We start from the raw sequence: 57,671 nt of genomic DNA on the forward strand, positions 1-57,671 counted from the left end.
CGCTCCGGTCATCCGCATCGATCCCATCGATCCGGAAGCCGTTGGTGCCGTCCAGAGCCGATAACGACAAGCTGGAGCCAAAGCCCCCCGAGCTACCGAACACAACATAGCTTTCGCCCGCAGCGGAAGTGCCGTTCGGATCGGCGTAGAGCGCCCCGATGCTCAGGTCATCGATCCCGTCGCCGTTCACATCACCAGCAGCGGCGACCGGGCGCCCGCTGAAGTCACTCGTATCGATCCCATCAATCCGGAAGCCGTTTGTGCCATCCAGCGCTGACAGTGACAGGCTGGAGGTAAAGCCCCCCGTGCTACCGAACACAACATAGCTTTCGCCCGCGTTGGGGGTGCCGATCGGATCAGCAAGTCGCGCGCTAATGATCAGGTCATCGATCCCGTCGCCATTCACATCTCCGGCAGAGGAAACCGAACTCGCGCTTAGGTCATTCGCATCGATGCCGTCGATCCGGAAGCCGTTTGTGCCGTCCAGCGCTGACAACGACAGGCTCGACGTGAAGCCGCCCGTGTCGCCGAACACAACATAGCTTTCGCCCGCGCTGAAACTGCCGTTCGGATCAGCAAGATATGCCCCGATGATCAGGTCATCGATCCCGTCGCCGTTCACATCCCCGGCAGAGGAAACCGAGAACCCGCTCCGGTCATCCGCATCGATCCCATCAACCCGGAACCCGTTTGTGCCATCCAACGCAGACAGCGACAGGCTGGAGCTAAAGCCCCCGGTGCCGCCGAACACAACATAGCTTTCGCCTGCATCGGATGTACCGTTCGGATCGGCACGATATGCCCCGATGATCAGGTCATCGATGCCGTCGCCGTTCACATCCCCGGCAGAGGAGACCGATCGCCCGCTAAAGTCATCCGCATCGATCCCGTCGATCCGGAAGCCGTTTGTGCCATCCAGCGCGGACAGCGACAGGCTGGAGCTAAAGCCCCCCGAGCTGCCGAACACAACATAGCTTTCGCCTGCATTGGAGGTGCCGTTCGGATCGCCACCAGTTGCCCCGATGATCAGGTCATCGATCCCGTCGCCATTCACATCACCGGCAGAGGAAACCGAGAAACCACTGCGGTCATCCGCATCGATCCCGTCGATCCGGAACCCGTTGGTGCCATCCAGCCCAGACAGCGACAAGCTGGCGGTGAAGCCTCCCGTGTCGCCGAACACAACATAGCTTTCGCCGGAGGAGCTGCCGTTGGGATCGGCGGTAGGGGCTCCGATGATCAGGTCATCAACTCCGTCGCCGTTCACATCCCCGGCAGAGGAAACCGACACACCGCTGTTGTCAACCACATCTATCCCGTCGATCCGGAACCCGTTGGTGCCGTCGAGTGCAGACAGCGATAGGCTGGAGGCGAAGGGGTTTGTGAGCGCGAAACTGCCGTCCGTCACTGCATAGGTAAAGCTGTCGGTGCCATCGACACCAGCGGCCAGCGCCTCGAACGCGCCGTTAGGATCATAGTCAAAGGTTCCGTCAGCGTTCACCGTCACCAGCGCGCCCGAGGCCAGCGTGATCTGGCTGCCCACATTCGCCGCCACGCCGTTCACCGCAGCGATCGACATCAGGTTGTTGGGTGAATCGTCCCGATCGAAGCCGTTGCCATTGTCGGCCAACACATCGCCAGACAGCGGCGTATCCTCATTCGTGGCCACGTCGTCATCGGCGGCATCCACGACAGCATTCTCGCCAAAGATCACATAGCTTTCGCCTGCAAGGGATGCACCGTTCGGATCGGCACGATCCGCCCCGATGATCAGGTCATCGATCCCGTCGCCGTTCACATCACCGGCAGCAGAGACCGAGCGCCCGCTTAGGTCACCCGCGTCAATCCCGTCGATCCGGAACCCGTTTGTGCCATCCAGCGCAGACAGCGACAGGCTAGACGTGAAGCCGTCCGTGCTGCCGAACACCACAAAGCTTTCGCCGGAGGATGTGCCGTTCGGATCGCCACCGAACGCCCCGATGATCAGATCATCTATCCCGTCGCCATTCACATCTCCAGCAGAAGAAACCGAGTACCCGCTGAAGTCATTCGCATCGATCCCGTCGATCCGGAAGCCGTTTGAGCCGTCCAGCGCAGACAGCGACAGGCTGGAGGTAAAGCCCCCCGTGTCGCCGAACACAACATAGCTTTCGCCCGCGCTGAAGGTGCCGTTCGGATCGGCTCGATTCGCCCCGATGATCAGGTCATCAATCCCGTCGCCGTTCACATCCCCAGCAGAGGAAACCGACCATCCGCTGTAGTCACTCGCATCGATCCCGTCGATCCGGAAGCCGTTTGTGCCATCCAGTGCCGACAACGACAGGCTGGAGGTAAAGCCGCCGGCGTCGCCGAACACAACATAGCTTTCGCCCGCGACGGAGGCGCCGTTCGGATCGGCGAAGGCTGCTCCGATGATCAGGTCATCGATCCCGTCGCCGTTCACATCTCCAGCAGAGGAAACCGAGAACCCGCTATTGTCAGTCGTATCTATCCCGTCGATGCGGAACCCGTTGGTGCCATCCAGCGCCGATAGCGACAAGCTGGAGCTAAAGCCCCCCGTGTCGCCGAACACAACATAGCTTTCGCCCGCCTCGGCGTAGGTAGCTCCGATGATCAGGTCATCGATGCCGTCGCCATTCACATCTCCGGCAGAGGAGACCGAGCGCCCGCTATAGTCACCGGAATCGATCCCGTCGATCCGGAACCCGTTAGATCCATCCAACGCAGACAGCGACAGGCTGGAGGTGAAGCCCCCCGTGCTGCCGAACACCACATAGCTTTCGCCCGTATAGGAGCCGCCGTTCGGATCACCACCAGACGCCCCGATGATCAGGTCATCCACGCCGTCGCCGTTCACATCCCCCGCAGACGAGACAGACCGTCCGTTTTGATCATACGCATCGATCCCGTCGATCCGGAAGCCGTTTGTGCCGTCCAGCGCAGACAATGACAGGCTGGACGTGAAGCCCCCCGTGCTGCCGAACACAACATAGCTTTCGCCCGCACTGTAGCCGCCGTTCGGATCGGCACCGAACGCCCCGATGATCAGGTCATCGATCCCGTCGCCATTTACATCGCCCGCAGACGCGACCGATCGCCCGCTGTAGTCACCCGCATCGATTCCGTCGATCCGGAAGCCGTTAGTGCCGTCCAGCGACGAGAGAGAGAAAACAGTTTTGATCATGGAAAGGCATCCTTTACCCGCGGGCTTTGTTTGCGCCAGGGGTCAGGCTGGCAATTGGTCCGGGGCGCAAAGGCCCTACAGTGCTGTCGCTTTGGAGAGGAACGTCAGGCCCGTGGGCCAGCGGGTCAGAACCGCAAAAAATAACAAGCCGCTCAGTCGTGCTGCACAAATAGCAGGACGCGTCGCGCGAGTAGGCTTGCCTTCATCGTCATAAGAAACGGGCTGCGCAGAAATAAAAAACCAACGAGTCAAAAGAAGCCAGAAATCGAATTATATTAGTTAACAATGACATAATTCGCTCTCAAACGATAGTTTAAAAGGATGGAAGATCCGATACACGCATGACGTGTATCGGTCCTCGTTTCACCGCCGCGGCTCTAGCCACATCAACCGATGATCTTGGTGTCGTCTATCGACACAACCCTGCGGATCTCGTCCGAGCGGAACCCGATCAGGCTTGGCTTGTGGGCGTCAGCGATCACCGCGATGTCGAACAGTTCTGTCACCACGCCAGTGATCCGCAACCAATGCACCACATCACCCGTGACCGTATCGATCACAAACACGCCACAGCGCGGTGAGACGTTCTCGCGGTCCAGCCGCTCTTGCAGCTCCAGCCCGCCGAATGTGTTATTCTCGCGCGGCTCGGACGCACCGACGATGGCGTAACGGCCCAGAAACGTCAAACCCCGCAGATAGCCCGGACAAAAGGCCACAGCAGTAAAAGTGCCACTTGCAGGATCAATGGTGCCGATCTCGCCCGTTCCGGCGTTCAACAGCCACAACTTGCCGTCATGCCAACGCGGTGAATGCGGCATCGACAGGCCAGTCGCCGCGATCTCGCCGCTGTCCACATCGACCACAACACCACCGTCGCGGCGGTGCTCACGCCACCCGTCCGCAATATCCGAGGTTGAGACCGCCGTGACAAAAGCTGGCCTGCCATCACGCATCGCCATGCCGTTCAAATGGCAACGATCCTCAGCAGCAAGCCGACTGATAAAGCCGGGTTTCCACAAGGCCTGAAAGCTATGGGTCGGGCTGACAGTCGCAAGGCAAGAAAACAGTGTATTCACAAACACAACCGACCCATCGGCGTCAAAGGCAATGTCGTGGACATCCAGATCACCAGTGTAATGCGCCAGCTGCGGCACATAGACTGGGTCCTGACCCGCGGTCGGCGTGCCATGATGGCCATCAACAAAGGTGATGATCTGCGTCAGCGCTGCAACCGCCAGCCTGCTGTCGTCACATGCGATGCCCATGGGGCGTTCGACGTGGCGGTTGAAGACCCAGAGCTTTCCCGTCTCGGGATCGGTGCCGATCATCAAGACCATTCCTGCCTGATAGGTGGAAATGGCGAGCGCCGCGTTTGCCTCTGAAAGAAAAGACGTGAACTGCCGGGATGTGGTGATATCCATCAACGGTTCAGCGGCCCCGGACGTATCAACACCTGAAGGCGCAGCTTTGGTCTTGGTCATCTCAGATTCCTTAAACAGGCGCGGGTTTTGCGCATTTGGTGCAACAGGTTGTTCTTGCGGGGCAATGATCAACGGATCCACATCTACGAAAGACGCTGCAGAATGAACAGCAGGCATCGACATAGGGTCAACGCCAGCGATCTGGTGCAAGAGCATCGCAACATCCGCCGTATACTGCGCGATATCACACAGCGGGGTTTGGTTTATGTGCTCAGCGAGGGCACGGCGCGTCGCGCGCAAGGCGACCGGATCAGCGGCCAGTTGCACGGCAATCTCGACATAGGCATCCTTGTCCTGCGCGATCCACTCAGGATGATTGGCCGCCGTCAAAACGCTCGCCCCCATACGCGCAGAAAACCGATCCCCTGCCAAAGTGACAACAGGTGTGCCCATATAGAGCGCCTGACACGTGGTTGTGCCGCCCGCATAGGGAAAGGGATCAAGTGCAATATCAATGCGATGATAGGTGCGCATCGCCGGGGCGAAATCCTCCGGCCCTTCCAGAATGAGCCGTGCGGGGTCAATGCCCTTTGCCTTGAATTTGCCTGCAACCTCAGTCTGGATTTCGGTTTCAGAAAATGCGCCGCATTTGAGGATCAGATCGGTGTCGGGTGCCGCTGCCAAGATACGGGCCCACACATCAATGACTTGCCCATTTAGCTTTGGCAGATGGTTTAACGATCCAAATCGCACACGTTCGCCCGGTGCCGGAAAAGCGGGCTGCGGCATTTCGGTGGGCGGATCATAGCACAGAAAGCTATGGGGAAGCCGCGCTATTGTCTCAGAGTATACGTCGTTGTGTACGGGCGGGATTAGCACCTCGTCGGCGATCAGAACGTCGATGCAGGGATGCCCCGTGGTTGATGGATAACCAATGAAACAGGCCTGCACAGGTGCTGGTCGCAAGGCCATGATGCCAGGCCTGTTGTTTGCGGTGTGCCCGGACAGATCAACAAGCACATCCAGCGCGTCACCAGCAATCAGCTGCGCCGCTGCAGCATCGTCAAGCATCTTGACCGAACGCGTCTCACTGGTACGCAGCAGCCGCTTTGCCGTCGCATCGCTGCCTTCTTGCGAGAGATAAACCGTTGTTACGACCCCGTGATCCGCAAGGCGCTCAAGCAGTGGTTGCACAAAAAGTGCAACGGGATGACGGGATTGAAAATCCGCGCTGAGGAACCCAACCCTGAGCGGTCCGGGTGGCCGCTGACCCGTCGGTCGCACCCAATCTGGCTGCATATGATGGGCCATTGCCGCTGCATGGATTTGGGCAATATCGTCAGCCTGTGCATCCGGATCGTACAAGCTGCCCATGAGAGAGGCTGAGAGCGCTTCCTTCGGCCCCCCGTCGGCCAGCACGTCGCGAAAGACAACAAGCGCCTCTTCAATGCGACCGAGGTTGAGCAAGCAATTGGCCCGATCTGGCGCGATAAGCGTCTCTGAGGGGTCCAATTCATCTGCACGGTCAAAGCAGGCCACGGCCTTCAAGTAGTGGTGGGTCTTGCGATACGCGACACCCAAATTGTGGTGCGCCGTCGCGGAATTCGGAGAGCGTCCGGTGATCGCCTTGAGCAAACCCACAGCACCTTCACCGTCTTTCAAATCCATCAGTGCCGAAGCCAGCCGTGTCTCTGCCTCATTGCGCAGCGCGGGATCACGCGCCGCGCGTTTGAGCAGAGGTACGGCTAAATCCGGGAGGCCCTTGTCCCAGGCTGCCTTTCCGGCCTCCAACGCCAGTGCTGCGTCCTCTGGCAGGGCGTCAGCTGCGGCACGCCACGCGGCAAAACTTGCCTGAAGGTCACCCCCTTCGGCGACTGCCTGCGCACGTTTGACCCATGCTTCGCGAAAGTCTGGTCGCTGCATGATCGCTTGGTCAAAAGACTCCACGGCGCGGTCGATGCGATCCGACTGGTCCGCATTGTCCCAAAGCGCACAGCCCAAATTGAAATGCGTCTCCGCCGGCGCATCGCCAAACTCCGTCGCAGCCTCGTACAACGAAATCGCTTCAGCAAGATTTCCACGCCCGCGTGCCAAACGCCCAAGGTTCGTCAGCGCACCCGCATGTCTGGGATCGCCCGCCAAAACATCACGGTAGCTGCGTTCAGCTTGATCCAGAGCGCCCGCGCCATGCGCAGCCACCCCTCGCGCAAAAGCCACCTCGGTCATCGTGACATTCCTTTCGGCGTTCGCAATACAGACACTCCCGAAAGCCCGATGCCCATCTCGGTACACGGGCGTTTTCAACTTAGATATAAATCTCTAAGTTGCTATATATGCGTCGTGTCTAACACCTTCCCGTGATCCCTTGAAACAACGCTTTTGCTTCTTTGGCGGAAATTTCGGCTACGGGTAGCCACACATCGTGGGGACCAGACATGATAATGATCAAGCGAAATAATGTTCAAGCGAGCGAAAAAGCCTAAACCGATGGCTTCTTTCGACGGCGGTGCGCGCAAATACGCATGCGCCACGAACATCCGCTTTCCACCCAGAGTATCGGAATGCACCATACTTCATATATCGCAGTTTCCAGCAAAAACCTATCTTACCAATGGGACAGATGTGATCATTCGTAAGGCACAATAAGCTGGTTAAGAAGCGGCACAGGAGCAATCTGACTGAGCCTTCTCGGCACAAAAAGCGGGTCTCTCGATACGGTAGAAGCCTCATTGGTCAAATCAGAAAATTGAATTTCCTCAACAAACCCACCCTTCGTGACGGCGGCAGTTTTCGACATGCTGCCATACTGCCCACTTGGCAGAATATTAAAAAAGAGGGCCTCCTGAGCCTTCATAGCAATAGTGAGTGAGACGACGCGATTTCTGTGCATTCAATCATCCGCTTGATTGCCCTCAGGCTCGGCCCACCCATGAAAGACAAGACTGAACGCGGTAGTAGCGGACAGCCTGTCATCCCTTCGAGCAAGGCAAGGCCCATCAGTCAGACTGAACCCAGCCCTTTCTCAGAACTAACTTTCTCCGCTATTGCCACCTCGACGACGAAGATGATCGAGTTGGCGCATTTCTCTCTTAGGGTGGTGTCCATAACTTTTCCAGGTGCAGCGCCTCCTAAGCCGCGCTGTGAACTGATGAAAGCAAAGGTTTCAGGTTCGCTGGCAGCCTCTACGACAGTTGTTGCCACTTCGAATTATTGTTCCAGCCGCCTAGCCCAGTAAGACTTACCGACACCCGGTGGGCGGAGTAGCAGCATAGGCGCAAACTGTGAGTCCCGAAGGTCTCCGCGTACGGCTCTAATTTTCTTGGTCGTGTCAGCATCCCAAAACTGGACTCTACCCTGTCAGCCCGAAGGTATTTCCTGATGGTATTGCGAGACGGCCCAGCCCGCCGTGAAATCTTGCGAACGAGCATCTTGTCCATCAGCGTCCATCGTCGAATACCGCTCGAGAACCCGATGCCTATTAATCTAATGACCCCAAACGGGAATTTGTCGTTTTAAGGTCGCAGCAACTTCTGAATGTATATTCCCGCGACGAATGGCACGACTTATGATTTGATCTGTGAGCGAAAGCGATACTTTCATTGACGTTTGAGCGCATTCTGTCCGTCAAAAAGGCAGACCACGCTATGGATGATCACTCACTCGTATTAGTGAACGATACCATCGTTTGATGAACCTCAATATCATCTGATAGTCGTTTCTTTGCTGATCGCCAAAAAAAGTGTCAAGCCATCGCATTTTCCTACTTGAAACGAATCCAAAGTGAGCGCAAATGACGCCTATAGACGCCAACGCACGCGCCTCTGGCCGGTGAAAGTCAACGCACACGTGTTTACGTAGCGACGGTAACGTCTCCCTTGGAACTGAGCGGTCTCGCGTGGGGAAACCCATTATGGCCGAGTCTACTGGAGATGACCAATGACTGTACACTTCACGCCGCTTACGGCGGCTACTCCCGTTTCGAATGCGGCTAAATTGGACGAGTATGTCGCGGCCCGCGACTTTGACAAGCCAACGCTTGTGATCGACCTTGATCGCGTTTCCACACAATTTCAGGCGTTGAAGGCCGGGCTCGGTCGGGCAGACATCCATTATGCCGTGAAGGCTAACCCCGCCAGTGCAATCATTGCACGTCTGGTCGATCTGGGGTCTCATTTTGATGCCGCATCAAAGGCTGAAATCGCTCTGTGCTTGGCAAAAGGTGCGCGCCCAGAGAACATCTCTTTTGGGAACACAATTAAGCGATCTTCTGACATTGCTTGGGCTTGGGGCGAAGGCATAAAAGTTTTCGCAGCGGACGCCGCGGAAGAGCTTGAGAAGATCGCAATCAATGCACCGGGTGCATCGGTTTATATCCGTTTGATTGTTGAGGTATCTGAGGCTGACTGGCCACTGTCACGCAAGTTTGGTTGCGATCGCGACACAGCCTTGCGCCTGCTCGATATGGCAGTTTCTTTGGGTTTGAAACCTGTCGGGTTTTCATTTCATGTCGGATCTCAGACACGGCGCGCGGACATGTGGACGCCAACGTTGGATGCCGTGTCCCAGATTTGGCAAACAGCAATTGACGCAGGCCATGACCTGTCAATGCTGAACATCGGAGGTGGTTTTCCGGCATTTTACGGCGAAGAAATCCAGGCACCAACAGATTACGCCGCCGAGGTCATCGCAATGGTCGAGGCGCGGTTCCCGAACGTTGAGACACTGATGGCTGAGCCGGGACGTGGCATGGTCGCTGAAGCTGGCGTTATCGTGGCAGAGGTCATGCTGGTAAGCCGTAAATCTGAACGTGACCTGCATCGGTGGGTCTATTTGGATATTGGCCGTTTTTCTGGCCTTGCCGAGACGGAAGGCGAAGCCATTCGCTACCCATTCCAGACTGCGCGCGATTCCGAACCGATGGGCCCTTGCATTCTGGCTGGCCCAACGTGTGACAGCGCAGATATTTTGTATGAAAAGCGCCCCGTCTCCTTCCCGCTCTCGCTCAAGTCGGGTGATCGGGTGTTGATCCGCAATACGGGCGCATACACGTCTACTTATTCATCCGTCTGCTTTAACGGTTTTCCGCCACTAGATGTTGTCGTCATTTGAGTGCCCAAAACGTCCCGGAATGATGCTAATGTTGTCTCTCGACATTGGCCCTAAAGAAAGCTCACGCCTTGCAAACGCCATTCTACCTCATCGATAAGTCCCGCTTGCTTCCCAATCTCGAGAAAATAGCATGGCTGCGTGACGCATCAGGGGTTAAATGCTTGCTGGCGCTCAAGTGCTTTGCCACGTGGTCGGTCTTTGATTTCATGGCTGAATACATGGACGGGTCAACATCATCATCCTTGTTCGAGGTCCGCTTGGGTCACGAGAAATTCTCGGGTGAAACCCATGCGTATTCTGTGGCTTATGCAGATCATGAAATTGATCAGGTTTTGGCGTGTTCCGACAAGATAATTTTTAACTCTATTGGCCAGTTGACCAAGTTTACGGAAAAATCTGAAGGTCAAATTCGCGGCTTGCGGGTCAATCCGGGTGTTTCGACCTCGGATTTCGATCTTGCCGATCCGGCGCGCCCATTTAGTCGGCTTGGCGAACATGACCCCGCTGCGATTGATGCTGTCGCGCATCAAATCAGCGGCTTGATGTTCCACAACAACTGCGAAAATGACAGCTTTGAACGTTTCGATGAGATGTTGACCTTAATCGAAGATCGTTTTGGCACGGTGATCCACAAAATGGATTGGATCAGTTTGGGCGGTGGGATTTATTTTACAGGCGAGGATTATCCGCTCGAACGTTTCGCCGCGCGCCTCAAGGCATTTGCTGCGCGTTTTGGCGTTCAGGTCTACCTTGAACCCGGAGAGGCGGCGATTACTGGCGCCGCGACGCTTGAGGTCACTGTGCTCGACACGATGCACAACGGCAAGAACCTCGCGATTGTTGATAGCTCTATCGAGGCGCATATGCTCGACTTGCTGATCTACCGCGAGCCTGCAAAAATTTTGCCGAATACGGGCGCTGAGGAATGGATGATCTGCGGAAAGTCTTGCCTTGCTGGCGATATCTTTGGCGAGTTCCGATTTGACGCTCCGCTCAGGGCAGGTGACCGGCTTTCGTTTCAGGATGCCGCAGGTTACACAATGGTCAAGAAGAACTGGTTCAACGGGGTGAAGATGCCAAGCATCGCTATCCGTGAACTGGATGGAAGCACTCGCATGGTGCGTGATTTCGACTACAACGACTTTGCTGCGGCATTGTCATAACTCACAAATATTAGAGGTCTCTTGGATACATGAAACGTAATGTTCTTATCATTGGCGCCGGTGGTGTCGCACAAGTCGTCGCGCATAAATGCGCTCAAAATAACGATGTTCTGGGCGACCTGCATATCGCAAGTCGTACCATAGCAAAGTGCGACGCGATTATCGCCAGCGTGCATGAGAAGAACGCGATGAAACAAGACGGGGTTTTCCAATCCCATGCGGTTGACGGGATGGACACAGGCGCCGTCGCTTCATTGATCAAATCAACAGCCACGCAGATCGTTATCAACGTCGGCTCCCCTTTTGTGAACATGACCGTGCTTGAAGCCTGCATCCAGACTGGTACCGCCTATATCGACACAGCGATCCACGAAGACCCAACCAAAATCTGCGAAACCCCGCCATGGTATGGCAACTACGAATGGACGCGCCGCGACGATTGCGCCGCCGCGGGCGTGACGGCGATCTTGGGTGCCGGTTTTGATCCCGGCATGGTGAACGCTTTCGCCAGGTTTGCAGTGGATGAATTCATGGACGAGGTCACATCGATCGATATCGTCGACATCAACGCAGGCAGCCACGGCAAGTATTTCTCGACCAATTTCGATCCTGAAATCAACTTCCGCGAGTTTACCGGCACAGTCTACAGCTGGCAGCAAGGCGTATGGCAAAAAAACAAGATGTTCGAGGTTGGTCGGGAATGGGACTTGCCCGTCGTCGGCAAGCAAAAGGCCTATATGTCGGGCCACGACGAAGTGCATTCGCTTGCTGCCAACTATCCTGAGGCCGACATTCGGTTCTGGATGGGTTTTGGCGACCACTACATCAACGTGTTTACTGTTCTTCAAAACCTCGGCCTTTTGTCTGAGCAGCCAGTGACGACCGCCGAGGGGCTCGAGGTTGTACCGCTCAAATTGGTGAAGGCCGTCCTGCCCGATCCATCCAGCCTCGCACCCAATTACACTGGCAAAACTTGCATAGGCGATCTGGTGAAGGGCATCAAAGACGGCAAAGAGGTCGAAGTCTTTGTCTACAATGTTGCCGATCATAAGGACGCGTACAATGAAGTCGGCAGCCAGGGTATCTCCTATACTGCGGGCGTTCCCCCAGTTGCTATGGCGATGTTGATCGCTGACGGCAGTTATGACAGCGGCACCATGCTGAATGTCGAAGAGTTGGACCCGAAGCCACTGTTTACATTGCTCGATACCATCGGGCTGCCCACGCGTGTTAAAGACGTAAACGGTGACCGCGAATGGAACCGTTCTTAACCTTCGCTTAGAGACGCCGACATTCACAAGGAAGTGGGATGCGATGTCGGCCTCTTTCGCCAGCATGAGGTGGAAACCGGACATCAGTGCAATTGCGGCCTTATGTGCCAAACGCACCAAAACTTGTGAAACCCGCTGCGGTATAAAAGGACATGGAACACTCGGTATTCGGACCTATCAAGAAACAGGTGAATTAGCGGGCCAGCGCAAGGTTGTAGTGAAGGCCGATTTGGACGCCATAGACCTAGCGCTGTGTGCTGCCATGAGGGCGCCCCTAGAAACCAGGCGCACAGTATCACCGGACCACGATTTCACCCTGCCCCCCCTTGGGGAGTTAGGGCGGTAGCGCTCGCCTAAGCGCTATCGCCTTCGCGTTGCTGAGTACAGGTTAAACAAGCGCCAAAACGTCTTCAAAGATAAAGTCACTATTGTCCAGATCAACCTCATCGAAGTTCTGGAGTGTAACCGCATCGCGTGTGCTGGTCCGGATTTCCAAGTCACTACCGATTTGTGTTATGATCATATCCCCCATTCCAAACCCAAATCCAAAGCTGGTAAAATCAAGTAAATCGACACCATCCTCAAAATCCTCAATCTGGTCGGCACGGCTCCGATCATCAAAGATAAAGACGTCGGCCCCTGCCCCGCCTAGCATTCTGTCATCACCCCAGCCACCATCGATGGTGTCGTTGTTGTTGTCGCCGTAGATGATGTCCTTTCCTGCACCGCCAAGGATCAGATCAGCCCCGTTGCCGCCATAGAGTTTGTCGTTGCCATGTTCGCCGATCATCGTGTCGTTGCCGTCGGCGCCATAGATCCGATCGTTTGCGTTTCCGCCGTCGAGATAATCATCGCCCGTACCACCATTGATAAGGTCGTTGTCTGAGCCGCCGTAGATGACATCAGAATCTTTGCCACCCAACAACTTGTCAGCGCCGGAACCGCCCATGATCAGGTCTTCGCCGTCACCACCGTCGATGGTGTCTTTGCCCGTTCCACCGTCTAGAGTGTCAGAGCCAGCCCCGCCTTTGATACTGTCGCTCCCTCCGCCTGCGATAATTTCGTCCGCAGCATCGCTGCCCACGATTGTGTCGCTACCTTCAGAAACGGTAATGACGGGCGCGTCGGCCAGTACAAAATCACTTTCATCAATATCTGTGAGTGCCATGTTTTCTAGCAATACATAGTTGCCATCTTTAAAGGAGATACGCACACCCGAACCGTCGGCTTGTAGGCCCATCTGGGACAGGCTCCAGATGTTCATGATCGACACGTCCAGCTTGTCTTCGCCTTGGGTGAAATCGGTGATCGTGTCCTGACCTGACCCCGACGCAAAAATATACGTATCTGCCCCAGAGCCACCGGACATAAGATCGTTTTCTTTGCCTCCATCCAGTGTGTCATTGCCATCGCCGCCATGCAGCGTGTCTTCACCAGTTTCGCCAATCAGCAGGTCATTCCCTTCACCGCCGAACAACAAGTCCTCTTGGTTACCGCCATTCAAAACGTCCGCGTCTAATCCGCCCCACAATGTGTCGCGCCCATTGCCGCCGAGCAATGTATCGTTTCCTTCGTCGCCGGTAATTGAATCGTTGCCACAGACACCGTCGATAAGGTCATTGCCTTCCCCACCAGTTACGCGATCTGATCCCCCCAAAGCAGAGTAGACATCATCGCCTGCCATCAGGTCGATAAAATCAGCAGTCATATTGCCGGTGAGTATGTCATTGCCCGTTGTTGGCATAATTTTAATCCCCAAAATTAGAAAAATAACGCAGTAAGCGGTTGAATTAGCGGTTAAACAATATCTGTTTTTTTGATAGCGACAGGTAGCAGCCCACCGCATTCCAGATCGGAAGATGTCTTCAATTGAAGTATAGTTAATACGAGGTCTTCCGAATTTGTCTGCAACTTGGCATCTTTAAGGCGCAAATAGGGCAATTCTCAACTGTGGCGGGAACCATTGTTTTGGATCACGAAACAACATTACTGCATCCAATAGTATTGGATCAGCATGCGTAAAGTGCGGCATCCAAATATTCGAATCGTTTGGTAGTTATTTTAGGGTCCCCAGCAGAACTTCGTCCTGCCGTAACTTCACAACACTCTCTTCAGCTTGGATCTCTTTATGGCCATCGTTGGCCTTCCGTATTCCTAACTATAGGGTCGGGCTACTTCAAAGGGGAGGCCCACAACCTTCTTTTACGACCATACGTCTTGCGAGATCATCCAAGGCATCTCTTCATGCAATTTTGCAGCGAATTCATCTGCCCAATCCGTGTTATTGGTGAGAAAGATCTGCATTCCTCGCAACAAAGGTTCCAACCGTTCAAATTCCACTCACTTCAAATGCGAGAGTCCAACGGCAGCAGGATGGGACCTTCCAAAATCGATTGGCGCGAACATTGATGCGGTTACGTTCCATATAGCTCAGCACTGGCTTGTCAGTGGAGTCAGCCTTGCGGTCGTCGTTTTCTCTAACGGGAAATATATTGAGGGTACTTTGGTCAACAAGTGTTTTATTTCTGCGTATGCTCTTCGTTCGGGACAATGCGCGTCATCGAGAGCGTCATGGTGACATCCTTTCAAAGCACAGGCCAAAGTGGACCGCGCCAAGGGCCAGAACCGTTGTGGTTTAGCAATTATGCCTGAAAGGCTCTGGAGTCCGCGGGAACATTTAAGGAACAAACTGAGCCGAAATTCAAGTGGCCGCGTCGAACACCGCTAAATAGGAATTGGTTTCATCACCAAAATGCTCAATATTCCGTAAGACACTGATAAATATAGATGACCACCGACAGCGGAACTGTCAGTGGTCATCTGATCTGGGTCGATAGGGCAAAAAACCTTACAGAATGGTCGTGTTATGGTGTGTCTCACATTCATTGACGTCCGACATCGAAAGTACATTCTGACCGACACCTCACGCCAATAAAAACAAAAACTTAGATTTAGACGCCACAAATCTAAATCCGTCTTGCGACGTCTAAAACCCGTTCTACGTCACCTAACTTGCGGACAAAAATCATGAATCTCTTAACCCTCGCCGATCTACATCTTGATTTCTACCTTGAAGATGGGGTGGACCCATTCGAGAAAGTTCCTGAAGAACAGCGCCACGCTGTCACCCACTGCGTGCTTGCAGGCGACCTGAGCAACAAGGGACACAAGAGGTGGGCACGTTGTTTACCATGGGTGGCCGAGCAATTTCCGAACGCTCAGATCTTTGCGCTGCCTCGAAACCACAACTACTAAGACGGGAACATTGATCGAGAAGACAAGGTGCAGGATGTGGCTGCCGCCCATGGCGCCGCATTTCTCCAAAATCCGAATGTTTCTTCGGGCGACATCGCTTCCTGAGCTGCACACTGTGGACAGATTTTCAGATCTTTGGCGATAAACCCGCAAACCTTCAGCGCGCTGCTAACCACATGAATGACTATCACTACATTCGGGTCGCCAAAACGGGTTACAAGAACCTCACGCTGATGCAAACCGCGCAAATTCATGTGGAGCACCGTCAATGGCTGGAAGAACTCCTCTAGGAAAAATTTGACGGCGAGACGACGGTGATCACGCATCATGCACCCCATCTCAAGGCGTCGGATGGCACGCCCGCCATGGGACCTTGTTTACGCCTCGGATCTCGAAACGTTGATCCTAAAACATCGACCCGAATGGTGGTTGTACGGACACACACATCATCGTGTCACATTCAGCGTTGGCCCGACGTCGCTGACCAACATTTCGATTGGCTATCCTGGACAGATAGATTTGGTCAATGACCTCGCGCCCTTTACCTTCGAGTTGGAAGAGTGAGTAACATCATGCCAGACATCCCCTTTCTCAGCGTCGCACTTCTTGATTTTGAGGCAAGCAGCCTCGCTCCGGACAGCTGGCCCATTGAAGTCGGCCTCAGCTGGATTGACCGCAATCTTAAGGTCCAGACCTATCATAGCTTGATCCAGCTGGTGCCTGAATGGCCAGAGCATGCGGGTTCACCAGCCAGCGCCGTGGCACACAACATCCCACGTCGCGCTCTGGATACAGCCCCCGACGTGACAGAGTTTGCAGAGCAACTGCCAGGGCCCTGGGTGGCCGCATCGCGCTATCCGATGCGCCTCCGTTCGAGCGTTACTGGCTTGATAGATTGTTAGCCGCCGCCCGTGTTACGGATCACGCTTCAATCCAGGATTTTAAGACCGTAACGCTGAGCGCCTTCTCTTCTCGAGCATTGGATCACCTTTACGAGCATCTTGACCGTAGAAAGGCACCGCACTGTGCGGGCCCCGACAGCACAAGATGCGCAAACGCTTGGCTTGCTGGTCTGCGCTGCTATGAGGAACGATAGTGGAATTTTTGTTCACAGAGCGAGGCGTGGTTGTTGCGGCACGCATTATTGAGTGCATTGCGATTAATCCAAAAATCAACCTCCTGAGCGGGTTAAGCATCTCCGACGCAGCGACGAAGAAATGGAGCTGTGGCTCTGGCGTCCTTACATTGTCCGGATGGAACCCGTTCAGACGCTGACGGTCAAAGGCAGCCATCTGAATTTCAGTGTAGCGCTCCTCAATCCTCTTCCTGGTATACGGCGGCAACCTTAAAATCGTCTGCGCGGCAAACGAGACATGAGGGCGGATTGCGGACTTTCTCTGTGCGCCGCACCAACGGCAGCTATGCGCAGAAAGTGTACTTTGCAATGTCGCGCGAATGCCCCAAAACTACCGTTCGCCTTGACCCCGCGCGCTGCGGCGCAGTTTCTCCGAAGCAGACATTGATACGTTGCCGCAGTATTTTGAGGTATTAGATCTGCAATGCGGACCAAGCCGTCGTAAGGCCTCGCACTAATGAACTTAGAGTAGAGAGTTTGATCTCGGCTTCAATATCATAATGCTTACTAGAAGCGTGGAACAAAATTCTGTACCGTTCTTGAGAACAGGTTAAGTTCATCACGCAAATAGTTTTGTAAATTTCCAAATGAACCAAAAATCAAGTAAATCATTCCCGATACCTCGAAATTTCACAAAAAAACCACCTTTCGCTTTGCAGCCGCACTTATTGGGCTAAGTGCATTGCAAGGATGTGACGTCGCGGTGGGTCTCGTGGTGGCGCCGTTCGCCATTGGCGGCGAAGCTATTGTCGACACTGTTGTCGTCCAATCTTCCATTATTCAACCGGTGGCGGTCATCGACGCTTCGGGGAAAGTGCTGGCCGGCCCTGCCGACCCATCCAAAAGACCAGAGAGCACATTGCGGCTGTCAGGGTCAACAATCAGCTGCTCAGGCAGGTCAACGGGTCCTGAAAAATTTTCCCTGCGCTGCAACAATGGCTGGAAAACCACGGTCATGACGGCAGCTCGCGGTCCCGGTGTCTTTGACGCGGTCAATCGCGTTGGCCACGCGGTCCACCTTTCTTTTACCAAAAGCAAACACGCATCGACTAGCTGTTCCGGCAATTACATCGCACCCGCCGATGAGGAAAGTCCGTTTCTGATCAAGTGCACAGATTTCAAAGAGGAGTGGGCCGATTTCAAAAAGACCAAAAGAACCAATGTTGCGACGGGCAGTCGAACCGGGGCCGTAGCGGTTACAAAAACCGCATCCGGCACAAAGCAGATTAATATCTGGTTTGGTCCAGCCTCCTGAAACCTGCGCTGTCCGGTATTCGACATATGAAATCCGTTACAGCGCCGGCCATCGAAAGGCCTTTGTCTTGGCTATCACTTCATATCACTCCCGTCTTTGCACTATGCTAAAAAGGTCTCTCAGGGCGTTTCAGCTTGTTGTTTGTTCGCTGGCCTTACCCATGGTTTTGACGGCTTGCGACACAACGGCTGATTCAACTCTCAAGCCCTCCGGCAGCGATCTCTGGGTCCAGAAGGTCAGCGTTATCGTCGAACCCGGGCGAGAGGGGTCGTCCCTTGGACAGATGTCCCCATCGAAGAAAAACTTCCGCCCAAGGGATATGGTCTTACCAAAAGCAAGATCGTTTCCGATTACACACGGGTGCTGGAATCCGCATTGATCCCAGCCTCTGAAACCGGCACCAGACCCGTGATCGTGCAAGTCACAATCGACAGTATGTATCTTCCGAAATCCGGACAACAAACGGCTTACGACACTAATGCGAGTGTTACTGTTTATGTTGACGTCATCGACGCTCAGAAAAGCACCATACTGGTCTCGCAAAAACGGGTCTTTGTAGGATTGGATACCAGGCCATTTTGGGGTACCGGCACAACTGAAGTACAGACTTACAACTTGATGGTTTCTAGGGTTGCTGTCAGGTTGAAAGAAGGACTATTAAACTGATCAAGCCCTTATACTAAGGGGAACTTTCGGTGACTTGCACTTTTATCTTAGTGGTTTGCAACTGCTGCTTTGGGGTATCGTGCGGTCATGCGGCAGTGCAGAGAGAAACCCAATTTTAAGGCTGTACAATTGTCGGCTCGTGACATCGTCGTGGTGTTGGCCCCTACTTGCTGCCTTGCTGCGATTTCAAACTTTCCGCTCTTTGTGCTGGATGCCGTAGATTTCATGAATGACGAGTCTCGGCTGTGGTTTCAAAGCGGACTCAGGGCGGAGCAGAAAGAAAGCTGCTTATTGTTTCGAGCGAATGTCAGCTCCCTCTTTTTCAACCTAACCCTGTCGCGCCCGCAGCGAATGGCAGCTTGGAGCCCACTTTGCCGTTTTTCTCCAAAACGGCCCAAGTTCGTAATTGCTGCTACATTACGCCCATAGCTGGTCATCTTATTGCCCTACACCAGATGGGTTCTCGCTCAAAACTCTTACCACTGACTGCCGTTTTGGGGCCAAAATCGCCCAAATCAACACTTCGGCAATCAATAGATTGAGCGCCCATGCGAACACCATCGTGGCGTCGCGCAGCGGCCCTGTCATCTCTGTCTCAAAAAAGATCATCCACCCAATGCCGATGAACGTCTGCGTGGACGCGCCTTGGCCTATCGCATAGGCGCGCAACATGTAGGCGCTGTGCTGAAACACATTCCGAAACCTGACCGCAATAACGGACCAAACTATAAAGCAAATCATCAGAAAACCGAGGATGATCCGCGCCCAATACAGCAAGTTCCCCTGAAGACTAATTGGAAAGCTGTAGAAATGAGTCATCCACAATCCACTTCCCGCAGAAAGACAACCTGCCATAGCGACAATTCGACCAAACGCACGGTGTGCTGCAGGATGCTGCCGCCTGATGCTTGGCAGGAACTGAATTGCGCCGAGAAGACAAAACATGAAACTGCTCAGAATGTGCAGGACGATGGGGAAGGGTGTTGCTGACGCCCGCGGGTTATCGGGTGCGATCGCGGGTCCACCTACGAATTCGAGCACGCGGAACAAACCTCCAAAGGTCGGTATGAACGAGTACACAAGGATCAAGGTCAGGATCGTCCATTCCGATTTGCTGAGAACCTTCATGAGTCGACCCCCTGATTTTCTGTTACAGCAGCGGTTTCAGTCATGTGCTCCAATCCACCCGGTCGATGCGCCCAGCATGCGGTGCTGGCTTGGTACTCTTTGGTCCTCAGTTGCCGACTGATCGCGACCCGCCATGAGCCAAATTGGTAGTTGGTCATAGGAATTGTCTGCTGTCTTGTTGGGTCAACCGACGCGTCGACGGATCGATTGCGGATATGCATGTTAACCAACTTCCATGATTGATGTGCTTTGTTCACATTCGTCTAGCTGGTTTGGCATTTCTACAAAATTGCATATTTTTGCAGTTCTGCTATACACAAATAATGGAGTGGAAAAGATCAGCTTTTGACTGGAACCAGGCGCGGGCGTTTCTTGCCACTGCTGAAGAAGGGTCGCTTTCTGCAGCGGCTCGTGCGCTTGGGCTAACCCAGCCCACACTTAGTCGACAAGTTGCTAACCTCGAAGAAAAGCTTGGTGTGACACTGTTCGAAAGGACCTCACGCGCGCTGTTGCTTACCCAGGCGGGGACGCAGTTGCTTGAGCATTTCCGAAGCATGGGTGAGGCCGCAAATCGTATTTCCATCGCGGCCACAGGCCAATCCGAAGCGGTGACTGGGCATGTGGCTATTGCCTGCACAAATGGAATGGCAACCTTTTTCCTCCCGAAAATACTCAAGAAACTTCAAGCGGCAGCGCCAGGCCTTCAGATTGAAATCATAGCTTCCAATGAAATGAGCGACCTGCGGCGGCGTGAAGCGGATATTGCGATCCGGCACGCCCGCCCTCAGGACAAAAACCTTTTCGCTAGACGCGTACGGGACACGACTGGCCATCTTTTTGCATCATCAGAATACCTTGATGCCGTCGGTCGTCCTTCGCATCCCTCGGATTTTTCCAAGATGCAGTTTGTCGGCTTTGAATATCCTGAACGTATGCTTGGACTCATGGCCTCGCGCGGTCTCAATTTGACGGTGGCAAATTTCAACTTATCCACGGCAAGCGTGACCATGTCGTTGGAACTGATGCGCAAGGGGCTGGGTATTGGCATTCTGCCAGTCGACATCGGCACCGCCTATCCCGAGCTTGAAAACCCCTATCCGAATTTTGAACCCATAGAGATAGAATCTTGGCTCGTCGCGCATCGGGAATTGAAGACAAACCTCAGGATTCGACTGGCATTTGACCTGTTGGCAGAGTGTTTGAGCACAAAGTAGCTAAATGCTGGAAAGTGGCCGTTCGCTCGCAGCGCGGCGAAGGTCAGAAAAGTTCGCACTGCAGACCATGACCCAGACCGTGCCGAAGGTCCGGTTCGGGTCAGTATTGCGTTACGCCGCCCCCTGATAACCATCAGAGATCCCCAGCCATCGAGTCAAAGGTGCGCAACGTTCCACAGCTCTTTGAAGAGGGAACATATCGACAAAAATTAAAAGGCGGATCCTGAGGATCCCCCTTCTTGGGTTCTATAGCTTTACAAACTGCAAAGTCCGATGTGACGCAATTTCGATCACCGGTATTCAATCACCCGCAAAATTCCCCAGAAAACCCGTCTTTTGTCGTAAAGACGGACTTTCGATGTCGAACATCAGGAGCCAGAAAAACTAATAGCATGCGCACTGGTTGATTTTCGTTTCTGATACAGACAGCAAAAAAATTGAAGAAAAGCAGGGCCTTCTCGCAATGCAATCATAATTTGAAAAAGATGAAGCGTGCGCAAAAACCCATATCATGTAATCGATCCCGACATCTGTCGACTGCCCGCTCAGTCGAATATCGCCACTTTGAAGCGGTGTCATGTCGTTTCGATTTGATGGAATTTTAAGAGACACGTTTACCAGCACTCCAAGTTTCTTGCAGGACAGGTGTTTTGCCGTTGATGGAAAAGCGGATGATGTCTGCCCGTTGGCCTACCTCCAATGTGCCGCGATCGGCAAGGCCGACGGCCTGTGCCGGTGCAGCTGTGACCGTACGCATTCCACGTGCAAGGTTGCCCCAGATGTCACCCAGCTGGACAGCGGCCATCAGCAAACCAGCTGGCACATAATCAGACGACAGGATGTCCAATCGATCCATTTGCGCGAGGTCTGCCGCCGCGACGTTGCCAGAATGTGAGCCCCCACGGATCAGGTTAGGCGCCCCCATGATCGTAGCAATGCCCTTGGCATGACAGGCATCGGCTGCAGCAACTGTGGTCGGGAACTCAGCCACACGCACGCCATAAACATGGCTCGTCGCTACCTGATCGGCCGTAGTGTCGTCATGGCTGGCCAAGGTCGCACCAAGGCGCTGCGCGGCGGCCACCGTCGCGGCTTCGTGTTTGGTGCCCAGCCGCGCCTGAAGCTCATACAGGAACTCAAGATACCTTCCCCATTTTTCATCGGTGTAGGTACGCTTGCCGCGGATATAAGTCTCGAACTTGGAGATATCGGCAAATTGACGCTGCCCAGGTGTGTGATCCATAATCGACACAATCCCGATGCGGTCTTCGGTTGAGAACTCATCCAACTCGTCGATCAACGTTTCGGAGCAAACCTCCGCACGCAGATGGATATGGTGGCTGATCCGCAAGAGACCCAAGTCCCGTGCCCCTATAATCTCATCGGTCATCTGGCGGGCATATTTTGGATACCCCGACCCTGTATCGGACACGATAGACCCGACACGGATCGCGTCAAAGACAGTTGTTATCCCTGCACCGGCCAATTCACGGTCATGGGCCAGAATGGCTGCACGGAATGGCCAGCTCACTTTGGGGCGTGGCTCCAGATGGCGCTCGACGTTGTCGGTGTGCAATTCGACCAGACCGGGCGACAGGTAGTCGCCTTCAATATCAATCGCTCCAGTTGGAACTGACGTGCCTGTGGTGATATCTGTAATCACGCCATCTGCGGTAACCACTGAACCCGTGATGACTTCGTCATTCAAGATAAGGCGCGCATTGGCGAAAATTGTTTCGACTGTCATGTTGATGTCACGCTAAATTGGCAGAAGTCATATATCTGCGGGGAAACAAAATGTTTGAACGATACGCCGTCTTTTATACGCCCACCGGCCCTTTGGCCGACTTCGGAGCGCATTGGTTGGGGTGGGATAGTGGCACAAGTAGTGCGGTGCCCTATCCCGAGATTGCGGAGATTGACGTAGCTTCGGTCACGCAAACACCGCGCAAATACGGGTTGCATGGCACCCTCAAGGCGCCGTTTCGGCTGGCGACAGGGTGCGAGGTAGCACAGCTGCAAGACGCGGCAGAGATTTTTGCCGCCGAGCAAGCCGCTTTCAGGATTGGTACGCTTTCGTTGCGCCATGGCAGCGGTTTCGTGGCCCTGCGCCCCCGCAGCCAAGAGATAGCCCTGCGGAACTTCGCAGCAGCTACCGTAAAAGCGTTTGATCCGTTTCGCGCACCCTTGACTGATGCCGATATTGCCCGCCGCCGCGAGGCCAAGTTGACTGCCAGACAAGACCAACAAATGCTGGACTGGGGCTATCCGTTTATCTTTGACGACTTCCATTTTCACTTGACGCTGAGCGGCTGCCTGAATGCTGACGCGGCTGCACACTTGATCTGCGCGCTCTCGCCGCGTTTGGAAAAAATCGTCCCAGACCCATTCATGATCGATGCGGTCGCTCTTATGGGCCAAGATGCGCATGGTATGTTTCATCAAATCCATCGTTACGCCTTGACCGGATAAAGGCAGTCGAGTGCGGCCCGAACCGTCTGTTCAAGAGGTCCGCTGTTGTCGAGGTGAGTTGCTTCAATCCCACTCGGTAGACCCGCCGTCGCACGCTCAAGCCTTCCTGCAATTTGCGTCTCTGTTTCGCGGCCACGGGCAGTCAGTCGCGCGGCAAGAACATCACGGTCAGCAGTGAGGTTGATCACATCAAACCGTGCGAAGCGGTCTTGTGCGCGGATTAAGACGGCACGTGACAGGTTCGCCAACACATCACGGCCGTCTTTCAGGTGCGTTTTAGCGGCGATAGGGATTGCGTAATGCAGACCATGTGCCTCCCAACTCAACATGAAGGCCCCCGCGTCCTTAAGCGATTGAAATTCCACCACCGTAACCCCGTCAAACTCCTCGTTACCCGCATTACTGGGCCGGGTAATAACGCGGCGCGCCAGAACGATCCGTGGGTCGCGGTCCGCCATCGCTTGCATGACGCTGTCTTTGCCGACTCCTGACGGTCCGACGACGGCTACAAATCGCCCGCTCATGCCGCCAGCCCCGGAGTGAATTGCGTCACGTCAAACTGGCGATCACAGATTTCATCGCGGGCAGCGTGGTCGTGGAATATGCCAATGATCGCGGCACCGCGCGCCTTAGCCTCTGCAATCATAGCCAGTACCGTCGCACGGTTCGTCGGATCAAGACTGGCCGTCGGCTCATCAAGCAAAAGGGCCGGATAGGGAAATGCAAATCCACGGGCGATGTTTACGCGCTGCTGTTCACCACCCGAAAAGGTCGTCGGGCTCAAGGTCCACAGACGCTTCGGAATATTCAGACGGGTCAACAACATTTCGGCCTGTGCGATTGCTATGTCCCGCTCTGTGCCCGTGGCCAGTAGCGGCTCTGCGACCACATCCAGTGTAGACACACGCGGCACGACACGCAGGAACTGACTGACATACCCTAAAGTGCGCCGTCGCAGTTGGATTATCTCGCGCGGCGCGGCACTGGCCACATCAAGATCGCCCACCATGATCCGGCCAGAAGCGGTTAGGTAGTTGCCATAAATCATCCGCATCAGCGTTGATTTCCCAGCTCCAGAGGCTCCGACCAGCGACACGCATTCACCCGCCGCAACAGTCATGCTCGCGTCCTGCATCACAGGAATTTCTGCAGTACCTTGGTTGTGGAGCACAAAGGATTTCGAGACATTTTCAATAGAGATCATTCGCTTAAACCTGCAAAACAGAGGACACAAGAAGCTGCGTATAGGCATGCTGGGGATCATCGAGCACCTGATCCGTAAGCCCCGTTTCGATCACATGCCCGTCTTTCATGACCATCAACCGGTCTGCCAAAAGGCGCACAACGGCCAAGTCATGAGTGACGATAATCGCGCTGAGGTTCATCTCGCGCACCAAACCACGCAGCAGATCGAGAAGCCTCGCCTGAACCGATACATCCAAGCCGCCCGTAGGTTCATCCATAAAGACCAGGCGCGGTCCAGTGACCAGATTGCGGGCGATTTGCAGGCGTTGTTGCATCCCACCGGAAAAGGCAGTGGGGCGATCATCAATCCGATCCTCGGTGATCTCCACGCGCCCGAGCCAGTCGATAGCTTTAGCGCGAATATCGCCGTAGTGACGGGCATTGACCGCCATAAGTCGCTCGCCCACGTTGCCACCTGCGCTGACATTCATCCGCAGCCCATCACGGGCATGTTGATGCACAAAGGCCCAGTCGGTGCGGCTCAGCATCCGACGTTCCGGTTCGGACATTGTAATTGTGTCACGCAGACCATCAGCGCGAGTGTCAAAGCGCACCGCACCACTGTCTGGCGCAAGATGCCCCGCAAGACAGTTCAGCAAAGTGGATTTTCCCGAACCGCTCTCGCCTACGATCCCCATCACCTCACCAGGGTAGAGATCAAACGACACATCCGTGCAACCGATCCTTGCACCATAGAATTTCGCGATGTTTTCAACCTGCAACAACGGGGTCATGCCGCGTCCTCCTTGTATGGAACGCCTTGGGCTCCGACATGGCCATGCTTACGTCGGGTCGCACAGTAATCGGTGTCCGAACACATGAACATGCGCCCGCCTGCGTCATCCACAATCAGCTCGTCCAGATAGCTGTCCCCTGCCCCGCACAAATCACAGGCATGATCCGCCTTGGTGGGCTGGAACGGGTAGTCATCGAAATCGAGGCTCACCACCTGCGTATAGGGGGGGATCGCATAGATACGCTGCTCCCGCCCCGCGCCAAAGAGTTGTATGCCAGCCATTTCCAGTTTCGGATTGTCGAACTTCGGGATCGGAGACGGGTCCATGACATAGCGCCCTTCAACCTTGACCGGATAGGCATAAGCGGTGGCGATATCTCCGTGCTGGCTGATGTCCTCATAAAGCTTCACATGCATCAGCCCGTATTCCTCAAGAGCATGCATCTTGCGGGTCTCGACTTCGGAAGGCTCCAAAAAGCGCAGGGGTTCAGGGATTGGTACTTGATATACTAATATCTGGTCCGCGCGCAGGTCTTCTTCAGGAATGCGGTGGCGGGTCTGGATCACACTCGCCTCGGCTGTGGCTTCGGTGACGGCGATCCCCGCAGTCTTTTGGAAGAACCTCCGTATGGACACCGCGTTGGTCGTATCATCGGCCCCTTGATCGATGACCTTAAAGGTATCATCAGGCGTCAGCACTGCCGCCGAGACCTGTACACCACCCGTGCCCCATCCATACGGCATCGGCATCTCACGGCTGGCAAAGGGCACCTGATAGCCGGGGATTGCGAGCCCCTTAAGGATCGCACGACGGATCATGCGTTTGGTTTGCTCGTCAAGATAGGCGAAGTTATAGTCGCTCATTCTGCGGCCTCCTGCATATGCGTTTCCGCCTCGCGGCGCAGTTTACGGATGAGTTCCAACTCGGACTGAAAATCGACGTAGTGGGGCAACTTAATATGCTCCAAAAAGCCAGTCGCCTGAATGTTGTCGCAGTGATACAGCACAAATTCTTCGTCCTGCGCGGGTGCGCCAAGGTTGTCTTCACCCAGCTCTTTCCAGCGCAGGGCACGGTCCACCAAAGCCATCGAAATGGCCTTACGCTCTGTCATGCCAAAAACCAGACCATAGCCTCGCGTGAATTGCGGTGGTTGGGTTTTGGAGCCCTGGAACTGATTAACGGTCTCGCATTCCGTCACAGTGATTTCACCAATCTCGATGGCAAAACCAAGCTCGGGGATGTCCATCTCGACGGCGACTGCGCCGATACGCAATTCGGCGACGAAGGCATGGTTGCGCGCATAGCCTCGCTGCGTGGAGTAGGCCATGCCGAGAATAAACCCCTCATCCCCACGCGTGAGCGATTGCAAGCGCAAGGCACGGCTTGCAGGCAATTCCAGTGGCATGCGGGTGAGGTCGTCAGGAACGTCCTTGCCCACAGGCTCACTCTGGATCAAATCTTCGCGGTCGAGAAACGACATGATATGCGGCGTTGCAGCCTCGGTAGGCCGGGCAGTCTGCGCTGCAACTACCTCCCCGTCGGCAGCCAATTTGAAATCCAACAGACGGTGGGTGTAGTCAAAGGTAGGCCCCAGCACCTGCCCGCCCGGGGCATCCTTAAACGTCGCCGACACGCGCCTGTCACAGGCCATGTCTTCGGTTTCAATAGGGTTTGATCCACCAAACCGCGGCAGTGTCGTGCGGTAGGCGCGGATCAAAAAGATCGCCTCGATCAGGTCGCCGCGCGCTTGTTTAATCGCAAGCGCAGCAAGGTCAGGGTCATAGAGCGAGCCTTCGGCCATGACGCGATTGACCGCAAGCGCCATTTGCTCACGGATTTGCGCAACGGTCAGTTCCAGAATCGCCGTGTCACCGCGCCGCTCCTCCGCCAACCAAGCGTGGGCGTTATCTATGGCGCGTTCGCCGCCCTTTACAGCCACATACATCAGCCTACCCTCGTCGTGCGTGGGAGTGCCGCGAGGCGGTCACCACAGGTGAAAAAGAAATCCAGGCCCAACGGGAAGAGCGTGGCATTTGTCCGAAAGAGACGGGCTTCGGGAAGCGACAAGAGCGCCTGATCCTTGATCCCAGGGCCGCGTAGGGTGGCACCTGTGTTAGACAGCTGCTGGCTCTCGACGATCAGGGTGGCAGAGCGGTCAGGGTATTCTGCGGTGCCGATGGAGAAGTCCGGCAGCGGTAGCGCCTGCCATGATCCGAGGGCAAACATCGCGTCTTGGGCCGCAACAAATGGCGCGCCTGTGTGGAATGTGATCCAGTCCCGTACCTGCGGTGTGTCATGGCTGGCCGCCAGATGAATCGGCGTTTCAGGATCGCAAAGCGTGAGAAGAACAACACCTGCTGCCACGCTCATTGGCGCAGGCGGCTGTGCGCCGCCCACAGAAACGATTTCGCCGGGACACGCCATTGCCGTCATTACAGCGCGAAAAGCGTAGGATGCATCTACAGGCAGATCGACAAATCCCCCCTCCAAAACCTGGTTTTGCATCAATCTTCTCCTCGAACCATTGTGAAGAAATCTACTTTGGTTGCCGCCGCCTTGGCAGCGCGTTCGGTTTTGCGTGCTGTTACGGCATCGCGGAGCGGGGTCAGAAGAGTAGTCTCGACCGCGTCTGCCGCCTCGGTTTGCATCAACGCATCGACCAGCGCCGCTTGGAGGGCGTGGTCTTTGCTTCTGCCTTGCACATAACCGTGCCCCACCGTGCCATCGGCCAACTTGATAGAGGCACGGGTCACCGTCATCTCACCCAGATTAAAGGGTGCGCCAATAGCACCTGCACGGCCCCGCACCATGACGCCGCCGATCTCTGGATTGCGCAGGGTCGTGTAGGCCGGAGCCATGTCCAACGCCGCCCAACGGCGCGCAACGTCCGCGGCAGGAGATCCGGCTAACAGGCTGAGCCAGCCTTTGCGGGATGCGTTCGGATCGCTCATTACATTCATCTAGACAGCTTTCGCTAGTTACTATACAACTATACAAATACTAACTGATGATGATCCTCCCGCCAATCCCCCGAAGTGTGAAGTTTTGATGACATGACCCGCCGCACACCGATCTGGAAAGCCATTGCCACGTCCTTGCGCAGCGAGATTGTCGAGGGCTTGTACCAACAAGGAGCCAAGCTGCCGACCGAGGCGGTTCTTGCGATGCGCTTTGGCGTCAACCGTCACACTGTGAGGCAGGCTTTGAAGGCTTTGGCGGACGAGGGTATCGTCCACGCAAGGCGCGGCGCAGGCGTTTTTGTTACGATGACACCTACCGACTATCCCATTGGGCGCCGCGTTCGGTTCCACAAAAACCTGACGGACGCAGGCCGCAGCCACGCAAAAAAGGTTCTGTTGCTGGAAACCCGCACGGCGCAGGCATCGGAGGCCGAAGCACTGGAGCTTGAAACTGGCGCAATGGTCCATGTCTATGAGGGCCTGTCTTTAATGGAAAACCAGCCCATTGCATTGTTCCGCAGTGTCTTCCCTGCCGACAGATTACCCGACCTGCTGGGTTCTCTGCGCAACAACCCTTCCGTAACAGCGGGCTTGGCGCAATCGGGTGTGTCGGACTTTACACGCGCCTCGACGCGGGTGAACGCCAAGCTTGCTACCGCGACGCAGGCGCTTCACCTACGTATCGCCGAAAACGCGCCGATTTTACGTACCATCAGTGTAAATACAGCCCCCGACGGCAGCCCCGTTGAGGTCGGGCGTACGTGGTTTTCCGGCGACAAAGTTACCCTGACATTGTCGGAACTTTAACTGATCATTCGTAGCGTTCCAGAAATCCCTCTACGCTGAAGGAGCGAAAATCCTTCAACGCATTTCGCAACGCATCATGCGGCCAATCCCACCAAGCCAAGGCCATCAACCGATCAGAAATTTCCGATGTGAAACGCGCCCTTAGCGGCACTGCGGGAACACCCGCAACAATCATGTAGGGCGGGACATCTTTGGTCACGACAGCCCCACCAGCCACAACAGCACCGTGGCCGATCGTTACGTCTGGCCGGACTTGCGCACCATGGCCCAGCCACGTGTCATGCCCGATGGTCGTGCGCCGCGTGCGTCTGTGGGCGAACCACGCCTCATCATGTTCCACATCGTCAAAGTAGTCGCCCGACCGATAGTGAAAGTGATGCAGGCTGGCCTTGTCCATCGGGTGGTCCGTGGCTCCGATTCGTACGAAGGCGGCGATGTTGGCGAATTTTCCCACCGTGGCATTGGCAAAATCACACGATCGGTCGCAATAGGCATAGTCATCAAAATGGCTATGCGCCAATCGCGTGCCGCGTCCGATTTCAACGAATTTGCCGAAGGTCGCATCATTCAACTCGCAATCGGGGTGAAGATATGGGGTGTCTGCTTTAAGCCGTGCCATCAGTGTCCGCCCTCATCACCTTTGATCAGTTTGCGGCGCAGCCAACCGGACAGGGTATCCATCGCCATGACCAGCAGGATAATCAAAACAATGTAGTAGGTGACCTCTTCCCAATCCTTCTGCGTCGCAATGGCTTGGGTCAACAGCAGGCCAATCCCACCGCCCGTGATCGCTCCGATAATCGTGGCAGAACGGGTGTTAGACTCGAGGTAGTAAAGAACCTGACTGAGCAAGACGGGCATCACTTGCGGGAACACGCCAAAGCGGTATCGCTGCAGCGGTTTTGCACCCGTGGATGTGATCCCTTCGATCTGTTTGTCGTCCACATTCTCCAGCGCTTCAGAGAACATCTTGCCAAAGGTGCCTGTGTCCGTCAGCAGAATGGCAAGCGCACCTGTCAATGGGCCGGGGCCAAAGGCGCGGCTTAGAACAATCGTCCAGATCAACCCGTCAACACCGCGCAGAAAGTCGAACACCCGGCGTGCCGCGAAGCGGAATAACCCCAGAGGCATAAAATTGCGTGCCGCCAGAAAGGCCAATGGCAGGGCAAAAATAGCAGCGCCAAAAGTGCCCAAGAAAGCCATCAACAACGTCTCGAACAGCGCCCAAAACACATCGCCATGGCGCCACATCTTGTTGGTCCAGAAATCATGCAAGATCGCAGTGGCTTCGCCGCCCATCGCGTGCCCAGCCAGCTCAAACAACCCCATCCCGTAGTAGCGACTGTCGAGCGTGAAAAAGAACAGCTCCCAACCGTAGCTGTACTTGAAGACCTCGGCGCGCGCGCGCGTGATGGTGAACCGTCCTGCATCCGTGGCGATCATCACGCGATTTTTGGATGCGTTGATGTAATCTGGCAGATCACCCTCCGGAAACACGGCATGGACGCCCGTGCCGTCAGGGCGCGCTATGACCAGCCCGTAGCCTGGAATAGCGTAGCTGACCTGTGGGCCTAGGGTGATCAGGTGACCGCCGCCGAGATCGATCTTGGTGGCATCGCCCAAGCGGACCCAATCAGGCGCGGTGCCATCCGGATACTGCCCCTTTCGCTCTCCCTCGACAGAAATGGCGATGGTGCCAGAGCGGTTGTCCTGCGCCACATGGGTTTTGTAGCTGTAGCTGTCGGAGATCACAGTGCGCGCGTTGTTGAAGTTGACCCGTTCACTTAGCCCCGCCACGTCAAAGGACACAAAAATATAGCTCAAATAGGCGATGATCACCAAAGGGACGGCCAGTGTGATACGCTTTTTACGGCTAAACTGATTCAAGGTAGCGGCATGAAGAGTTGCAGTTGTCATAGGGTCACCTGTGAGGTTGCAGCGCCATGGGTCAGCCGGTTGCGCAGTAGGCCCGACAGTTGGTCCACAACGACGATGGTCAAGAAGAGTAGGATAAAGATCGCGGCGGCTTCATCATATTTGCCTACACCCCAGCTCATAGTATTGCGCAGGTCATAGCCAATACCTCCCGCACCAACGAAACCCAGAATGGCCGAGGCGCGGATATTGATCTCGAAACGCAGTAGCGCATAGCTGAGATAGTTTGGTGCGACCTGCGGGATTACCCCAAGCCACATGCGCTGGATCCAGCCCGCTCCGACAGAGGACAGCCCTTCGACGGGCTTGAGCGATGCGTTTTCATTGACCTCGGAAAACAGCTTTCCCAAGGCACCGATAGAATGCAGTGCAATCGCGATCATCGCAGGCACAGGTCCGCCACCCAACATAAAGATCAGCACCAAGGCGATGACGATTTCAGGGATGGCCCGCAGAATATCAAGAACCCGCCGCAATGGGTTCACCAGCCACGGCACAGGCGCAAAGCCCCGCGTAACAAGCAGTGACATCCCCAACCCCAGCAACGCGCCGATCAAGGTAGATGCAGCCGCAATGTTAATGGTCTCAACCAATGATGGGAAATATTTGACAAGATACCCTGGCATCAAGGGCGCGCGCTCGATTGCCTCGCCGAACATGGCAGTTGGGAAATCAAATATGTTGGTAATTCCGTCCCAAAAGCCACCCGCATTACGACTATCAGCGGTATAAAAACCCGACACCAGCAGGGCTAAAAACACCACCAGCATGATGAAATTCATTAATCTCTTTTTCTTGATTTGCACAAGATAAGCGGCTCCTACCGCGACGGCTTGACCACCATTCACTGCTTCATCTGCCATGCTTTGCCCCAAATAAATTACTGACCCCGAAAGTGCTCGGAGTCAGTAGAGATCATAAAATTACTTTGGATTAATTCGATTTTGCCAAACGGGCGGCAACAATCGACGTGTAGGCGTCATGTGTGATTGGATCGAACCCGCTGACTTCGCCACCAGCAAGAGCAGCCGCACAGTCAGGATCCTTCTCGCCCATTGTGTCGATGATCTCTGTCACGGTCGCGCGCACATCGTCAGGCAAAGCGGTGCGCAGAACCACAGGCTCACCCGGGATCAGTTTTGAGCGCCAAATTTCGACCATATCGTTCATATCAACCAAACCCGCGTCCACGGCTTTGCGCAACGCACCAAAGGTATAGCCGTCTTCCCAGTTCCCCTGCCCGTCTGTCCAGGTAACGCCGCCATCCACATCGCCGTTGTTCACAGCGACAATGGTCTGTTCATGCCCACCCGTAAACTTGACCTCACCGAAATAGTCACCGCTCTCCATGGAAGCACTGATCAGGTCAGGGATCTCAACGGATGGGATCAGGTAGCCTGATGTAGAGTTCGGATCACCAAAGCCAAATGTTTTGCCCTGCATATCCTTAAGCGAGGTCACGCCGCTGTCGATACGCGCAAACCCAACCGAGTAGTAACCCGTGGAGCCATCTGCGTTCACCTTAACAAGGATCGGCTTCACTGCGGTTTCATCTGCGATGTGAACAGCCGCGTAGGACGATGGGCCCATCAGCGACAAGTCAATCGTGCCACCCAGAAGGCCCTGAATAACACCATTATAATCGGCTGGGGCGAAGAGTTTTGTTGGCACACCAAGCGCGTCTTCGATGGCGCCGCGCAAGCATTCGTTGCTGTTCATTCGGTCTTGGGCATTTTCGCCACCCAAAATACCAATGCGGAATTCGTCAATGGCATGGCTTTCAGCCATCGCGGCCCCTGCCAATGTTGTTGTCAAAAGCGCAAGTGTGAGTGTCTTTTTCATCTGAGATCTCTCTTGGTTGTTGTGCCCCGCTATGGAGGGCGGGGTAAATTGCATCGCGCTATTGCGCTGCGAATTCGGCCACAAATTGCGGGGCCGGTTCAGTCGTCTCGATTTGGGTTGATGTTGTTGCTTCGGAGAAACTTGCATCAGCGCCATAAATTTCGCGGGCTGTCGCGGTTGTCAGGTCTTCTGGTGAACCGTCAAAAACGATCCGACCGTCCCGCATGCCGATGACGCGATCACAATACCGGCGCGCTGTATCCAGTGTGTGTAGATTGGCAATCACAGTGCGGCCATCTTGTTCATGAATGTCGCGCAACGATTGCATAACAACCTGCGCATTCATCGGATCAAGAGAGGCAATCGGTTCATCCGCCAGAATAATCCGCGGGTCTTGCATCAAGGCACGCGCAATAGCGACGCGTTGTTGTTGACCACCAGACAAGGCCTCGGCGCGCTTCGGAGCATGCTCCGCGATGCCCAAACGTTCCAGAATGTCGATGGCGCGATGGATGTCTTCGTCGGGGTAAAGATTGAACATAGTCGAAAAGGTCGACCGCTGGTTCAAGGTGCCATGTAGGACGTTGGACACAACGTCCATGCGGGGCACAAGGTTGAATTGCTGAAAGATCATGGCGCATTGCGACTGCCAATTGCGCTTGGCCGCGCCTCGCAGCGCCGTGACGTTCAAACCGTCAAACGTAATCTCGCCAGCAGACGCATCCGTCAGACGGTTCAACATCCGCAAAAGCGTCGATTTACCCGCGCCAGAGCGCCCGATAATGCCAATCATCATTGGCTTTTCAACCGTGAAGCTTGCCGCATCTACGGCGGTATTCGCACCAAATGATTTCGTGACCTGATCTAATTGTAGCATAACAGCCCCCTGCGTTGGGCTATTCCTACGGCGGCACTAATTCACTTTTGTATTGGTTGAATGAAACTTTTGTAACAGAGCTCCAGCCAAGCCTCACGACGTCAAGCATGCAAGTCATTATTACGAAGCAACGATTGCTGGAGCTAAACTGTTTCACTAAGCAAAGCGAAAAAGGCACCCCAGACCAGAGTTCAATAACATCCCTCGAACGTCCCGCTTAAGGCTGATTGCAGACCTTCGCACTCACTATAGCATTCGCCACAGTGGGCTCTGAGCTGCCGTTCGCTGCAATGTCCGGAGATGTCAGCTTTGGATAATGCCCATTGATCGGATGCTTCCTTTGACAAACCTCCCAAACACCCACCGCCGCAGCGTCCTGCTGCCTCACCTCATACGCTGATCCTTCACTTTTAGGAGGCAGCACAGGTGTGCGGCTGGGCCTTATAAGTCCGGAGCGCCAGATAAGCGTAGACGGGCGGGATCGTTACCCGCGTGTCAAACCACCCCCACATTGCCAAATGCTGCTGGTTCGACGCGCAACACAACGGAAACCACGACAGAGAAGACAAAAACGGTAGCTAACGTGTTGCGGCACTTACTGCGATTGTCTCAACTTCGATCTTTGAAAATGGTCCGCTAGAGATGAGCACGGGAGTAAGCAATGAACATCATAGTATTAACAAACTCGCCTGAAGCACCTTGGCGCATTCAAAAGGTGCGTCTTCCTACTCGTGCCGCAAATCTCCCGCTCAAGCGCGACCCAAATAGTCATGTGGGCAAATTTGAAGACATGTCGCCATCAGATGCGAAAGCAATTTTGAGCGTTATGGATGTCGGCAGGATTTCGTCCCTAACTTTCAGGTACCTTGAGCACGCGTGACGCAGGAAGATCAGCCCCATGACAGGCATGAAATACTCGTTGCTCGCGAAGTTCGACGTGGACCGCAGAACGTCTGCAGAAGACCACTCACCCTTTCTCCAGATCTCCAATGTGCTGTACCTTAGTTGGTAGAGAATCTTCATGGTTCGAACTGGTGCTATTACGAAAGCAGACCTCCATGTAGACCGCAGCGAAGGTCCGGAACGAGCCCAAACCAACGGATGCTGCAATATGCAAGAAGGTCTGAAAACAGTAGGGAAGCGGTCATTCGACGGTAGTCCTTACGTCTGTCCAGTGATAATTTTGATTTATTAACTATTAAAATCAATGAGTTAATTGGCGCTGTGTGCACTACGTGCGCAACATGAAAACGACTTCTGGCGCACTCAGTCATGTGCTTTGCTGTTCAAATGATCTGAACCAAACACGGGTCATCTCAGCGAAAATCTCGCAATTCCCCAAACACCCCAAAACAATGGTTTCAACTTTTTGAAGCTGTGTTGAACAAGCTTTGGACAGGATCTCAGATTGTGGTAGCGGTGATGAAAAGATCGGTTTTTGCAGGCGCACAAGCCTGCGTATGTGAAGTCTGCGATAGGGTTTTTGTCAAGAAAAAGCGCAGGGCAGAGGCCCTAAGACGTCGTTTTTTTGAAAGTGCTTAGTTCAGAAGAACTGACTGTATTATAGGATGGGATACCAAGCTGACCCAAAGCGCGGACCAGTTCCAACTGCAATATTTCAAACGCGCGCTCAGCGCCTGCGTTACCACCAGCGCCAACACCATAGGCGAACGCGCGGCCAGCAAAGGCAAAGTTAGCCCCAAGGGCCTTTGCCCGCAGAATATCTGCACCGCGCCGGATGCCGCTATCGAGGATAATGGTCATGCGACCTGCGACAGCCTTTGCAATGGCGGGCAATGCCTCGATCGTTGGTGGGCCAAAGGCCACCTGACGGCCGCCATGGTTGGACACGACAATCCCGTCGCAGCCCAATTCGGCGCAGGTTACGGCGTCTTGGGCATGTAGGATGCCTTTGACCAGAAGCCTGCCTTTCCATCGCTCCCGCAGGCGTTTGAGGTCTTCCCAGGTGAAGCCCGGTGTGATCAGGGTTTTTTGCACATCCGCGTAGGACGTAGCACTTTGCAAAAGGTCGGCATAATTCGCCACGTTTGGGGTGCCATGTTTCAGGCTGGTCAGGGCCCAACGCGGGTTCATTGCACACTGCAGGATCACTTCGGGCGTAAAACGGAAGGGCACAGCAAGCTGGTTGCGGATGTCGCGGTCGCGCTTACCTGCGGCGGGGACATCTGCAGTGACCATTAATGTTGTGTAGCCAGCTGCCTCCGCCCGTGCAATCAGGCCCTCGGTCACAGTTGCATCACTAGATACATACAGTTGGAACCAACCGTTGCCATCGGCGGCTTCGGCAAGTTCCTCAAGCCTGGTGGAAGAGGCGGAACTGGCCGTGTAGGGGATGTTTTGTGCCTTACACAGCCGCGCGAGCGACAAATCGGCACCCGGCCAGAAGGCGTTCAACATACCGATAGGTGCCATGCCGAAGGGAGCGTTGAAGGTTTGCCCGAACACAGTCGCGCTTGTGTCGATGTTGGATACATCCACCATGTAGCGGGGCGTTAGCTCAACTTCCTCGAACGCCTCGGAATTGCGGCGCATATTGCGCTCATTTTCGGCACCGCCATCCACCAGATCAAACGCAAAGCGCGGGATGCGGCTTTTGGCGCGCAGTCGCAGGTCTTCGATAGAGGCCGCGCGGTCCATCCCCATTAGATCGACCACCCGCCATCCACGGCAAAGGCCTGTCCGGTGGTAAAGGCGGACAAGTCGCCCGCAAGGTAGCAAACCATTTCCGCAATTTCTTCGGGCTGGCCAAGCCGGCCCATGGGTTGGCGTTCCTTGAACGCGGCGAGGGCTTTGTCGAAGTCACCTGTTGCGGTCAGACGGTCATTCAAAGACGGGCTTTGCACTGTGCCGGGGCAGATTGCGTTGCACCGGATACCGTCCTTGACGAAGTCAGCCGCGATGGCCTTGGTCATGCCAATGATCGCGGCCTTTGACGCGCCATAAGCGAAGCGGCGCGGCGCGGCTTTTTCACTTGAGACGATAGAGGCGATGTTGATGATCGATCCGTTCTTATTGGCGAGCATTCCGGGCAGCACGACCTTTGTGATGCGGTACATCGCCTTTGCGTTCAGATCGAATGCGCGGTCCCAGACGTCTTCGTCGACATCAAGTATCGTGCCGTCATGCACCCATCCTGCGCAATTCAGCAATATATCGACGGGTGCGACCGACGCGACAAGCGCCTTGACGGCCTCAGCGTCCAGCACGTCCAGCGCGTGGCCCGTGATGTTGGGTGATGTTTCCGCCAGATCGGCAACCAGATCGCCTTTCAGATCGGTGGCAATGACCTGCGCACCCCGCGCGGCGAGCGCCTCAGCGCTGGCACGCCCGATGCCTGCACCCGCCGCAGTGATCAGAGCGGTTTTGCCTTTAAGTGTTTGTTCCATAGTCTCTCTCCTATCGGGCGAGCCAGCCGCCATCGACGGTGACCACGCTTCCGTGGCAATAATTGGCGGCGTCAGACGCCAGAAAAACCGCAGCACCCGCGATTTCCGAAGGGTCGGCAAAACGGCCCGCAGGAATGCGTTCCAACAGCGCCTTTGAGCGGTCCGGATCGTCGCGCAGCGCTTGCGTGTTGTCTGTGGCAGTGTAGCCTGGTGCGATGCTGTTGACGTTAACACCGTGTGGGGCCCACTCATTGCAAAGTGCCTTGGTCAGGCCGACCACCGCGTGTTTGCTGGAGACATATGCCGGAACACGCAGGCCGCCTTGCGATGCGAGTACAGAGGAAACGATGATGATTTTGCCTGAGCCTTGGGCCACCATGCGCTTGCCCGCCGCTTGAGACAGCAACCACACGGAATCAAGGTTCACCGACAGCACGCGCCGCCAATCTTCAAGCGGCATGTCTGTGCTGTCTTCGCGGTGGATGATCCCAGCGTTATTTACTAGAATGTCCAGCCCGCCCAAAGCGTCGCTGGCAAAGCTTACCACGTCCTCGGCTGCGGCTTCATCCATGCCGGAGAAGTCAGCTTTCACGGCAACACCTTTGACACCAAGCGCCTTGATCTTGGCAAGGGTGTCGTCAGGTTGATGGCTGCGATAGGTCAGCGCCACATCGGCCCCGGCGGCAGCAAGGCCGAGGGCAATGCCCTCGCCGATGCCAGTTGCGCCGCCGGTGACCAATGCTTTTCGACCGGTCAGGTCAAATGGGTTGCCCATATCAGTACCGGTTCGCGATCGGCAGTGTTTCCGCAGGGAAGAGGCTGATGACCTCGCACCCTGTTTCCGTCACGACGACTTCTTCCTCGATCCGCGCCGCGGAATAGCCGTCGGTTGCGGGGCAGTAGGTTTCCAGCGCAAAGACCATTCCGGTCTTGATTTCCATCGGGTGATCCATGCTGACCGCGCGGCTGATAATGGGCCGTTCGTGCAATGCCAGCCCAAGCCCGTGACCGAATTGAAGGCCAAAAGCTTGATCTTCATTCGCAAAGCCAAGCTCTTGGGCTGTTGGCCAAACTGCGGCCACCTTATCGGTGGACACGCCCGGCTTGATCATCGCGATGGACGCATCAATCCATTCGCGTGCTTTCGTATAGGCGTCGTTCTGCGATGGCGTCGAAAAGCCGACGTTGAACGTGCGGTAATAGCAGGTCCGGTAGCCTTGGTAGGATTGCAGGATATCAAAGAACGCCTGATCGCCGGGCCGGATAAGACGGTCGGTGAAGTTATGCGGATGTGGGTTGCAGCGCTCACCGGAAATGGCGTTGATCGCCTCGACGTCGTCGGAGCCCATCTCGTAGAGCATCTTGTTGGACAGGGCGACGATATCGTTCTCGCGGATGCCCGGTTTCAACTCTTCGTAGATCATGTGATAGACGCCATCGACCATAGCAGCGGCTTGGGTCAAAAGCTGGATTTCATCCGTATTTTTGATTTCGCGCGCCGCCAACATGATCTGCTGGCCATCGACCACGTTCAGGCCTTCTTCTTGCAGCGCGTGAAACATTGCCGTTTCAGCATAATCCACACCTACAGGCATATCGGCCATACCCGCATCGCGGATCAATCCGGCGATCTGCTTGGCATATTTCTGCATCAATCCGAATTCCGGCGGGATGGTTCCGCGCATGCCGACAACGCCAGCCAGACAGTGGCTCGGCTCCAGCCAATCGGAATGGCGTTTGTGGTGCTCTGCCGCGGATCCAAAATCCCAAACGTATGGGCTGTCATCACCAGTCAAAAGACAGAAGCGGCACATCTTGTCGCGTTCCCATTCGCCGATCTTGGTGGCGGAAACATAGCGGATGTTGTTCACATCAAACAAAAGCAGCGTGCCCGCGTTTGAGTTTTGTAGCGACTGACGAGTCCGCGCAAGGCGATACCTGCGCAACCGATCATGGTTCACCCGGTTTTCAAAATCCACGGACATGTGGCCATGGGCTGGCAGCTTGTCGCGCCACTCCCAATTGGGCTCAAGATCCATTGGGGTAAGCAAGTTCGGCATTAAGGCATTGCCTGGACGTTCTGACATTAAAGTCTCCTTCGGGACCCGCGGCCCCGTTCTGAATTACAGGTTAGAAAAATGTGGCCCGTTACTGGATGCACCAGCCGCCATCGACGTGGATCATCTGGCCGGTCATGTAGTCGCTGTCGTCAGACGCAAGGAATGAGGCGGTGCCGACGATGTCTTTGGGGTAAGACACGCGTTTGATCTGAAGCGCATCGCGCACGATGTCATCGTAGGCTTGACCTTCTTTTTCTTTGAAGCCGATATCAACAAGGTCCTTGTCGAGCTGTTCCCAAAGCGGGGTCACAACGACACCCGGTGCGTAGCCATTCACGGTGATGCCGTGCTCGGCCAGACCAAGGGCGCCACAATGAGTCAACGCAAGGCAACCGTATTTCGATGTGCAGTAGACCGTGACATCAATCAGTGGCTTGCGCGAAGCGATGGAACCGACGTTGATCAGCTTGTAGGGGTGATCCTCCATCGGGCCCTGTTCGATCATTTGGCGTGCGGTTTCCTGCATACCCAGCCACATCGCCTTGGTGTTGACGTTCATGATCATGTCCCAGTTGTCTTCATCAATATCCATGAAGAACCGGGGTTTGTTCAGACCCGCGTTAAAGACGCCAACATTGATGGACCCGAAGGCTTCGACAGTTGCGGCAACGGCGGCGGCGTTGTCTTCACGCTTGGTGACATCCATTCTGACAGCAATCGCCTTGCCATTGCCGGCTGCATTGATCTCATCCGCGACAGTTTTCGCCATGTCGAGGTCCAGGTCACCGATACAGACGTTGGCACCTTGTTCAGCAAAGGAGCTTGCGTTGGCCTCACCCATGCCGCGCGCAGCACCTGTGATGAGAATGTTTTTACCTTTGAGGCGGTTGGGGTCCATGGGTGTCTCCTTCTGACGTCATGTTTATGTTGGTGGTTTAAGTGTTGCGTCCGCTCTTTCTTGGGCGCGGCGCAATGCGTCTTGCGGGCTGGTGATGCCGCGCAGCATGTCGTGAAATTCTTCTCCGCAAATCTGGATGATCTCGTTGATTTCGGGGATCGGTGGCCTTGGCCAGAACTGAAGTTCGTCGCGCCAGGACATCCCATCAACTGCTTCGAATATCGGGGACAGACGCCGCACATCGGGGTCTGATCCAACGGAATATCGTGGGTTGGTGCGGCTGCCGTTCTGGACGTATAGCTTTTGTGCCGGGGGGGAGGTGAAGGCGAGCAAAGCCTCAACCGCCGCTGCAACGCGTTCTTTTTGCAGGTTGGCCGGTATTCCCATTACATAACCGCCAACTGGGGCGATCGGTGCCCCGTTGGGACCAGCAGGGTGCGGCAGGTATCCGGTCTGATCCTTAGCGGGCGACGCGTCATCAAGCTCAAAATAGGGGGCAAGCAGCGTATAGCCGTATGCCATCGCCATCCGCCCCGCGGCATAGGGGCGAATGCGTTCGTACCACGACATCGAAAGAATATCGGGGGGCGAATATTTGAGCAGTTCTTTGAGAAACTCTGCTGCTTCCAATGCCGCAGGGGTATCAATCGTGAAGCGATATTCGCGGTTGGCAAGATGCTGGGTTTCAAATCCGCCGGCATTCGGCGTCAAGTCAAGGATGGGTTGACCGAAATCTGCCAGTGTCATCAGAACGGTGTGACCCAATGCTGTTCCACGTGCGGCGTTCCACCCAATGCCATGCAGTCCGCGCTGTGGATCGTGCAGCGCCTTTGCGGCATTCAGCAGCTCTTGCGTGGTTGTGGGTGGTTCAATACCTGCCTGCGCAAATAGATCTTTGCGATAGAACAAGAGTTCCGGGGTCGTTTGCGCCGGGATACCGTATGCGCGACCGCCCCAATGGACGGCTTGCCAGCCCGCAGTATGGAAATCCGACGGGTCGATGCGGGCAATATCCATGACCTCATCAAGGGGCATCAATACGTTCTTTTCAGCGAACCCGCCAACCCAAGGCAGATCAACGGCGATGATGTCGTAATTGCTCGACTTACGGCTTGCGTTGCGCAGCGTTTCTTCGCGCAGGCGATCAATCGAAAAGGCACGTTGATGAATTTGCGTGCCGATTGTCTGTTCAAACTGGCGTTTGAGGTTGTCCATCACCATGAAGGTCGGATCGCCATGCACCAGAACACGCAGCCCCCCCGACAGCTTAAGCGGTTCGGAAAGGACCTTCATCGGCGGGATCGATTTCGCGCTCAGGTATGATCCGCCGAAATAGTAGTCTGAGGCTTCTGCAGTAGCGGCATCGCCAAAATGCGAACTTGCAAGACGGTGAACGCGGCTGGTCAATTGTGTCCATTGTTCCAACATCTGAACGCTGGGATGTAGGGAAAAGCTTTTTCCAGTCGCGGTGCGCGGGCGCTGATCAATCAGGCCGGTCTCCTGCATATCCTTTATGCGGCGATTGGCCGTAGCATAAGGCGCGCGGCTGGCACCAATCAGGGATGTCATCGTCGTGAGTCGTCCTTCGAGGTGCCCCCGGATCAGATGCATGGTAATGCGTAGGTTCGGCGTGGACACAAACAATTCGGAGGCGTTTTCCAGCTCATCGCCGAGGTTTTCCATGAAGGACAGAACGCTCAGCATATCGACCTTTGCCTGAGACGGCGTGAGCTGATTGAAATTCTCCCCCCTCATGACATTCATACCCTCTGCCGCTGCCTTCCTGTTGTTGTGGCGATGACGCGACTGGCCACGACCACGTGATTTGTTCATTTCGGATGATTTTGGAATCGTCACGAGTTGCACCTCATATTGATGTGGGAGTAGCCTCGAAATGTATCGCAATAATATCCATTTTGGATACTTAAAGATCCGAAATGGATATTATTGTGGAGGTTATGTTGGGATGCTCACGGCAAGGTTAGGGGGATCATACCGATATACTGGATGGTGATTCCCCCTTGGGAGAGTGGGGAGAAGACATAAAAGTCTGATAATTTCTTGGAGGAGAAAACGATGAAACTACGCTCAATTCTGACAGCAACTGCCGCAACCACAGCACTGACTGTTGCCGGGGCAGCCTATGCGGACGGCCACAGCCCAATGCGCATTGGCATCACGCAGAACAACGTCGGCGTCGACAGCTACCAGACAACATATGAAAAATCGTTCATCGCAGCAGCCGAAGCAAACGAAAATGTCGAAGTCGTCGTTCTGGACGCTGGTGGCGACGTTGCCCGCCAAATCGCGCAGATGGAAGACCTGATCCAGCAGGAAGTAGATGCCATCATTATCTGGCCAACAAACGGTGAAGCGGTGATCCCAGCTGTGCGCAAGGCGCATTCTGCTGGCATCCCGGTTGTTGTTACCAACTCGAACATCGCTGAAGCTGGTTTCCCTTTCGTCGCGACATTCTCTGGCCCAGATAACATCACACAAGGCTCACGCTCTGCCGAAATCATGTGTGATCGCTTCAAGGCATTGGGTACTGAGAACGAAGCCAAGGTTGTTCATATCACAGGCCAGCCGGGCTACACGACCGCCATCGAGCGCGCGAAGGGCTTCAACGACCGCCTGCCCGAAGTCTGCCCAAACGTAGAGCAGATCGACGAGCAGCCCGGTGACTGGAATCGTGAAAAGTCGCAGCAGGTCATGGAAGCTTTCCTCGTCAAGTATGACGACATCGACGGCGTCTATTCCGGCGATGACAACATGGGTGTTGGCGCAATGAACGCAGCTGTGGCCGCTGGTCGCGAGGGCATCACTTTCGTCGGCGCCACCAACTTCGCAGTTGGCTATGAAGCAATGGCCGCAGGCACATACTGGGGTTCGATCTACCAGTCGCCTGTTGATGACGCAGAAGCCGCGCTGAAGTCCGCGATTGATCTGCTCAGCGGCGAAGAACTTCCGTTCCTGAACTACTTCGACACGCCGAAGATCACGCAGGACAACATGACAGAGTTCACAAAGCCTGTGTTCTAAACATTTCCCGTGTTGCGGGGCGCTTCGGCGCCCCGTTTCAATTCTACACTCATTACAGTTTTACGGGGGGATGCGTCATGGGGCGTGTGACTGGAAGGTCTTGTATCGTGACAGGTGCCGCGCAAGGTATCGGGCGCGCAATTGCCGAGGCACTATTGGATGAAGGCGCTGACGTATGTTTTGCGGACATCAACGGCGACAAGGTCGCGCAAGTTGCGGATGCAAATATTGACAGGGCAACGCAGCATGGCGGCAAGGTCACCTACGCGCAGGTCGATGTAACGGACCGCGCTTCAGTCAAAGCGATGATCGCGCATGCGGTTCAGATCTTTGGTAAACTTGATGTCAAATTCAACAATGCCGGCGTGAACCGCCCGATGAATTTTCTAGAAGTGACCGAAGATAACTGGAACTTCATCATGGGCGTCAACGGCTTGGGCTGCATGATCGGTATGCAAGAAGCGGCCCATCAGATGATTGCCCAAGGCACTGGTGGAAAGATAATTAACACGGCATCCATCGCCAGCCGTCAGGGGTTTGACAATGTTGCCCCGTATTGTGCCAGTAAATTCGCTGTCGTGGCGCTGACCCAATCGGGTGCGCGCGATTTGGCAAAGCATAACATCACCGTCACAGGCTTTGCGCCCGGTGTGGTGGCCACAGAAATGTGGGAGCAGGTTGATCAGGACTTGATGGAGATTGGTGCCGCAGACCGGCCTGGACAGGCGATGGAGGAATTCTCATCGGAAATCCTGCGCGGCCGCGTCGCCAAAACCGAAGATATCATCGGAACAACCACGTATCTGGCGTCCAAGGATAGTGATTATATGACCGGACAAATCGTTATGATCGATGGTGGGATGACATTGGTCTAACGCATAGGCCAAAAATTGCGGGGCCTTTGGCCCAAGGGAGGGGAAATATGGCGAGCATGTCGAAAGCAGACATCGGACGATTTTTGGCGCGGCAAGGCATTTTGATTGCTTTTGCTGTTTTCATTATCGGGTTTACGTTGGCCAACGAGCGGTTCTTGAGCCCCGACAATGTTATGGGCGTGGTGCGGTCTTCTGCCATTCTGGGGGTTATGGCGCTTGGCGTGACGTTTGTTGTCATCAGTGGCAACCTCGACTTATCTGTCGGGTCCATGATGTCATTCTCGACAATTGTGGTGCTGGATCTGCATGACAAGATCGGTCCCGCTCTCGCCATTCCTGCGATGTTCGCAATGACCCTGTGTCTGGGTGCGTTCATTGGGTTTTTGGTTGGATACCTCAAGCTGAATTCCTTGATTGTGACCTTGGGCATGTTGTCGGCAATTCACGGCCTGACCCTGACCTATTCGGGCGGTCAGAACATGGATATCGTTGATAAAGAAAGCACTTGGTTCGCCGTATTTGGACAAGGATTTGCTCTCGGAATTCCAGTGCCCATTCTGGTCTTCATCCTTTTGGCCGCGCTTCTGGGGATCATACTGGCAAAAACACCCTTCGGGCGCAAAGTTTACGCAGTAGGCGGCAACGGAACTGCCGCGACCTTTTCGGGCATCAAGCGTGCACGTGTGGTCTTCCTGTGCTACGTGATGTCTGCGTTTTGTGTGGCCATAGCAGGCCTCATTCAGGCAAGTCGTTCGATGGGGTCGCAAAACACTGTCGGACAAGGCCTTGAGCTTGATGTTCTTGCCGCCGTAATCTTGGGCGGTGCATCCTTGCTTGGCGGGTCCGGAACCATCTTCAAAACTGTGATCGGGGTGCTGATCCTTGGGTTTATCCAGAACGGTCTACTGCTCGTTGGCCTTCAATTCTATGTCCAGTTTGTCGTGACATGGGTCATTATCATTCTTGCGGTCTGGCTCGACATTGCAGCCAAACGCGGCAAGCTTTGGTCAAACATCGCGTAAGGGAGCGGAAAAATGGAAGCTGGAAAATTGTCCAAATTTCTCAAGAACGGCGCGATATGGGGGTTTATCGTCCTCGAGTTGGTCTTCTTCAGCGTGGCGGGTGAATTCCTGTCGTTGTCCGAGAAGGCGTTCATGGATGTCGACAACATGCTGCTGTTGCTCAAGCAATCAGCCCCTATCGGCATCATCGCCATGGGCATGACGATCATCATGGTGAACGGGAATATCGACTTAAGTGTCGGTGCCATTTTTGCGCTGTCGGCGGTGATACTGCTCGACAGTATGACTTGGGAGGTTTTTGCCGGTCTGGGCGATTGGGTGATACCGGTGTCTTGGGGTCTGGCATTACTGACGGGTGTCGTGTTGGGTGCGATCAACGGGTTGATCGTCTGGAAAACTGGCGTTGACGCCTTCATTGTGACGCTGGGGTCCATGTTGGGCTTTCGCGGACTGGTGTTCATGTACAATGGCGAAAATCCGACTTCGAGCCTGAACTGGACTTTGGTAGATTTCGCTGAGGCGCAATTTCTGGGTTTTCACACAGCGACTTGGTTTCTGGCGGTCGTGACCCTGATCATCTGGTACGTGATGACGCGCACCGTGCACGGGCGCAATGCCTATGCCATCGGGGACAACCGCGAGGCGGCGGTGAACGCCGGCATCAAGGTTGGCCCGCACATGCTTATCAATTTCATGATCATCGGCTTTCTGGCGGCGTTGTCGGCGGTGGTGTTTTATTCTGAATCCGGTTCGGTCAATCCCAATGATGGCCAACTTTACGAGCTTTGGGTCATCACGGCAGTAGTTCTGGGCGGTACCAAATTGACCGGTGGGGCAGGATCAATCGTATCCACGTTGGGCGGCGTTCTGGCTATTCAATTGTTGCGCAAGGGCTTGGGTCACATTGGTGCTGATACATCGACCGTCAACTTGGTGATTGGCCTCATCCTGATCGCGGTTCTGTTCCTTGATCGCCAGTTGAACACCAAAGGCAAAGAGGAGTTGAAGATATGACCGAACAGACACCCGCTTTGCGTCTCGAAGGGATTGTCAAAACTTTCCCCGGTGTCCGAGCGCTTGATGGCGTTTCATTTTCGGTTATGCCCGGCGAAGTCCACGCCTTGATGGGGGAAAACGGCGCTGGAAAATCAACTCTAATGAAGGTCTTGGGCGGTATCTACCAGCCCGAAGAAGGCCAGATCATTGTAGAGGAAGTGCCAACCGTCATGACCTCGCCCTTGCAGGCTAAATCCAAAGGGATTGTGTTCATCCATCAGGAACTCAGCCTCGCGGAAGAGCTAACCGTGGCAGAAAATATCTATCTTGGTGAACTGCCGCGCCGGTCTTTTGGACGGGTTGATTGGGCCACACTTTATGCGCAAACGGATGCAATCCTTGAAAAGCTGAAGGTGGGGTTCAATGCCAAAACGATTGTTGGTGACCTGTCGATTGCCAACCAGCAGATGGTCGAGATCGCCCGTGCGCTTACCGTGGACGCAAAGGCGGTCATTTTTGATGAACCCACAGCATCGCTGACCGATGCAGAAAAGGTCGTGTTGTTCGATGTCATTTCCGACCTGCAAAGTCAGGGTGTGGGGATCATTTATATTTCTCACCGCATGGAAGAGATTTTCAAGATCACCGACCGGATCAGCGTTCTGCGGGACGGTTCCTACCGTGGCACTCTTGAGACCCGCAAGACCAACGAAGAAGAGGTAACGCAATTGATGATCGGCCGCGCGCTCGATCTGTCGCGCAATGCAACCCATCACAAGATGGGCGATGTCGCTCTCGAGGTGCGCGGCCTTTCATGCGGAGACTTATTTAAAGACGTCAGTTTTGAGGTCCGCCGTGGTGAGGTTCTGGGTTTTTACGGTCTGGTCGGGGCGGGTCGCACCGAGATCGTAGAAACATTGTTCGGATTACGCGACCCGAGTGTTGGCACAATATTGTTGGGCGGTGAAGAGGTGCGCATCTCCTCGCCCGCCGATGCCATTAGCAAAGGCATTTCATTGGTGCCGGAGGACCGTAAAGGCCAAGGCCTCGTGCTGGGCATGAATTGCCGGGACAACATGACGCTGCCGCAGGTGGGTGATCTGTCCTCCGGCCCCTTCGTGGCACTCGGCGCTGAGACAGAGATTTTTGACAAGTACAAAGACAAGCTCGATATTCGCACGCCGGGCTGGAAGCAGACGGTAGGCAACCTGTCTGGCGGTAATCAGCAAAAGATCGTTATTGCCAAATGGCTATCGATGCACCCCAAGGTCCTGATCGTGGATGAGCCGACGCGCGGGATCGACGTAGGCTCAAAGTCAGAGATTCATAACCTGATCCGCGAATTGGCTGCACAAGGCTATGCTGTCATCGTGGTCAGCTCCGAGATGCCCGAGGTGCTGCACGTCAGCGACCGGATTGTCGCAATGTTCTCTGGCAAGGTGATGCGGACGTTTACCTCGGAAGAGGTCACCGAGGAGAGCCTTATTCAGGCGATTTCAGGGATCGTAGCCTCCGATAAGGTCGCCTGAGATGCGCATTGGCTTTGCTGGATTGGGCCGGATGGGCACCCACATGGCGCGCAATCTCATCGCGGCAGGTCATGAGGTGTTCGTCTGGAACCGAACCGAGACAACTGCGAGGGACTTCGCCTCATCCGAGGGCTGTGTGCCAGTGCAAACCCCTGCGGATCTTATGGCGCGCGCTGGCATCGTTGTCACGATGTTGGCCGATGACGCAGCCTCCTATCAAGTGCATCTGGGTAAAGACGGTTTGTTTGCCGTAGCGGGTGCCACGACAGTGATTGAAATGGGTACGATGAGCCCTGATCACATTGCCACACTGGTTGCACACGCGCCCGAAGGAACCCAGGTTATTGACGCGCCCGTTTCCGGAGCGACGCAAGCCGCTGAGGATGCCGATTTGCTGATTATGGCCGGATGCACTGACGAAGATGCAGATGTTGCCGCCTTATTCGATGCGATGGGGCGCCAAACCATTTATCTGGGCCGGTCCGGCGCGGGGGCCGTCATGAAACTGGCTGTTAATTCGTTGATCCACGGGATTAATCAAACGCTCGCCGAAGCAATGACCTTGGCCGAAGCATCCAGTATCTCATCCGAGGTCGCATTTGACGTGATCGAAGCCTCCGCTGCCTGCGCGCCGATGCTTAAATACCGTCGTCCGCTGTATCTGAACGAGGCGGACCACGATGTGACATTCACGGTGGCACTGGCCCGCAAAGACATGGAAGTGACGGCTGGGCTTGCAGATCAGCTTGGCACCGCGATGCCACAAGGCCGAACTACATTGGCCAAGTTAATCGAGGCGGAAAAGGCAGGTTATGGCGCCCGCGACATGGCTTCGATGTTGGACTATATGCGAAAGGAGACACCATGAAAGCGGCCCTGTTTGTTGGTGGCTGGGAAGGCCATACGCCGACGCATTTTGCAGATTGGTACAAAGACCTGCTGGAAGCCAATGGGTTTACGGTCGATATCTATGATACGCTGGAACCTCTAGCGCAGCCTGATGACCTTTCCGATGTCGATTTGATCACGCCGATCTGGTCTTCTGCTCGGTCGGGTCACCAAGAAGAATTCGGCAACATGACCAAATCGCAAGAAGACGGTTTGCTAAAGTTGATCGCAAACGGCTGTGGGATCGCCGGATGGCACGGGCACATGGGGGACGCCTTTCGCGACAGGCCAACCTATCATTTCCTGATCGGGGGGCAGTTCGTGGCGCATCCGCCCGGATGGCCCGACAACCTGCAGCCGCGTGAAGACTACGTTGATTATGACGTGACGATCTGCAAACCAGACGACCCAATTGTACAAGGCATCAAAAGCTTCCGCCTGACGACGGAACAATATTACATGCTCGTCGACCCATCCAACGACGTCTTGGCGACCACTACATTTTCGGGTGATCATCTGTGGTGGATCGAAGGCACTGTGATCCCAGTTGTATGGAAACGCCGCTGGGACAAGGGCCGCGTGTTCTACTGTTCAATCGGCCATGAATTAGACGACCTGAGGGTGCCGCAAGTCACCGAGATCATCCGTCGCGGGGCCCTGTGGGCGGCGCGCGACGTTGCCTGATTAAACCAAGTTTTACGCAATAAATAAGAGGATACGATATGAGACTTCTACGCTATGGCGCACCCGGCGCAGAAAAACCCGGACTTTTGGATGCATCGGGCCGCGTGCGGGATTTGTCGGGCGTCGTGCCGGACATTTCTGGCGATACATTGCGCCCTGCTGGCCTGAAAGCCTTGCACGCGCTGGATCCGGAAACGCTGCCACTGGTTCAAGGAACACCACAAGCCGATCTGCGCCTTGGCGCTTGTGTAGGGCATATCGGCAAATACGTCTGCATCGGCCTGAACTACGCCGATCACGCCGAAGAAGCGGGCATGCCAATCCCCGAAGAGCCCATCATCTTTAACAAATGGACCTCTGCTGTGGTTGGCCCGAATGATGACATTCAAGTCCCCCGCGGCTCGGTCAAAACGGATTGGGAAGTCGAACTGGGCGTCGTGATTGGCGAACCGGGGTCCTATATCGACGAGGCCAATGCGATGGATCATGTCGCTGGTTTTTGCGTCATCAACGATGTGTCAGAGCGTGATTTTCAGCTCAACCGTGCAGGGACATGGGACAAGGGCAAAGGCTGCGACACTTTTGGGCCAACAGGCCCATGGCTTGTGACACTTGATGAGATCGCAGACATGGACGACTTGGACATGTGGCTGAATGTGGATGGCAAGCGGATGCAAACCGGATCAACTTCGACACTGATTTTCAAGATTCCGCACCTCGTTTCTTATTGCAGTCAGTTCATGAGCCTGCAGGCGGGCGATGTGATCTCAACCGGAACACCTCCCGGCGTGGGTATGGGCCAGTCCCCGCAGCAATATCTGCACGGCGGAGAGGTTGTGACCTTGAGAATTGCCGGCTTGGGTGAGCAAAAATCGAAGGTGTTGCCAGCCTGACGCGACACCAAAGCTCCGGCTCATTCATCCGGAGCCATTTGACCTGCATTTGCGTTTTGCGCGATCTCTTTGGCTTGGTCGCGCAGGACAAATTTCCGAATCTTGCCGGTGGACGTGCGTGGGATCGGCATAAATACGAACTGCCCAGGTACTTTGTACGGCGCAAGTTGGTCTTTGCACCAAGCGCGCAAACTGGCGGCATCTACAGTTTCGCCAGTAGCCAGTTCCACAAAAGCACAGGGCGTTTCGCCCCATTTTTCATGGGGCATGGCCACCACGGCGACAATCGCGACTGCGGGGTGACGATAGAGTGCTTCTTCCACCTCAATGGACGAAATATTTTCGCCACCAGAAATGATGATGTCCTTGGATCGATCCTTGAGCTGGATATAGCCGTCGTGATGCCGCACACCCAAATCGCCGGAATGGAACCAGCCGCCAGCAAAGGCCTCTTGCGTGGCTTTAGGGTTGCGGAAATAGCCCTTCATGACGACGTTGCCGCGAAACATCACCTCGCCCATGGTTTTTCCGTCGCGCGATACAGGCTGCATGGTTTCTGGGTCCAGCACATCCAATCCCTCAAGCGGCAGATAGCGCACGCCCTGGCGCGATTTCAGCGTGGCCTGTTCGGCGGGCGGCAGATCAGACAAGTCTTGATGCCAGTCATTCACCACGGCAGGTCCATAGGTTTCAGTCAGCCCATACAAATGCGTCACATCAAAGCCCGCGATTTTCATATCAGCCAGCAGTTTTTCTGGTGGCGGGGCCGCGGCAGTGAAGAACTGCACGGTTTGGTCGAGCCTGCGCTTGTCTTCCTCGGAGGCCGATATAATCAGAGACATGACAATGGGTGCGCCGCACAGGTGGGTGACGCCCTCATCAGCCAATGCGGTCCAGATCGGTTCTGCCCGCACTTGACGCAGGCAGACATGGGTCCCGATGATCGCCGACAGGGTCCACGGGAAACACCATCCATTGCAGTGAAACATCGGCAGCGTCCACAGATAGACTGCATGTTTCGCCATCGAAGTCGTCAGCGCATTACCCTGCGCCAACAGATAGGCGCCCCTGTGGTGCGAAACGACACCTTTTGGATCGCCGGTTGTGCCGGATGTGTAGTTAATTGAAATCGCGTCCCATTCGTCCAGCGGCATCAGCCAGTCAAATTTAGGGTCGCCCGTCGACAAGAAGGCCTCGTAATCCTGCGCGTCTGTCACAATTGCAGCCCCGCAGAATTCAGCGTCGTCGTATTGGATGACCAGAGGTGTCACTGTGGCCAGCGCCAGCGCGTCCTGCATCAATGGCATGAACTCTCGGTCAACGATGACGATTTTGGACAGGGCATGGTCCAGCTGAAACGCAATCACCGACGCATCGAGGCGGGTGTTTACGGAATGCAGGACACCACCGCACATGGGAACACCGTAATGGCATTCCAGCATTGCAGGCGTATTGGCCAGCAAGGCCGACACCGTGTCACCGCGCCCGATGCCCTGCTGTGCCAAAGCAGATGCCAACTGACGTGACCGTGCATAAAATGCGGCATAATTGCGCCGCAACGCGCCATGCACAATCGCTGTGTGATCAGGAAAGACGGAGGCCGCGCGTTCCAAGAATGTCAGTGGCGTCAACGGCTGATGGTTTGCAGGATTGCGGTCCAGATCGGTATTGTAGGGGTTCGCGCTCATGGCTCAGGCGTCCTGCCATCGAGGTGTGCGCTTTTCGATGAACGCACCGATGCCTTCTTCGGCGTCCTGCGCCAGCATGTTGTCGACCATCACACCGGAGGCATAATCGTAAGCGTCGGACAGCACCATTTCGCGCTGCGCGTAATAGGCGCGCTTGCCTATTGCGAGCGTCATGCTGGACTTCGACGCAATCTTGCACGCCATTTCCATCGTTGTCTCTTGCAGTGCCTCGAGGGCCACAACACGGTTCACAAGACCGATCTCGGCGGCCCGTTCGGCTGACGTCATATCACCCGTCATCAACATCTCCATCGCGTGTTTGTCGGCCACATTGCGCGACAGCGCCACCATTGGGGTGGAACAGAACAGCCCTATATGCACGCCCGGTGTGCTGAACTGTGCCGTATCCGCTGCAATGGCCAGATCACAGCTTGCAACCAGTTGGCAGCCTGCGGCAGTGGCCACGCCAGTGACTTCGGCGATCACGGGTTTGGGGCAATTCACGATGCCTTGCATCACGCCTGCGCACATTGCCATGACATGTGCAAAATAAGCTTTGCCACCATCCTCATTCGAACGCCCGGCGGTCATTTCCTTAAGGTCGTGGCCCGCACAAAAGGCAGGACCATTGGCCGCCAGAACAATGACCCGCACCTTTGGGTCGGTCCCCGCATCTGTAAACGCGGCACCGAGTTGCGCCAGCATCGCCTCGGACAAGGCATTGCGCCGCGATACATCGTTCAAGGTAAGGCGCAATATGCCGTTCACGTCCAGATCGCGCAGCAGGATGTCAGATGTGGTCACGGGGCTATTCCTTTTGAGTTCTAAAGAATGTATATTTCGACACTGTCGGCCAAGGTGTTCGCGATAAAGCAATAGCGGTGCGCGCGGTCCTGCATCTGCGCCAGCTCCCCGTCGTTTACCGAAAAGCCGGTGTCGAAACGCACCACCGGATGAAGGTCAATCCGCGTCACCGACATCTGGCCCTTGGGGTTTTTGCCCAAATGAGCTTCGGCATAGTCGTGGTAACTGGCCACCGGCCATCCCGCTTTTGCGGCCAGCGCGAGAAAGGTCATCATATGGCAACTGGACAGCGCCGAGGCGAGGGCCTGCTCGGGGTTCGTGTTGTCCGGATTTCCGCCCCAGTCGGGGGCGGAATCCACAAGCAGGTCGTAGCGATTGTTAAATTGCACCGTGTGCTCGTTCGAATAAGCACCTGATTGCAATACGGGAGCGGCGCGCTGCCAATGCAGTTCAATCGCGAGGTCTGACATTTCAGTCTTCTTTCTTGTGGCAGGGCGTTACGCGGCTGCGATTTGCTTTTTGGGGTCATAGAACGGGCGCTCGCAGATCGTTGCGCGGATGGGGCCAGATTTCGTAACGACCTCAACCTGTGCACCGATATTGGCGTGTTCCGCTGACACCATGGCCAAAGCGATGTTCTGCTCCAAACGTGGGGAATAGACGGCGGATGTGACTTTCCCGATTGCCTCGCCATCTGAATTGATTTCCCAGAACGTCGTGTTGGGGCCAGTGAGAGGATCACCGTCAATGATCAGGCCGATTTGCTTGCGGCTGACGCCTTCGTCCTTAATGCGTCGCAACGCGGCCTTGCCGATGAAATCAGCCTCCATATCGAGGTTCACAAGGCGGTCAAATCCAAGTTCATAGGGGTTGGTGCTCATGTCAGCATCCGCGTGATACGACAACATCCCACCTTCGATACGGCGGATGGATGATGTGTGGCCGGGCTTCAGGCCAAAATCCAGACCCGCCGCCATGATGGTTTCCCACAGCAGATCGCCCTTGGAACCGTCACGCAGGTAAATTTCATAACCCAGCTCGCTCGACCAGCCGGTGCGGGACACGATCAGCGGGATGCCGTTTAATTCGACTTCGCGCAGCCAGTAGTAGCGCAGGTCCATTATTTCGTCGCCAAACAGCGCACGCATAATCTTGCCGGACTTGGGACCCTGCAATTGCAGAGGGGAGACATCGGGCTCGCCAATCGTGACATCAAGGCCAGAATTGACCGCGACACCCTGCGCCCACAGGAGGATGTCGCTGTCAGCCAGGGAAATCCAGAAATGGTTTTCTGCAAGACGCAGCAGGATCGGGTCGTTCAGAATGCCGCCATCCGCGTTGGTGATCAGGATGTATTTGCACTGGCCCACGGCCATCTTGAACAGATCACGGCAGGTCAGCATCTGGGTGAATTTGGCAGCGTCAGGCCCTGTGATTTCAACCTGCCGTTCAACGGCAACATCACACAGAATAGCATCGTTCACGAGGTTCCAGAAGTTCTGCGCCGGATCACCGAAATCACGCGGGATATACATGTGGTTATATACGGAAAACCCTTGTGCGCCCCAACGCACTGTGGCGTCAAAATAGGGCGACTTGCGGATCTGTGTGCCGAAACCGAAATCATCTGCTTGCATTGGAACTTCCTCCCGTTTTGTCCATGATCACTTTGATCAAGGACTGCCAAAGTCTCTGCGAGATGTAGTCCAGGATTGCCAACGAAAGCGGTCTGAAGATTCCGAATTCCCAGACCATGCGGGCCGTTTTTTCGGCCCTATCAGGACCAATTGGTCCGTTTGGCTATTTGGTGTTTGAAGCGGCCAGCTTTGCGATGTTGGGCAAACCCGATTTGACCTGTCGCGTCGCAAAGTGGGTCATGTAGCGATCAATGCCCAGATCTTGGGCATGGAACTCTTCCATCAGATCTTGAAACGCGGCAAGGGTGGGGCTGATGACCTTCATGATGTAATCGACCCCGCCGCCGGTGGCGATGCAATCAATGATCTCATCGCGGCTGTTGATGAAAGCCTCAAAGCGTTCAAAATCAGCCTTTCGATGGCGACTCAGGGAAACTGTCACAATCACTTGGGCGAAATCAGCGAGTTGGCCCAGTGCAATATCTGCATGATAGCCGCGAATATATCCGCCAGCTTTCAATCTGGACAATCGGGCCCAACACGGCGTCGCGGAAAGACCGCTGATCTCGGCTAGCTTGGCTTTGCTCAATTGCCCATGCTGCTGAAGCGCACTGAGAATGCGGATGTCTGCTGCATCAAGGGTAAGTTTCTTCATTCAATCTGGTCTTTCATGGTATGACTGCACGGCCAAAAGTCGCACGACCTCATGCTAGATTAGGATCTACCTATCTGAAAGCCCTCCATCGGGATGGCGGTTTTGCGACCAAAACGATCAAATCCTCGTCTGGTCAATCCGAGCTGTCTGGCAGTTCTTGTTTATTGCGGTGCGATATCAACATGGGTGTCGCGGTGCGTCTTTTGCCAGCCAAGAGGATGACATAGCCATTCGTAATCTACGGCGGAAGCCACTACAGGTGAAACGCATCGGGTTACAGCCGGTTAATGGTTGGATCACGTTCTATGCCAGGATGTGCGTTTAGGCTGACTGCACGATGGACGCAATTTCCCGAAAATTAGGGCTTTTCTAACCTAAAATTGACTCCGCGTAGTTCGAACGCAGTTTTTCGTTCCATCAGCGAAGCCTGAAGCCAGCTTTTTTCGCAGTAGGCGTTGGAAGCTTTCATCCAAGTCATCACCGTTGGAGGAATGGACGGACTGTCCATCGGAATAAGGTTGTACCCAATCGAGGTGCACAACTCGTGTGCAATCCAAGGCGAATGTCTGCAAAGCGGACAAAAGCCGCCTTCTGCGCAAACGCAGCGAATTGGTGCTTTGTCCGCCTCTCGTTGGTTCCAGCATCGCGCAGCGAAAGTACAGTTTGGATTTGGCCTCTAATATCTCGATTGAACGGCCGCTTTGGTGACACGTGCTGCATGGCAGCGACAAGCATGCCGCACACGCGAGCAAATGCTGCGTCAGCGAAGTAAGAAAAACGAATGTCTGAAAAGTCCGCATAGCAGACCTTGACCCTGACCGTGCCAAAGGTCCTATTTTGGTCAGTATTGCGTGACGCCCCCCCTGATAGCATTCAGAGACCTCCAGCCATCAAGTCAAAGATGCGCGACGTTCCACACCTCGTTGAAGAGGGAACATATCGACAAAAAGTTAAAGGCGGATCCTAAGGATCCGCCTTCTTTGGTTCTATAGCCTTACAGACTGCAAAGACCGATGTGACGCTATTTCGATCACCGGTGTTCAATCACCCGCAAAATTCGCCAGAAAACCCGTCTTTTGTCGTAAAGACGGACTTTCGATGTCGAACATCAACATCAAGTGTCGACGCGGGCATAGTTATGCCACGCGGCTTCACACAACCAGAAATATACATAAAAAACAACCACTTAAAGGTACCGTCAAACCACCCTCATTCAAATGCACAGCCACTTTTACCAAGGGGGCGGGCATAGTTTTGCGCCGTAAATCGGGGTAAGTTTTGCCATAATCAGCATAAAAAAAGACCGCCCCGAAGGGCGGCCTGAGTTTTGAGATATTGGCATAGCTCAAAGGTCTTTTCGTCGGAAGACTTTTGCTGTCAGGACACTCCGTTCCATGATCGGCTCAATGCCTGCTTTGGCCAACTTCATGGACACGGATTTTGTGCTTGTGCCTGCATCTTCCGTAAGTTCCCCAAGGGTAACAAACTCCTCACAAAACCTGTCCAAGTCCTCTTTGGCGTAGCAATAGCGGATTTTTCCGTGCGCATTGACCACCTCAATTCCTTTGAGAAATGGCTGACCGTCCAAGTCTATTGTTTTCCGGAGGCGTTCCATGGCTGTTGTAGGTAAACCGATTACCTTTGCCGCATCCTTGGGTAATAAGCCTTTCTCTGAAACTACCTTCTCAGCCGCTGACAGAATCTCTGCGGGACAGACAAACACTGAGCGGAAGCGAAGTTTTCACAGCCGGTTTCGACGCAGGCTAAACGCCCCTCTAAAACGAACCGGACAATGTCTGTGGCGGGCACCCGAGCCACCAAAGACGCCTCGATGGTGTTAATCATGCCATCGCTCGGTTTACGCACTGGTTTTCCAGCAGCTCGAAACCGAGCCAAAAAATCGTCGAGATCATCATTTGCAACGTTAGACAGTTTGCCTTTCGTGATCGATGGATCGTTCGCCAGCTTCTTTAGAATTCCGGTTTTATCCGTCATATGTGCCTGTGTGCGATTACAGTTCAGATAAACTGGGATTTAATTTGTAGGCGTAGAATTCTTGATCCGATCCGCCAGTGCTTCACCGTCCTTCGCATTGAAAATCTTTCTGAGTTCAATCTGCCCTGGGTCGCTGTCGGCCAACAATCCCTCGATGACCAGAGCCCGGTTCAGTGCAGTTCGGTGAACTCCGCTCTCCGCCACGCCTATTTAGTTACGCAATTATCTCTCAAGAATTCAATTTTCAGAAAGCTACAGAATGTTCGAACGCGCCAAGCCGCTTGCTGCCAATATTTGGAGACGTTTCCGTCAATGCTCCATCTTCATTCAGCTTCTTTTGGTCGTACCTATCCTATGCGCTTTGGCTCTCACACTGTTGGTTGGGAACATGGGATTAGCATTGATGGGAACCGCAATCGCCATTAATTCAGTTGTCGCAGGTTGGATCGGCGGCGTTTTCTTTCTTGTCTTGGGCAAGGCTGGCATCATTGTCGCCAGAGATCGAAACAATACGAACTGACCTTCTCTTTTTTCTGAATCTCGGCCCTAAGCAGGCGTTTGTGCTATAAACGCGCTCACCCGGCATTGAGAATTCGGGAACAATCTGACTGGGATCAGCGTCATCCCACCCAAGAGACCGAAGGATTGGGAGGACGATCCCAACTGAGACCGCAGCCTCATTCAGGTATGCACCTTCTTCGAGGCGGGCGCGTATCGACTTGATTAGGTTTTGTAAAGTCATGCGTCATCATGGTTGGAGTACAGTTGGCTTTGCAAGCCATGTATGAATATCCGTTGGTTCGTTTCGTAAAGTGTAGGCTTTGCGCATTTGGCTTCAATGAGACAACTTTCTAACTATATGTGAGTTCAAGATTGCTTTTTCTCATTTTTTGAACTTATTGCCGGAGGCCTCATGGAGCAG

51 protein-coding genes are annotated in these 57,671 nt (G+C 54.8%); 18 read left to right on the top strand and 33 right to left on the bottom strand.

Annotated features, from left to right (window positions below; all coding sequences use genetic code 11):
* From V7775_RS21415 to V7775_RS21425, 3 genes are all read right to left on the bottom strand, one after another.
* Positions 1–3,184: Ig-like domain-containing protein (locus tag V7775_RS21415; protein ID WP_335753970.1), on the bottom strand; the 3,184-nt coding region annotated here is incomplete at its 3' end.
* A gap of 386 nt (positions 3,185–3,570) precedes the next feature.
* The gene (locus V7775_RS21420; protein ID WP_335753971.1) at positions 3,571–6,831 is read right to left on the bottom strand and encodes a TIGR03032 family protein; all 3,261 of its coding nucleotides are present in this window, start codon (positions 6,829–6,831) and stop codon (positions 3,571–3,573) included.
* Positions 6,832–7,231: 400 nt separating this feature from the next.
* A complete protein-coding gene (locus tag V7775_RS21425; protein ID WP_335753972.1) occupies positions 7,232–7,495 on the bottom strand; it encodes a hypothetical protein in 264 nt (87 codons plus the stop codon).
* Between the two features lie 1,046 nt (positions 7,496–8,541).
* Here V7775_RS21425 and V7775_RS21430 point away from each other — a divergent pair.
* The 3 genes from V7775_RS21430 (at position 8,542) to V7775_RS21440 (ending at position 12,148) form a co-directional block, all read left to right on the top strand.
* On the top strand, positions 8,542–9,714 hold the full coding sequence (locus V7775_RS21430) for a type III PLP-dependent enzyme (RefSeq protein WP_335753973.1): 1,173 nt from the start codon (positions 8,542–8,544) through the stop codon (positions 9,712–9,714).
* 68 nt (positions 9,715–9,782) lie between these two features.
* Entirely contained in the window at positions 9,783–10,877 is a 1,095-nt protein-coding gene (locus V7775_RS21435; RefSeq protein ID WP_335753974.1) for a carboxynorspermidine decarboxylase, read from the top strand.
* Between the two features lie 29 nt (positions 10,878–10,906).
* The gene (locus tag V7775_RS21440; protein WP_335753975.1) at positions 10,907–12,148 is read left to right on the top strand and encodes a saccharopine dehydrogenase family protein; all 1,242 of its coding nucleotides are present in this window, start codon (positions 10,907–10,909) and stop codon (positions 12,146–12,148) included.
* Between the two features lie 388 nt (positions 12,149–12,536).
* On the opposite strand, the gene V7775_RS21445 is transcribed toward V7775_RS21440, so the two are convergent.
* The gene (locus tag V7775_RS21445; RefSeq protein ID WP_335753976.1) at positions 12,537–13,892 is read right to left on the bottom strand and encodes a calcium-binding protein; all 1,356 of its coding nucleotides are present in this window, start codon (positions 13,890–13,892) and stop codon (positions 12,537–12,539) included.
* Between the two features lie 1,283 nt (positions 13,893–15,175).
* Here V7775_RS21445 and V7775_RS21450 point away from each other — a divergent pair.
* Complete coding sequence (locus V7775_RS21450) at positions 15,176–15,403, top strand: metallophosphoesterase (protein ID WP_335753977.1); 228 nt, start codon at positions 15,176–15,178, stop codon at positions 15,401–15,403.
* On the opposite strand, the gene V7775_RS21455 is transcribed toward V7775_RS21450, so the two are convergent.
* Entirely contained in the window at positions 15,400–15,732 is a 333-nt protein-coding gene (locus tag V7775_RS21455; RefSeq protein WP_335753978.1) for a hypothetical protein, read from the bottom strand. The two genes, V7775_RS21450 and V7775_RS21455, sit on opposite strands and share 4 nt — an antisense overlap.
* Positions 15,733–15,754: 22 nt before the next feature.
* Here V7775_RS21455 and V7775_RS21460 point away from each other — a divergent pair, with 22 nt between their 5' ends.
* From V7775_RS21460 to V7775_RS21470, 3 genes are all read left to right on the top strand, one after another.
* On the top strand, positions 15,755–15,967 hold the full coding sequence (locus V7775_RS21460; protein ID WP_335753979.1) for a hypothetical protein: 213 nt from the start codon (positions 15,755–15,757) through the stop codon (positions 15,965–15,967).
* 8 nt (positions 15,968–15,975) lie between these two features.
* On the top strand, positions 15,976–16,305 hold the full coding sequence (locus V7775_RS21465; protein ID WP_335753980.1) for a hypothetical protein: 330 nt from the start codon (positions 15,976–15,978) through the stop codon (positions 16,303–16,305).
* Positions 16,306–17,241: 936 nt separating this feature from the next.
* Positions 17,242–17,793 carry a hypothetical protein gene (locus tag V7775_RS21470; protein WP_335753981.1) on the top strand — a complete coding sequence of 184 codons (552 nt, stop codon included), beginning with the start codon at positions 17,242–17,244 and terminating at the stop codon, positions 17,791–17,793.
* A gap of 1,104 nt (positions 17,794–18,897) precedes the next feature.
* Here the strand turns inward: V7775_RS21470 and V7775_RS21475 are convergent.
* Positions 18,898–19,587, bottom strand: coding sequence for a DUF2306 domain-containing protein (locus V7775_RS21475; RefSeq protein WP_335753982.1), 690 nt, complete (start codon positions 19,585–19,587; stop codon positions 18,898–18,900).
* A 242-nt stretch (positions 19,588–19,829) separates the two neighbouring features.
* On the opposite strand from V7775_RS21475, the gene V7775_RS21480 reads away from it, so the two are divergent.
* The gene (locus tag V7775_RS21480; RefSeq protein WP_335754048.1) at positions 19,830–20,801 is read left to right on the top strand and encodes a LysR family transcriptional regulator; all 972 of its coding nucleotides are present in this window, start codon (positions 19,830–19,832) and stop codon (positions 20,799–20,801) included.
* A gap of 601 nt (positions 20,802–21,402) precedes the next feature.
* Here the strand turns inward: V7775_RS21480 and V7775_RS21485 are convergent.
* Entirely contained in the window at positions 21,403–22,548 is a 1,146-nt protein-coding gene (locus tag V7775_RS21485; RefSeq protein WP_335753983.1) for an alpha-D-ribose 1-methylphosphonate 5-triphosphate diphosphatase, read from the bottom strand.
* Positions 22,549–22,598: 50 nt separating this feature from the next.
* On the opposite strand from V7775_RS21485, the gene V7775_RS21490 reads away from it, so the two are divergent.
* Entirely contained in the window at positions 22,599–23,273 is a 675-nt protein-coding gene (locus V7775_RS21490; RefSeq protein ID WP_335753984.1) for a DUF1045 domain-containing protein, read from the top strand.
* Here V7775_RS21490 and phnN read toward each other — a convergent pair.
* From phnN to phnG, 7 genes are read right to left on the bottom strand one after another with little or no spacing between them, the layout of a single operon-like run.
* Positions 23,255–23,797, bottom strand: a complete 543-nt coding sequence (gene phnN / locus V7775_RS21495) for a phosphonate metabolism protein/1,5-bisphosphokinase (PRPP-forming) PhnN (protein ID WP_335753985.1) — start codon at positions 23,795–23,797, stop codon at positions 23,255–23,257. The genes V7775_RS21490 and phnN overlap by 19 nt on opposite strands.
* Positions 23,794–24,477: a phosphonate C-P lyase system protein PhnL gene (gene phnL / locus V7775_RS21500; RefSeq protein WP_335753986.1), complete on the bottom strand. Its 684-nt coding sequence runs from the start codon at positions 24,475–24,477 to the stop codon at positions 23,794–23,796. Before phnL ends, phnN begins: the two co-directional genes overlap by 4 nt.
* 4 nt (positions 24,478–24,481) lie before the next feature.
* Positions 24,482–25,252, bottom strand: coding sequence for a phosphonate C-P lyase system protein PhnK (gene phnK, locus V7775_RS21505; protein WP_335753987.1), 771 nt, complete (start codon positions 25,250–25,252; stop codon positions 24,482–24,484).
* On the bottom strand, positions 25,249–26,118 hold the full coding sequence (locus V7775_RS21510; protein ID WP_335753988.1) for an alpha-D-ribose 1-methylphosphonate 5-phosphate C-P-lyase PhnJ: 870 nt from the start codon (positions 26,116–26,118) through the stop codon (positions 25,249–25,251). The genes phnK and V7775_RS21510 overlap by 4 nt, the downstream gene beginning before the upstream one ends.
* On the bottom strand, positions 26,115–27,200 hold the full coding sequence (locus tag V7775_RS21515; RefSeq protein ID WP_335753989.1) for a carbon-phosphorus lyase complex subunit PhnI: 1,086 nt from the start codon (positions 27,198–27,200) through the stop codon (positions 26,115–26,117). Before V7775_RS21515 ends, V7775_RS21510 begins: the two co-directional genes overlap by 4 nt.
* Positions 27,200–27,760, bottom strand: coding sequence for a phosphonate C-P lyase system protein PhnH (gene phnH, locus V7775_RS21520; RefSeq protein WP_335753990.1), 561 nt, complete (start codon positions 27,758–27,760; stop codon positions 27,200–27,202). Before phnH ends, V7775_RS21515 begins: the two co-directional genes overlap by 1 nt.
* Positions 27,760–28,215, bottom strand: a complete 456-nt coding sequence (gene phnG / locus V7775_RS21525; RefSeq protein ID WP_335753991.1) for a phosphonate C-P lyase system protein PhnG — start codon at positions 28,213–28,215, stop codon at positions 27,760–27,762. The genes phnH and phnG overlap by 1 nt, the downstream gene beginning before the upstream one ends.
* A 93-nt stretch (positions 28,216–28,308) precedes the next feature.
* Between phnG and phnF the strand changes: the two genes are divergently transcribed.
* Positions 28,309–29,022: a phosphonate metabolism transcriptional regulator PhnF gene (phnF, locus tag V7775_RS21530; protein WP_335753992.1), complete on the top strand. Its 714-nt coding sequence runs from the start codon at positions 28,309–28,311 to the stop codon at positions 29,020–29,022.
* 4 nt (positions 29,023–29,026) lie between these two features.
* Here phnF and V7775_RS21535 read toward each other — a convergent pair whose 3' ends face one another.
* The 11 genes from V7775_RS21535 to V7775_RS21585 all read right to left on the bottom strand — a co-directional run bounded on the left by V7775_RS21535 (position 29,027) and on the right by V7775_RS21585 (position 41,805).
* Positions 29,027–29,641 carry a chloramphenicol acetyltransferase gene (locus V7775_RS21535; protein ID WP_335753993.1) on the bottom strand — a complete coding sequence of 205 codons (615 nt, stop codon included), beginning with the start codon at positions 29,639–29,641 and terminating at the stop codon, positions 29,027–29,029.
* Positions 29,641–30,939 (bottom strand): phosphonate ABC transporter, permease protein PhnE, encoded by a 1,299-nt coding sequence (phnE, locus tag V7775_RS21540; RefSeq protein WP_335753994.1) that lies wholly within the window; start codon positions 30,937–30,939, stop codon positions 29,641–29,643. Before phnE (V7775_RS21540) ends, V7775_RS21535 begins: the two co-directional genes overlap by 1 nt.
* Complete coding sequence (gene phnE / locus V7775_RS21545) at positions 30,936–31,820, bottom strand: phosphonate ABC transporter, permease protein PhnE (RefSeq protein ID WP_335753995.1); 885 nt, start codon at positions 31,818–31,820, stop codon at positions 30,936–30,938. Before phnE (V7775_RS21545) ends, phnE (V7775_RS21540) begins: the two co-directional genes overlap by 4 nt.
* A 70-nt stretch (positions 31,821–31,890) precedes the next feature.
* Positions 31,891–32,799 (bottom strand): phosphonate ABC transporter substrate-binding protein, encoded by a 909-nt coding sequence (gene phnD / locus V7775_RS21550; RefSeq protein ID WP_335753996.1) that lies wholly within the window; start codon positions 32,797–32,799, stop codon positions 31,891–31,893.
* Between the two features lie 58 nt (positions 32,800–32,857).
* Positions 32,858–33,676: a phosphonate ABC transporter ATP-binding protein gene (gene phnC / locus V7775_RS21555; protein ID WP_335753997.1), complete on the bottom strand. Its 819-nt coding sequence runs from the start codon at positions 33,674–33,676 to the stop codon at positions 32,858–32,860.
* 1,512 nt (positions 33,677–35,188) lie between these two features.
* Positions 35,189–36,352: an alpha-hydroxy acid oxidase gene (locus V7775_RS21560; RefSeq protein ID WP_335753998.1), complete on the bottom strand. Its 1,164-nt coding sequence runs from the start codon at positions 36,350–36,352 to the stop codon at positions 35,189–35,191.
* Complete coding sequence (locus V7775_RS21565) at positions 36,340–37,083, bottom strand: SDR family oxidoreductase (protein ID WP_335753999.1); 744 nt, start codon at positions 37,081–37,083, stop codon at positions 36,340–36,342. The genes V7775_RS21560 and V7775_RS21565 overlap by 13 nt, the downstream gene beginning before the upstream one ends.
* Positions 37,084–37,093: 10 nt before the next feature.
* Positions 37,094–37,858: an SDR family oxidoreductase gene (locus V7775_RS21570; protein ID WP_335754000.1), complete on the bottom strand. Its 765-nt coding sequence runs from the start codon at positions 37,856–37,858 to the stop codon at positions 37,094–37,096.
* 1 nt (position 37,859) lies between these two features.
* A complete protein-coding gene (locus tag V7775_RS21575; RefSeq protein WP_335754001.1) occupies positions 37,860–39,170 on the bottom strand; it encodes a M24 family metallopeptidase in 1,311 nt (436 codons plus the stop codon).
* A 61-nt stretch (positions 39,171–39,231) separates the two neighbouring features.
* Positions 39,232–40,041, bottom strand: coding sequence for an SDR family NAD(P)-dependent oxidoreductase (locus tag V7775_RS21580; protein WP_335754002.1), 810 nt, complete (start codon positions 40,039–40,041; stop codon positions 39,232–39,234).
* Between the two features lie 24 nt (positions 40,042–40,065).
* Positions 40,066–41,805 carry an ABC transporter substrate-binding protein gene (locus V7775_RS21585; RefSeq protein WP_443070156.1) on the bottom strand — a complete coding sequence of 580 codons (1,740 nt, stop codon included), beginning with the start codon at positions 41,803–41,805 and terminating at the stop codon, positions 40,066–40,068.
* A gap of 312 nt (positions 41,806–42,117) precedes the next feature.
* Between V7775_RS21585 and V7775_RS21590 the strand changes: the two genes are divergently transcribed.
* From V7775_RS21590 to V7775_RS21625, 8 genes are all read left to right on the top strand, one after another.
* Positions 42,118–43,083, top strand: a complete 966-nt coding sequence (locus V7775_RS21590) for a sugar ABC transporter substrate-binding protein (protein WP_335754003.1) — start codon at positions 42,118–42,120, stop codon at positions 43,081–43,083.
* Between the two features lie 77 nt (positions 43,084–43,160).
* The gene (locus V7775_RS21595; RefSeq protein ID WP_335754004.1) at positions 43,161–43,958 is read left to right on the top strand and encodes an SDR family NAD(P)-dependent oxidoreductase; all 798 of its coding nucleotides are present in this window, start codon (positions 43,161–43,163) and stop codon (positions 43,956–43,958) included.
* A gap of 47 nt (positions 43,959–44,005) precedes the next feature.
* The gene (locus V7775_RS21600; RefSeq protein WP_335754005.1) at positions 44,006–44,980 is read left to right on the top strand and encodes an ABC transporter permease; all 975 of its coding nucleotides are present in this window, start codon (positions 44,006–44,008) and stop codon (positions 44,978–44,980) included.
* A 12-nt stretch (positions 44,981–44,992) separates the two neighbouring features.
* On the top strand, positions 44,993–45,994 hold the full coding sequence (locus V7775_RS21605) for an ABC transporter permease (RefSeq protein WP_335754006.1): 1,002 nt from the start codon (positions 44,993–44,995) through the stop codon (positions 45,992–45,994).
* The gene (locus tag V7775_RS21610) at positions 45,991–47,505 is read left to right on the top strand and encodes a sugar ABC transporter ATP-binding protein (protein WP_335754007.1); all 1,515 of its coding nucleotides are present in this window, start codon (positions 45,991–45,993) and stop codon (positions 47,503–47,505) included. The genes V7775_RS21605 and V7775_RS21610 overlap by 4 nt, the downstream gene beginning before the upstream one ends.
* 1 nt (position 47,506) lies before the next feature.
* Positions 47,507–48,373: an NAD(P)-dependent oxidoreductase gene (locus tag V7775_RS21615; RefSeq protein WP_335754008.1), complete on the top strand. Its 867-nt coding sequence runs from the start codon at positions 47,507–47,509 to the stop codon at positions 48,371–48,373.
* Positions 48,370–49,077 carry a ThuA domain-containing protein gene (locus V7775_RS21620; RefSeq protein ID WP_335754009.1) on the top strand — a complete coding sequence of 236 codons (708 nt, stop codon included), beginning with the start codon at positions 48,370–48,372 and terminating at the stop codon, positions 49,075–49,077. The genes V7775_RS21615 and V7775_RS21620 overlap by 4 nt, the downstream gene beginning before the upstream one ends.
* Positions 49,078–49,115: 38 nt before the next feature.
* The gene (locus V7775_RS21625) at positions 49,116–49,970 is read left to right on the top strand and encodes a fumarylacetoacetate hydrolase family protein (RefSeq protein WP_335754010.1); all 855 of its coding nucleotides are present in this window, start codon (positions 49,116–49,118) and stop codon (positions 49,968–49,970) included.
* A gap of 20 nt (positions 49,971–49,990) precedes the next feature.
* On the opposite strand, the gene V7775_RS21630 is transcribed toward V7775_RS21625, so the two are convergent.
* From V7775_RS21630 to V7775_RS21665, 8 genes are all read right to left on the bottom strand, one after another.
* Entirely contained in the window at positions 49,991–51,658 is a 1,668-nt protein-coding gene (locus V7775_RS21630; protein ID WP_335754011.1) for an acyl-CoA synthetase, read from the bottom strand.
* 3 nt (positions 51,659–51,661) lie between these two features.
* Positions 51,662–52,462: an enoyl-CoA hydratase gene (locus V7775_RS21635; protein ID WP_335754012.1), complete on the bottom strand. Its 801-nt coding sequence runs from the start codon at positions 52,460–52,462 to the stop codon at positions 51,662–51,664.
* 20 nt (positions 52,463–52,482) lie between these two features.
* The gene (locus tag V7775_RS21640) at positions 52,483–52,932 is read right to left on the bottom strand and encodes an OsmC family protein (protein ID WP_335754013.1); all 450 of its coding nucleotides are present in this window, start codon (positions 52,930–52,932) and stop codon (positions 52,483–52,485) included.
* A 27-nt stretch (positions 52,933–52,959) separates the two neighbouring features.
* Entirely contained in the window at positions 52,960–54,099 is a 1,140-nt protein-coding gene (locus V7775_RS21645) for a glycine cleavage T C-terminal barrel domain-containing protein (protein WP_335754014.1), read from the bottom strand.
* Between the two features lie 163 nt (positions 54,100–54,262).
* Positions 54,263–54,754, bottom strand: coding sequence for an Lrp/AsnC family transcriptional regulator (locus tag V7775_RS21650; RefSeq protein ID WP_335754015.1), 492 nt, complete (start codon positions 54,752–54,754; stop codon positions 54,263–54,265).
* A 1,345-nt stretch (positions 54,755–56,099) separates the two neighbouring features.
* A complete protein-coding gene (locus V7775_RS21655) occupies positions 56,100–56,309 on the bottom strand; it encodes a hypothetical protein (RefSeq protein ID WP_335754016.1) in 210 nt (69 codons plus the stop codon).
* Between the two features lie 122 nt (positions 56,310–56,431).
* On the bottom strand, positions 56,432–56,749 hold the full coding sequence (locus V7775_RS21660; protein WP_335754017.1) for a hypothetical protein: 318 nt from the start codon (positions 56,747–56,749) through the stop codon (positions 56,432–56,434).
* 427 nt (positions 56,750–57,176) lie between these two features.
* Entirely contained in the window at positions 57,177–57,491 is a 315-nt protein-coding gene (locus tag V7775_RS21665; protein ID WP_335754018.1) for a hypothetical protein, read from the bottom strand.
* Positions 57,492–57,671: the final 180 nt, after the last annotated feature.

Source organism: Sulfitobacter sp. (assembly GCF_036960155.1).
GTDB lineage: Bacteria > Pseudomonadota > Alphaproteobacteria > Rhodobacterales > Rhodobacteraceae > Sulfitobacter.

Coding starts and splice junctions, on each gene's coding strand:
- V7775_RS21420 (WP_335753971.1), bottom strand. CDS start 6,831: ATGACCGAGGTGGCTTTTGCGCGAGGGGTGGCTGCGCATGGCGCGGGC.
- V7775_RS21425 (WP_335753972.1), bottom strand. CDS start 7,495: ATGCACAGAAATCGCGTCGTCTCACTCACTATTGCTATGAAGGCTCAG.
- V7775_RS21430 (WP_335753973.1), top strand. CDS start 8,542: ATGACTGTACACTTCACGCCGCTTACGGCGGCTACTCCCGTTTCGAAT.
- V7775_RS21440 (WP_335753975.1), top strand. CDS start 10,907: ATGAAACGTAATGTTCTTATCATTGGCGCCGGTGGTGTCGCACAAGTC.
- V7775_RS21445 (WP_335753976.1), bottom strand. CDS start 13,892: ATGCCAACAACGGGCAATGACATACTCACCGGCAATATGACTGCTGAT.
- V7775_RS21450 (WP_335753977.1), top strand. CDS start 15,176: ATGAATCTCTTAACCCTCGCCGATCTACATCTTGATTTCTACCTTGAA.
- V7775_RS21455 (WP_335753978.1), bottom strand. CDS start 15,732: ATGATGCGTGATCACCGTCGTCTCGCCGTCAAATTTTTCCTAGAGGAG.
- V7775_RS21460 (WP_335753979.1), top strand. CDS start 15,755: ATGGCACGCCCGCCATGGGACCTTGTTTACGCCTCGGATCTCGAAACG.
- V7775_RS21465 (WP_335753980.1), top strand. CDS start 15,976: ATGCCAGACATCCCCTTTCTCAGCGTCGCACTTCTTGATTTTGAGGCA.
- V7775_RS21475 (WP_335753982.1), bottom strand. CDS start 19,587: ATGAAGGTTCTCAGCAAATCGGAATGGACGATCCTGACCTTGATCCTT.
- V7775_RS21480 (WP_335754048.1), top strand. CDS start 19,830: ATGTGCTTTGTTCACATTCGTCTAGCTGGTTTGGCATTTCTACAAAAT.
- V7775_RS21485 (WP_335753983.1), bottom strand. CDS start 22,548: ATGACAGTCGAAACAATTTTCGCCAATGCGCGCCTTATCTTGAATGAC.
- V7775_RS21490 (WP_335753984.1), top strand. CDS start 22,599: ATGTTTGAACGATACGCCGTCTTTTATACGCCCACCGGCCCTTTGGCC.
- phnN (WP_335753985.1), bottom strand. CDS start 23,797: ATGAGCGGGCGATTTGTAGCCGTCGTCGGACCGTCAGGAGTCGGCAAA.
- phnL (WP_335753986.1), bottom strand. CDS start 24,477: ATGATCTCTATTGAAAATGTCTCGAAATCCTTTGTGCTCCACAACCAA.
- phnK (WP_335753987.1), bottom strand. CDS start 25,252: ATGACCCCGTTGTTGCAGGTTGAAAACATCGCGAAATTCTATGGTGCA.
- V7775_RS21510 (WP_335753988.1), bottom strand. CDS start 26,118: ATGAGCGACTATAACTTCGCCTATCTTGACGAGCAAACCAAACGCATG.
- V7775_RS21515 (WP_335753989.1), bottom strand. CDS start 27,200: ATGTATGTGGCTGTAAAGGGCGGCGAACGCGCCATAGATAACGCCCAC.
- phnH (WP_335753990.1), bottom strand. CDS start 27,760: ATGCAAAACCAGGTTTTGGAGGGGGGATTTGTCGATCTGCCTGTAGAT.
- phnG (WP_335753991.1), bottom strand. CDS start 28,215: ATGAATGTAATGAGCGATCCGAACGCATCCCGCAAAGGCTGGCTCAGC.
- phnF (WP_335753992.1), top strand. CDS start 28,309: ATGACCCGCCGCACACCGATCTGGAAAGCCATTGCCACGTCCTTGCGC.
- V7775_RS21535 (WP_335753993.1), bottom strand. CDS start 29,641: ATGGCACGGCTTAAAGCAGACACCCCATATCTTCACCCCGATTGCGAG.
- phnE (WP_335753994.1), bottom strand. CDS start 30,939: ATGACAACTGCAACTCTTCATGCCGCTACCTTGAATCAGTTTAGCCGT.
- phnE (WP_335753995.1), bottom strand. CDS start 31,820: ATGGCAGATGAAGCAGTGAATGGTGGTCAAGCCGTCGCGGTAGGAGCC.
- phnD (WP_335753996.1), bottom strand. CDS start 32,799: ATGAAAAAGACACTCACACTTGCGCTTTTGACAACAACATTGGCAGGG.
- phnC (WP_335753997.1), bottom strand. CDS start 33,676: ATGCTACAATTAGATCAGGTCACGAAATCATTTGGTGCGAATACCGCC.
- V7775_RS21565 (WP_335753999.1), bottom strand. CDS start 37,083: ATGGAACAAACACTTAAAGGCAAAACCGCTCTGATCACTGCGGCGGGT.
- V7775_RS21570 (WP_335754000.1), bottom strand. CDS start 37,858: ATGGGCAACCCATTTGACCTGACCGGTCGAAAAGCATTGGTCACCGGC.
- V7775_RS21575 (WP_335754001.1), bottom strand. CDS start 39,170: ATGTCAGAACGTCCAGGCAATGCCTTAATGCCGAACTTGCTTACCCCA.
- V7775_RS21580 (WP_335754002.1), bottom strand. CDS start 40,041: ATGGACCCCAACCGCCTCAAAGGTAAAAACATTCTCATCACAGGTGCT.
- V7775_RS21585 (WP_443070156.1), bottom strand. CDS start 41,805: ATGAATGTCATGAGGGGGGAGAATTTCAATCAGCTCACGCCGTCTCAG.
- V7775_RS21590 (WP_335754003.1), top strand. CDS start 42,118: ATGAAACTACGCTCAATTCTGACAGCAACTGCCGCAACCACAGCACTG.
- V7775_RS21595 (WP_335754004.1), top strand. CDS start 43,161: ATGGGGCGTGTGACTGGAAGGTCTTGTATCGTGACAGGTGCCGCGCAA.
- V7775_RS21600 (WP_335754005.1), top strand. CDS start 44,006: ATGGCGAGCATGTCGAAAGCAGACATCGGACGATTTTTGGCGCGGCAA.
- V7775_RS21605 (WP_335754006.1), top strand. CDS start 44,993: ATGGAAGCTGGAAAATTGTCCAAATTTCTCAAGAACGGCGCGATATGG.
- V7775_RS21610 (WP_335754007.1), top strand. CDS start 45,991: ATGACCGAACAGACACCCGCTTTGCGTCTCGAAGGGATTGTCAAAACT.
- V7775_RS21615 (WP_335754008.1), top strand. CDS start 47,507: ATGCGCATTGGCTTTGCTGGATTGGGCCGGATGGGCACCCACATGGCG.
- V7775_RS21620 (WP_335754009.1), top strand. CDS start 48,370: ATGAAAGCGGCCCTGTTTGTTGGTGGCTGGGAAGGCCATACGCCGACG.
- V7775_RS21625 (WP_335754010.1), top strand. CDS start 49,116: ATGAGACTTCTACGCTATGGCGCACCCGGCGCAGAAAAACCCGGACTT.
- V7775_RS21630 (WP_335754011.1), bottom strand. CDS start 51,658: ATGAGCGCGAACCCCTACAATACCGATCTGGACCGCAATCCTGCAAAC.
- V7775_RS21640 (WP_335754013.1), bottom strand. CDS start 52,932: ATGTCAGACCTCGCGATTGAACTGCATTGGCAGCGCGCCGCTCCCGTA.
- V7775_RS21645 (WP_335754014.1), bottom strand. CDS start 54,099: ATGCAAGCAGATGATTTCGGTTTCGGCACACAGATCCGCAAGTCGCCC.
- V7775_RS21650 (WP_335754015.1), bottom strand. CDS start 54,754: ATGAAGAAACTTACCCTTGATGCAGCAGACATCCGCATTCTCAGTGCG.
- V7775_RS21660 (WP_335754017.1), bottom strand. CDS start 56,749: ATGACGGATAAAACCGGAATTCTAAAGAAGCTGGCGAACGATCCATCG.
- V7775_RS21665 (WP_335754018.1), bottom strand. CDS start 57,491: ATGACTTTACAAAACCTAATCAAGTCGATACGCGCCCGCCTCGAAGAA.